General features: G+C 37.8%; 47 protein-coding genes, 1 tRNA gene and 2 pseudogenes. 13 read left to right on the forward strand and 37 right to left on the reverse strand.

Annotated elements, in window-relative coordinates; translation table 11 throughout:
• Nucleotides 1–285: 285 nt before the first annotated feature.
• From FJR06_RS15445 to FJR06_RS15455, 3 genes are all read left to right on the forward strand, one after another.
• Entirely contained in the window at nt 286–2,370 is a 2,085-nt protein-coding gene (locus tag FJR06_RS15445; RefSeq protein WP_168651742.1) for a cadherin domain-containing protein, read from the forward strand.
• 86 nt (nt 2,371–2,456) lie between these two features.
• Nucleotides 2,457–3,020 (forward strand): PEP-CTERM sorting domain-containing protein, encoded by a 564-nt coding sequence (locus FJR06_RS15450; RefSeq protein ID WP_148279051.1) that lies wholly within the window; start codon nt 2,457–2,459, stop codon nt 3,018–3,020.
• Between the two features lie 24 nt (nt 3,021–3,044).
• Nucleotides 3,045–3,503 (forward strand): peroxiredoxin, encoded by a 459-nt coding sequence (locus FJR06_RS15455; RefSeq protein WP_015080530.1) that lies wholly within the window; start codon nt 3,045–3,047, stop codon nt 3,501–3,503.
• A gap of 49 nt (nt 3,504–3,552) precedes the next feature.
• Here FJR06_RS15455 and hpf read toward each other — a convergent pair whose 3' ends face one another.
• The gene (gene hpf / locus FJR06_RS15460) at nt 3,553–4,188 is read right to left on the reverse strand and encodes a ribosome hibernation-promoting factor, HPF/YfiA family (RefSeq protein WP_015080529.1); all 636 of its coding nucleotides are present in this window, start codon (nt 4,186–4,188) and stop codon (nt 3,553–3,555) included.
• A 933-nt stretch (nt 4,189–5,121) separates the two neighbouring features.
• Between hpf and lipB the strand changes: the two genes are divergently transcribed.
• The 5 genes from lipB to FJR06_RS15485 all read left to right on the forward strand — a co-directional run bounded on the left by lipB (nt 5,122) and on the right by FJR06_RS15485 (nt 8,903).
• Nucleotides 5,122–5,817: a lipoyl(octanoyl) transferase LipB gene (lipB, locus tag FJR06_RS15465; protein ID WP_168651743.1), complete on the forward strand. Its 696-nt coding sequence runs from the start codon at nt 5,122–5,124 to the stop codon at nt 5,815–5,817.
• 147 nt (nt 5,818–5,964) lie between these two features.
• Nucleotides 5,965–6,630, forward strand: coding sequence for a peptide-methionine (S)-S-oxide reductase MsrA (gene msrA, locus FJR06_RS15470; protein WP_168651744.1), 666 nt, complete (start codon nt 5,965–5,967; stop codon nt 6,628–6,630).
• A 127-nt stretch (nt 6,631–6,757) separates the two neighbouring features.
• Nucleotides 6,758–7,633, forward strand: coding sequence for a M48 family metallopeptidase (locus FJR06_RS15475; protein WP_015080526.1), 876 nt, complete (start codon nt 6,758–6,760; stop codon nt 7,631–7,633).
• Nucleotides 7,634–7,656: 23 nt separating this feature from the next.
• The gene (locus tag FJR06_RS15480) at nt 7,657–8,754 is read left to right on the forward strand and encodes an alpha-hydroxy acid oxidase (protein WP_168651745.1); all 1,098 of its coding nucleotides are present in this window, start codon (nt 7,657–7,659) and stop codon (nt 8,752–8,754) included.
• Nucleotides 8,755–8,819: 65 nt separating this feature from the next.
• Nucleotides 8,820–8,903, forward strand: a tRNA-Leu gene (locus FJR06_RS15485).
• A gap of 505 nt (nt 8,904–9,408) precedes the next feature.
• On the opposite strand, the gene FJR06_RS15490 is transcribed toward FJR06_RS15485, so the two are convergent.
• The 36 genes and pseudogenes from FJR06_RS15490 to FJR06_RS15665 form a co-directional block, all read right to left on the reverse strand.
• Complete coding sequence (locus tag FJR06_RS15490; RefSeq protein WP_168651746.1) at nt 9,409–11,652, reverse strand: polysaccharide biosynthesis tyrosine autokinase; 2,244 nt, start codon at nt 11,650–11,652, stop codon at nt 9,409–9,411.
• A 312-nt stretch (nt 11,653–11,964) separates the two neighbouring features.
• Entirely contained in the window at nt 11,965–12,540 is a 576-nt protein-coding gene (locus tag FJR06_RS15495) for a WcaF family extracellular polysaccharide biosynthesis acetyltransferase (protein ID WP_168651747.1), read from the reverse strand.
• Complete coding sequence (locus tag FJR06_RS15500; protein WP_015080522.1) at nt 12,488–13,123, reverse strand: YdcF family protein; 636 nt, start codon at nt 13,121–13,123, stop codon at nt 12,488–12,490. Before FJR06_RS15500 ends, FJR06_RS15495 begins: the two co-directional genes overlap by 53 nt.
• Nucleotides 13,124–13,135: 12 nt before the next feature.
• Nucleotides 13,136–13,315: pseudogene (locus FJR06_RS24420) on the reverse strand (glycosyltransferase family 2 protein); the annotation flags it as partial.
• A 203-nt stretch (nt 13,316–13,518) separates the two neighbouring features.
• Nucleotides 13,519–13,905 carry a type II toxin-antitoxin system VapC family toxin gene (locus tag FJR06_RS15510; RefSeq protein ID WP_168651748.1) on the reverse strand — a complete coding sequence of 129 codons (387 nt, stop codon included), beginning with the start codon at nt 13,903–13,905 and terminating at the stop codon, nt 13,519–13,521.
• Nucleotides 13,902–14,162: a DUF2281 domain-containing protein gene (locus tag FJR06_RS15515; protein WP_015080520.1), complete on the reverse strand. Its 261-nt coding sequence runs from the start codon at nt 14,160–14,162 to the stop codon at nt 13,902–13,904. Before FJR06_RS15515 ends, FJR06_RS15510 begins: the two co-directional genes overlap by 4 nt.
• 5 nt (nt 14,163–14,167) lie before the next feature.
• Entirely contained in the window at nt 14,168–14,950 is a 783-nt protein-coding gene (locus FJR06_RS15520; RefSeq protein ID WP_168651749.1) for a glycosyltransferase family 2 protein, read from the reverse strand.
• Between the two features lie 26 nt (nt 14,951–14,976).
• Entirely contained in the window at nt 14,977–15,621 is a 645-nt protein-coding gene (locus FJR06_RS15525; protein WP_168651750.1) for a bifunctional 2-polyprenyl-6-hydroxyphenol methylase/3-demethylubiquinol 3-O-methyltransferase UbiG, read from the reverse strand.
• Between the two features lie 245 nt (nt 15,622–15,866).
• Nucleotides 15,867–16,172 carry a hypothetical protein gene (locus FJR06_RS15530; RefSeq protein WP_371724115.1) on the reverse strand — a complete coding sequence of 102 codons (306 nt, stop codon included), beginning with the start codon at nt 16,170–16,172 and terminating at the stop codon, nt 15,867–15,869.
• Nucleotides 16,173–16,985 carry a Uma2 family endonuclease gene (locus tag FJR06_RS15535; protein WP_168651751.1) on the reverse strand — a complete coding sequence of 271 codons (813 nt, stop codon included), beginning with the start codon at nt 16,983–16,985 and terminating at the stop codon, nt 16,173–16,175.
• A gap of 217 nt (nt 16,986–17,202) precedes the next feature.
• Complete coding sequence (locus FJR06_RS15540; RefSeq protein ID WP_168651752.1) at nt 17,203–17,604, reverse strand: Uma2 family endonuclease; 402 nt, start codon at nt 17,602–17,604, stop codon at nt 17,203–17,205.
• 11 nt (nt 17,605–17,615) lie between these two features.
• The gene (locus tag FJR06_RS15545) at nt 17,616–18,806 is read right to left on the reverse strand and encodes a glycosyltransferase (protein ID WP_168651753.1); all 1,191 of its coding nucleotides are present in this window, start codon (nt 18,804–18,806) and stop codon (nt 17,616–17,618) included.
• Nucleotides 18,803–20,173 carry an O-antigen ligase gene (locus FJR06_RS15550; RefSeq protein ID WP_168651754.1) on the reverse strand — a complete coding sequence of 457 codons (1,371 nt, stop codon included), beginning with the start codon at nt 20,171–20,173 and terminating at the stop codon, nt 18,803–18,805. The genes FJR06_RS15545 and FJR06_RS15550 overlap by 4 nt, the downstream gene beginning before the upstream one ends.
• 10 nt (nt 20,174–20,183) lie before the next feature.
• Nucleotides 20,184–21,242 (reverse strand): glycosyltransferase family 4 protein, encoded by a 1,059-nt coding sequence (locus FJR06_RS15555; RefSeq protein ID WP_168651755.1) that lies wholly within the window; start codon nt 21,240–21,242, stop codon nt 20,184–20,186.
• A gap of 258 nt (nt 21,243–21,500) precedes the next feature.
• Nucleotides 21,501–22,562 (reverse strand): glycosyltransferase, encoded by a 1,062-nt coding sequence (locus FJR06_RS15560; RefSeq protein ID WP_254434437.1) that lies wholly within the window; start codon nt 22,560–22,562, stop codon nt 21,501–21,503.
• A gap of 638 nt (nt 22,563–23,200) precedes the next feature.
• The gene (locus FJR06_RS15565) at nt 23,201–24,217 is read right to left on the reverse strand and encodes a glycosyltransferase family 2 protein (RefSeq protein WP_168651757.1); all 1,017 of its coding nucleotides are present in this window, start codon (nt 24,215–24,217) and stop codon (nt 23,201–23,203) included.
• Between the two features lie 13 nt (nt 24,218–24,230).
• Nucleotides 24,231–25,106 (reverse strand): class I SAM-dependent methyltransferase, encoded by an 876-nt coding sequence (locus FJR06_RS15570; RefSeq protein WP_168651758.1) that lies wholly within the window; start codon nt 25,104–25,106, stop codon nt 24,231–24,233.
• Nucleotides 25,107–25,237: 131 nt separating this feature from the next.
• Nucleotides 25,238–26,431, reverse strand: a complete 1,194-nt coding sequence (locus tag FJR06_RS15575) for a glycosyltransferase (RefSeq protein WP_168651759.1) — start codon at nt 26,429–26,431, stop codon at nt 25,238–25,240.
• Nucleotides 26,428–27,363 carry an NAD(P)-dependent oxidoreductase gene (locus FJR06_RS15580; protein ID WP_168651760.1) on the reverse strand — a complete coding sequence of 312 codons (936 nt, stop codon included), beginning with the start codon at nt 27,361–27,363 and terminating at the stop codon, nt 26,428–26,430. Before FJR06_RS15580 ends, FJR06_RS15575 begins: the two co-directional genes overlap by 4 nt.
• On the reverse strand, nt 27,360–28,205 hold the full coding sequence (locus FJR06_RS15585) for a class I SAM-dependent methyltransferase (RefSeq protein WP_168651761.1): 846 nt from the start codon (nt 28,203–28,205) through the stop codon (nt 27,360–27,362). The genes FJR06_RS15580 and FJR06_RS15585 overlap by 4 nt, the downstream gene beginning before the upstream one ends.
• Nucleotides 28,195–28,800, reverse strand: a complete 606-nt coding sequence (locus FJR06_RS24425) for a DapH/DapD/GlmU-related protein (protein WP_168651762.1) — start codon at nt 28,798–28,800, stop codon at nt 28,195–28,197. Before FJR06_RS24425 ends, FJR06_RS15585 begins: the two co-directional genes overlap by 11 nt.
• Before the next feature lie 66 nt (nt 28,801–28,866).
• Nucleotides 28,867–29,766 (reverse strand): glycosyltransferase, encoded by a 900-nt coding sequence (locus tag FJR06_RS15595; protein WP_168651763.1) that lies wholly within the window; start codon nt 29,764–29,766, stop codon nt 28,867–28,869.
• Between the two features lie 17 nt (nt 29,767–29,783).
• Nucleotides 29,784–30,047, reverse strand: a pseudogene (locus FJR06_RS15600) (FkbM family methyltransferase); the annotation flags it as partial.
• 61 nt (nt 30,048–30,108) lie between these two features.
• Nucleotides 30,109–30,786 carry a class I SAM-dependent methyltransferase gene (locus FJR06_RS15605; RefSeq protein ID WP_168651764.1) on the reverse strand — a complete coding sequence of 226 codons (678 nt, stop codon included), beginning with the start codon at nt 30,784–30,786 and terminating at the stop codon, nt 30,109–30,111.
• Between the two features lie 88 nt (nt 30,787–30,874).
• On the reverse strand, nt 30,875–32,161 hold the full coding sequence (locus FJR06_RS15610) for an ABC transporter ATP-binding protein (protein WP_168651765.1): 1,287 nt from the start codon (nt 32,159–32,161) through the stop codon (nt 30,875–30,877).
• A gap of 158 nt (nt 32,162–32,319) precedes the next feature.
• Nucleotides 32,320–32,931, reverse strand: a complete 612-nt coding sequence (locus FJR06_RS15615) for a retropepsin-like aspartic protease (RefSeq protein WP_168651766.1) — start codon at nt 32,929–32,931, stop codon at nt 32,320–32,322.
• Nucleotides 32,932–33,069: 138 nt separating this feature from the next.
• Nucleotides 33,070–33,159, reverse strand: a complete 90-nt coding sequence (locus FJR06_RS24015; protein WP_148279050.1) for a DUF29 domain-containing protein — start codon at nt 33,157–33,159, stop codon at nt 33,070–33,072.
• A 14-nt stretch (nt 33,160–33,173) separates the two neighbouring features.
• A complete protein-coding gene (locus tag FJR06_RS15625; RefSeq protein WP_168651767.1) occupies nt 33,174–33,638 on the reverse strand; it encodes a DUF29 domain-containing protein in 465 nt (154 codons plus the stop codon).
• A gap of 43 nt (nt 33,639–33,681) precedes the next feature.
• Nucleotides 33,682–34,479 (reverse strand): Uma2 family endonuclease, encoded by a 798-nt coding sequence (locus tag FJR06_RS15630; protein ID WP_168651768.1) that lies wholly within the window; start codon nt 34,477–34,479, stop codon nt 33,682–33,684.
• A gap of 474 nt (nt 34,480–34,953) precedes the next feature.
• On the reverse strand, nt 34,954–35,790 hold the full coding sequence (locus tag FJR06_RS15635; RefSeq protein ID WP_015080490.1) for an ABC transporter permease: 837 nt from the start codon (nt 35,788–35,790) through the stop codon (nt 34,954–34,956).
• Between the two features lie 143 nt (nt 35,791–35,933).
• Nucleotides 35,934–36,554 carry a hypothetical protein gene (locus tag FJR06_RS15640; RefSeq protein WP_015080489.1) on the reverse strand — a complete coding sequence of 207 codons (621 nt, stop codon included), beginning with the start codon at nt 36,552–36,554 and terminating at the stop codon, nt 35,934–35,936.
• Between the two features lie 57 nt (nt 36,555–36,611).
• On the reverse strand, nt 36,612–37,067 hold the full coding sequence (locus tag FJR06_RS15645; RefSeq protein ID WP_015080488.1) for a DUF29 domain-containing protein: 456 nt from the start codon (nt 37,065–37,067) through the stop codon (nt 36,612–36,614).
• Nucleotides 37,068–37,162: 95 nt separating this feature from the next.
• Nucleotides 37,163–38,119 carry a GDP-mannose 4,6-dehydratase gene (locus tag FJR06_RS15650; RefSeq protein ID WP_168651769.1) on the reverse strand — a complete coding sequence of 319 codons (957 nt, stop codon included), beginning with the start codon at nt 38,117–38,119 and terminating at the stop codon, nt 37,163–37,165.
• Nucleotides 38,120–38,126: 7 nt separating this feature from the next.
• Nucleotides 38,127–38,552: a hypothetical protein gene (locus FJR06_RS15655; protein ID WP_168651770.1), complete on the reverse strand. Its 426-nt coding sequence runs from the start codon at nt 38,550–38,552 to the stop codon at nt 38,127–38,129.
• Between the two features lie 190 nt (nt 38,553–38,742).
• Nucleotides 38,743–40,008, reverse strand: a complete 1,266-nt coding sequence (locus FJR06_RS15660) for a glycosyltransferase family 4 protein (RefSeq protein WP_371260405.1) — start codon at nt 40,006–40,008, stop codon at nt 38,743–38,745.
• A gap of 661 nt (nt 40,009–40,669) precedes the next feature.
• Nucleotides 40,670–41,968, reverse strand: a complete 1,299-nt coding sequence (locus FJR06_RS15665; RefSeq protein WP_168651773.1) for a competence/damage-inducible protein A — start codon at nt 41,966–41,968, stop codon at nt 40,670–40,672.
• 218 nt (nt 41,969–42,186) lie between these two features.
• On the opposite strand from FJR06_RS15665, the gene FJR06_RS15670 reads away from it, so the two are divergent.
• The 5 genes from FJR06_RS15670 to FJR06_RS15690 all read left to right on the forward strand — a co-directional run bounded on the left by FJR06_RS15670 (nt 42,187) and on the right by FJR06_RS15690 (nt 47,208).
• Entirely contained in the window at nt 42,187–42,393 is a 207-nt protein-coding gene (locus tag FJR06_RS15670) for a glycogen debranching protein (protein WP_168651771.1), read from the forward strand.
• Nucleotides 42,394–42,537: 144 nt separating this feature from the next.
• Complete coding sequence (locus FJR06_RS15675; RefSeq protein ID WP_148764160.1) at nt 42,538–43,224, forward strand: uracil-DNA glycosylase family protein; 687 nt, start codon at nt 42,538–42,540, stop codon at nt 43,222–43,224.
• Between the two features lie 192 nt (nt 43,225–43,416).
• On the forward strand, nt 43,417–44,274 hold the full coding sequence (locus FJR06_RS15680) for a Tab2/Atab2 family RNA-binding protein (protein ID WP_371260343.1): 858 nt from the start codon (nt 43,417–43,419) through the stop codon (nt 44,272–44,274).
• 132 nt (nt 44,275–44,406) lie between these two features.
• A complete protein-coding gene (locus FJR06_RS15685; RefSeq protein ID WP_015080480.1) occupies nt 44,407–45,720 on the forward strand; it encodes a TldD/PmbA family protein in 1,314 nt (437 codons plus the stop codon).
• A 102-nt stretch (nt 45,721–45,822) separates the two neighbouring features.
• Nucleotides 45,823–47,208, forward strand: a complete 1,386-nt coding sequence (locus FJR06_RS15690; RefSeq protein ID WP_168651772.1) for a serine/threonine-protein kinase — start codon at nt 45,823–45,825, stop codon at nt 47,206–47,208.
• Nucleotides 47,209–47,405: the final 197 nt, after the last annotated feature.

The following is a 47,405-nucleotide window of genomic DNA, read 5'->3' on the forward strand; positions in this document are numbered from 1 at the left end:
TGCCTAAAATCACAACCTAAAACTTTTCAAACAACCTCTTAACTCCTGAAATTATTCCCTGCCTATTAGACTATCTCCGAAAATTAAATGGGCGTGGTTTGAAACCATTGTAAAGACGTTCCATGGAACGTCTCTACAATCTTTACCGGAGATGTCTATTACTTAGGGCTTGCTCGATAAACCGAAAACCTCAATAAATTAAGGTGTCTTCAGTCCGCAGAGTGTCAAGACACCGTTGTGTACAGTTATTGTCAGAATTCATTTAGACAAGTCGAAGAAAATATTATGGCATTCAGTATTAAAATCCAACTATTTGCTGATAATGACGGTCTTATCAGCGATGCTGTTGATAGCGTTATGGCTGGAAACAGTTTTTATGCACAAATTTTAGTTGGTGACTTCCGTAGTGATGCAGTCGGATTAATTGGTTTTTTGTCTTCCATACAATGGAATCCAAATATTCTACAATCTTTGGATGATCCTTTTAACCCTGATGAAGTTATTACCTCAAACTTTCCCGCCGTTTTTGGTGGTACTTTAGATAACACTGTTGGGCGGATTGGCGATTTAGAAGCGGGGGCTTTACCTGCATTTGATTTCGGTCAAGCAATAGGTGTTGATAAACTAGAACCCTTTGCTACTCTTCATTTTTTAGCCGAAGCAGATGTTACCGCTTCAGATTTTGTCCTGATTCCTAATCTATCGGGCTTGGCTTTTACCGATGATTATGTAAATAATGCACCCCTGATTCCCACCCCAGGGGCTTTTCTAGAAAATAGTAATAATATTATTCTCACAGTTTCTGACCCTAATCCACAAGATACTGTAACCTTTGCTATTACAGGGGGAGTGGATCAATCTTTATTTACCCTTGATCCCGCAACGGGTCAACTCACGTTTAATAGTATTCCTGATTTTGAAAATCCCATTGATAGTAATCAAGATAATATTTATGAGGTGCAGATTACAGCCCACGATAATTTTGGGGAACCGGCAACGACTACTCTGAGGGGTTTAACTGTCTCTGCACTGAATATACAAGTTGCCAATGTTAACGAAACCCCAACAAATCTAACCCTTAGTAATACCAATATTAACGAAAATGTCGCCCCTCTGACTGTAGTTGAAGATTTCAGCACCACAGATCCTGATGCGGGTAATACTTTCACCTATACTCTGATAAGTGGTGTGGGAGACACTGATAATAATCTCTTTACTATTAGTAGTAATCAACTGAAAATTAATGCTTCTCCCGATTTTGAAACTAAGAGTAGTTACAGCATCCTTGTCAAAACCACAGACCAAGGGGGGTTAAGTTACGAAAAACAATTAACTATTGGGGTCAATGATCTTAACGAAGCCCCAACAAGTCTAACCCTTAGCAATAACAGTATTAACGAAAATGTTGCTCTTCTCACTGTAATCGGAGATTTCAGCGCCACAGATCCTGATGCAGGTAACACATTATTTACCTATAGCCTGGTAAACGGTGCAGGAGACACGGATAATAATGTCTTTACCATTAGTAGCAATCAACTAAAAATTAATGCTTCTCCCGATTTTGAAACTAAGAATAGTTACAACATCCGTGTCCAAACCACAGACCAAGGAGGGTTAAGTTATGAAAAACAATTAACTATTGGTGTTAATAATGTTAACGAAACCCCAACAAATCTCATCCTTAGTAATACCAGTGTTAACGAAAATGTTGCCCTTCTGACTGTAATCGGAGATTTCAGTACCACGGATATTGATACGGGTAATACCTTCAGTTATAGCCTGGTAAACGGTGCAGGAGACACGGATAATAATGTCTTTACCATTAGTAGCAATCAACTAAAAATTAATGCTTCTCCCGATTTTGAAACTAAGAATAGTTACAGCATCCGTGTCAAAACCACAGACCAAGGGGGGTTAAGTCATGAAAAACAATTAACTATTGGTGTTAATGATCTCAATGAAATTATTGGTAATCCTTCAATTAACAATGGACGTAACCCAATTGTAGGAACTGCTGTTTCTGACTACATTATAGGCGGTCCAGGGGCAAAAACCATTACCGGAGGTGCGGGTAATGATTTGTTCGTATTTACCGATCTTCGAGATGTGGGACAACGGATTACGGATTTTACTGTGGGAGCAGACAAAATTGTTCTTACTAAATTAATCAGTAGTATAAGTTATAATGGCACTAATCCTATTGCGGATCAATACATCAGATTTGTAGCGGGAACAGGTAGTAATACTGGTAGTACCTTTTTGCAAATTGATCGGGATGGGATTTCCGGTAGTGCCATATTTAAGAACTTCCTTCAGATTGACAACATCACTACCACCCAGTTAAATAACGTTGATAACTTTGTCTTTTAACATTTTCTATCAGGACCTCTATGTTGACTCAACTTAAAAACCCTCTGATCACCATCGGTATAACCTTGTCCACTGGTATCAGTTTCATGGCAATCTCTGCTCCTGCTTACTCTATCACCTTAGTTAATTTAAACACTTTTAACTCCATTGGAGATGTTAGTAGTAACAAAACAGTTATTTACTCAGGTTTATTGAATACGGTTATTACTGGTGGTGGTACTGATAGTTTAGAGGCATTTCTGAGTATTGATCCGAACAATTTTTCAAATGCTATTCCAGACAATCAATATGGTTCAGCCATTAAAAGTACCTTCACTAACATCAATTCTGGAGATGTGTTTAGCTTCAACTGGGATTTTACAAGCACAGATCAAGATCAAGCTTTTGTAACGATTGCCAATAATATTCAACCCTTAACTGGTAATAATGGTACTTATAACTATGCCTTCACTTCACCGGGAAGTTATAATGTTGGTATTGGGGTTGTTGACGTTAATGATTCAACAGGTCAATCAACTCTCACCCTAAGTAATGCTCAAATTCAGGCTGTTCCTTGGGAAACTGATACCCTACCAATATTAGGTAGTACAATTCTTTTTGGTATTGGTGTTTGGGCTAAACGTAAATACACTGACAATTCTAAATCTTGACACTCCCTAATTAATAATTTTAATATGTCTATCAAAGTTGGAGATACCGCGCCTAATTTTAGTCTACCTACCCAAAACGGCGAAAATGTTAGCTTGGCAGACTTTCGGGGTAAAAAATCCGTTGTTCTCTATTTTTATCCCAAGGATGATACACCAGGATGTACTATAGAATCTTGCGCTTTTCGAGATCAATATGCAGTATTTCAAGCCGCTGGCGCTGAAGTTATTGGTGTGAGTGGTGACTCTAGCGACTCTCATCAAAAGTTTGCAAATAAATACAATTTACCTTTTACACTTTTAAGTGATCAAGGTGATAAAGTCCGAAAACAATATGGTGCAACTACCGCTTTTGGTTTTATTCCCGGCCGAGTCACCTATGTGATTGACAAAAATGGTGTGGTTCAGTATGTACTTGATTCCATGTTGAACTTTAAAGGCCACGTTGAAGAAGCATTGAAAACCCTGCAACAACTAGCAGCATAAATTAAGATCCCCGACTTCTCAGAGAAGTCGGGGATCTGACTCTCGATAATTAAACTCTAGATTTTTCTGCTACACCAACATGAGCAGATTTGCCATTTTTACCGTTGCCGTTACCGTTATTACGAGGTTGAATTACTCCATAACCGCCGTGATTACGTTCATAAATGACGTTAATCTCTCCACTTTCTGCATTATGAAACATATAAAAGTCATGTCCCACCAGTTGCAGTTGTTCTTGCGCTTCTGCCAATGTCATTGGTGGCATGGAGAAGTATTTGGTGCGAACAACCTCTTGGGGTAATTCAGCGGTGCGATCGCCTATTAAATCCGCTGCAACAGTTTCGGGTGCTACTACTTCGTTAGTTGATATAGGTTGAGTTTTATGATCCTGCCTTTTTTCCTTATATTTCCGTAATTGCCGAGCAATTTTGTCTGCAACTAGGTCAATACTTGCATATAAGCTTTCGCTGCTTTCTTCCGCACGGATAACACTACCATTAGCATAAATAGTTACTTCTGCCGCTTGCTTCGTACTTATTCGGGGATTGCGAGCTACGCTTAAATGGACATCCACTTGATTGGTGATGTTCTGGAAGTGACTAACTGCCTTTTCAATCTTTTGATGCACATATTCACGAATTGCATCAGTGATTTCAATATTTTTACCGTGGATGACAAGCTTCATGTAAACTCTCCCGCTCAATATTATATGTGATGTTTTCAGTTAGGAATAGAAATTGCGGTAAGGCCTATCACTGCCACCAGCATAAATCGCCACCTATCCCTAAGACATTGCCTTTTAGCATTTTTAACACTTCTTACATCGTCATGTTTGCGCTATTTATCGTCTTGTTTCCAACTGTTTACCAAGGAATTGGCTGTTTGAAGCAAAACTATTGAATTAGGCCTTTTGAGATATATTTCTTTTAAACGCCTAGTTCTATGGAACTTTACCAAAATAGGAGTGCTTGCCGTTCTATAAAACTTACCCAAAATTACCAAAGTCTAGACACATCTGGACAGCGATAACCTTAGTGTTTACTTCCTGCTTCATCACGGTCTTAGAATGGCTTCTAAGAGGTTTTTCCGCTCCACAGGCAATCTCGGTAGAACTTACCGTTTCTGACCGTAGTTCCTAAAAGGAACCCTTTTCTTGTCCCCCAGTCTTGTTCACTATTGTATAGAGAATACAACCATTTTGGGAAATTTGATCCTGATTGATACAAATAAATTTTTAAGTTGCCATCAGTCAGTAAATTAGCTGGTATTGTCTTAGCTTAATGCTCTTCTTCCAACGCCCATTCAGGTTATATATTCAAACTAGCACCTTGTGGTTTATAAAATATATTTCCTTGACGTTCCTTTAAGATCCTTTGCATAGCTTGACATTTGTTCGTTATATTTTTGGGAAATAAGAGGTAAGTAGCTTGACACAATTAAATATAAAACCTCTCTCCAAACCTGTCCCCTACCAGGGGAGAGGCTTTGACTCCCCCTTCCCTGGCAGGGAAGGGGGTTGGGGGGTTAGGTTTATATTATATTTTTACATTTTTTAACGCCCACTTACTTATCGGGTGTCTTACCTCTTGCCTCTTTCTTGCTTATCACCTATTCACTGATGATTCCTAGCACTCAATTAACCCCGTACCGTTGTTTACTATATAATGTTGGCGTAATGCCTTATGAAACCGCTCATCAGTGGCAGCGATCGCTCGTTGCAGAACGCATTCACAATCCAGAACTAGATGATGTCTTAATTCTACTAGAACATCCCCCCGTCTACACCTTGGGGACAGCAGCGAATCCAGAATTTATTAAATTTAATCTTGACAAAAGTAATTATGATGTGCATCGCATTGAAAGAGGCGGCGAAGTTACCTATCATTGTCCCGGACAATTGGTAGGTTATCCCATTTTAAACTTACGTCATTACCGTCAAGACTTGCATTGGTACTTGCGTCAACTTGAGGAAGTATTAATTCGCGTTTTAGCAAATTACGACTTGAAAGGAGAACGGATTCCTGGTTTTACCGGAGTTTGGCTAGAAGGATACAAGATTGCCGCCATCGGCATAAAAGTGAGTAAATGGATTACCATGCACGGTTTTTCCTTAAATGTTTGTCCAGACATGACAGGATTTAAACAAATTATCCCCTGTGGTATTATTGATAAACCAGTCAGCAGTTTAGCCGCATGGATTCCTGACATTACCTGTAACCAAGTCCGTCCTTTTGTCAATCAATGTTTTGCAGAAGTATTTGGTGTGGAATTTGAGGTTGATAAATCTCCGACTAGCACCGCAGTGCGGAATTAAAAATTAAAAATTAAAAATTAAAAAAGCAGATTACACAAGCTTTTGTCAAATTTTTAATGGTTGATTGACTTACGCCGTTGTGTACTAGCTGCAAAAATCTTTACAATAAAAAAGAATAGCAATCAAACATAATACAAATTAAAAATCATGGGAATATTCGGATTTGGCAAAAAGTCAGCCATACCTACACCTGAGCAAGCCTTACTAGGACGCGCAGAAGTAATGCGAGTATCAGTACAACATTATGTTAATAAAAATCGTCTTCAAGCACCTTTTCCCCAAGGCTTAGAAACCGCTATGTTTGGTTTAGGCTGTTTTTGGGGAGCAGAACGCAAATTTTGGCAACAAGAAGGAGTTTACACCACTGCGGTAGGATATGCGGCTGGTTACACACCCAACCCCACCTATCAAGAAGTCTGTAGTGGCATGACCGGTCACAATGAAGTAGTATTAGTAGTGTTTGACCCCAAAATCATTACTTATTCCCAACTGTTGAAAGTTTTCTGGGAAAGTCACAACCCCACCCAAGGAATGCGTCAAGGGAATGATGCTGGTACTCAATACCGTTCAGGAATTTACGTTTATTCACAAGAGCAAAAACAACTAGCAACAGCATCACAGAACGCTTATCAACCAGCCCTCAGCAGTGCTGGGTATGGCAAAATTACCACAGAAATTTTAGATGCACCAGAATTTTATTATGCTGAAGAATACCATCAGCAATATTTAGCCAAAAACCCCGGTGGTTATTGTGGTTTAGGTGGTACTAACGTAGCTTGTCCCGTAGGTATTCCTGAAGCACAAGTTAGTTAGAACCATAGAAATCAACATCATATCGTAGGTTGGGTTGACGCAAGGAAACCCAACAAAATCCTCGATCATCTTGGGTTTTGTTATGTCAAAAACACTAGAATTCACATTTTCTCTTACTTTAAATACTATGTCCTTACTCAAAACCTCGCTTACAGGCTTAAAAGCAGACTCATTCCGTCATCCTCTGGACTTGGAAGCTACTAAAACTCTCAAACAAATTCCCGGTTTAGATATGATGGTGAGAAATTTGCTCGGTCCCATGGCCGAACAGGTTTTCTATGTGGAAAATATCGCTTCTAGTATTTTAGTAGGAGAAAAACAACTTCCTGATTTACACAAATTATTATTAGAAGCTTGTCAAATTCTGGATATTGATCCACCTCAGTTATATGTGCGTCAACATCCAGCCCCTAACGCTTACACCTTTGCCATGCGAGGTAAACAGCCTTTTGTGGTTATTCATACATCCTTGATTGAAATCCTCACCCCTGAAGAGATACAGGCTGTAATTGCCCATGAATTAGGTCATCTTAAATGTGATCATAGCGTGTATTTAACACCTGTGAATTTATTGATTTTAGCTGCTGCCATTGTCCCAAATGTCGGTGCTGTTTTGGCTCAAGCTATTCAGTCACAATTATTAGAATGGGTCCGCTGTGCTGAGTTTACCTGCGATCGCGCCGCTTTGTTAGCTACCCAAAATCCGAAAGTTGTCATGTCAGTATTAATGAAGTTAGCCGGCGGTTCTCCCAGTTTAGCCCCCCAACTCAATTTAGATGCCTTTGTTGACCAAGCTCGTGCCTATGATGACATTAGTAAAACGGAATTGGGAGAAATGGTCAAATCCGCCCGCACAGCCCAATTAAGTCATCCTGTCCCCGTATTACGAGCGAAGGAAATTGACCGTTGGGCAGGTAGTCAAGAGTACCAAAAATTAGTGCAAAATCACGGCATTAATCACAAAAGTGAAACTATATCTCAAGGTGGATGGAGGAATTGGTAGATTTTGCTAGAGTCAATCAAGATATGAATTCTTTATCAGCGATTAATTTATTTGGATATGAACAACTAGCAAAAGAGCATCTTTCCCAGATGGCTTTTGATTATTACAGCAGTGGTGCATGGGATGAAGTGACCTTGCGGGATAATCTCGCTGCTTTTACAAGAGTGAAACTTCGTCCGAAAATGTTAGTTGATGTTAGTAACATTAACCTCACTACCCAGGTTTTAGGGGAATCTTTGCAATTACCCCTATTAATCGCACCCATGGCTTTTCAATGTCTGGCTGATCCAGAAGGAGAAATTGCTACAGCCTTAGCTGCGGCTGATGCAGGTGTGGGCATGGTGTTGAGTACCCTTGCTACCAAGAGTTTAGAAGAAGTTGCCACAGTTGCCAATGGTTTGCAATGGTTTCAGCTTTACATCCATAAAGATCAGGGTTTAACTCAGGCTTTGGTGCAACGAGCATACACCGCAGGATACAAAGCAATTTGTCTGACTGTAGATGCGCCTATGTTGGGAAAAAGAGAACGAGATCAGCGCAATGAGTTCACTTTACCTCCTGGCTTGCATCCCGCTAATTTAACTAATATCTCTGGTTTGGACATTCCCCAAGCATCAGGAGAATCTGGTTTATTGACTTATTTTGCTCAACAAATTAACCCCGCAGTCACTTGGAAGGATTTGGAATGGTTACAATCTCTGAGTCCCCTACCTTTGGTAGTGAAAGGAATTTTACGGGCTGATGATGCTGTGCGGGCTGTAGAATATGGAGCGCAAGCAATTGTAGTTTCTAATCACGGTGGTAGACAATTAGATGGAGCGATCGCTTCTTTGGATGCTTTACCTGATATTATCGCCGCAGTAGACGGTAAAGCCGAAGTCCTATTGGATGGTGGTATCCGTCGGGGTACAGATATCCTCAAAGCCTTAGCTTACGGTGCTAAAGCCGTACTCATTGGCCGTCCGGTGTTATGGGGATTAGCGGTAGCTGGAAAAATTGGCGTATCTCACATCATTTCCTTACTACAAGATGAGTTAAATTTGGCAATGGCTCTGAGTGGTTGTGCCAGTTTGGGGGATATTGATTCTAGTTTGGTGAGCCAATTACCAAAAAATTTCTAAATTAAATCTAATTACCTCTTGCCAAACTAAAAAAAATAGGCTATACTTACAAAAGTGACACCCAAGGGCGGGTGGCGGAATTGGTAGACGCACCGCACTCAAAATGCGGCGGCCGTGAGGTCATAGGAGTTCGATTCTCCTCCTGCCCATTTAGAAAAATAAATTCGAGTCACAGATACGAAATAATGTCTGTGACTGGTTTCTCGTGAATATTTCTTTGCTTAATACAGCGGTTTCCGCTCTTATGATGTACAAAGGTGGTGGGGGCATCTTAGCCGCTAGATATGTACCTCATAGCACCGGGAAGTGCTGTATAATTCCGAAATTAAGTAGGGCTGGCTGAATAAAGCTATACTCAACACGGCTTATTCATTTGATTCTGTGGGTAGGGGTTTAGCACTGCTAAACCCCTACAAATTTAGGTTTTTCATAATTTCCTAAAAGTCCATGTCCCAACCGTGTTTAGTATAAAGCCGTTTATTAAAAAGCGTTTCGTGGATTTTTAGAACAAAAAAATGCAAAGTTTTGGTTTATGGTGTCTCAAAACAGTTGCATTTTTCCTTGTCGGATCTAGGAAATTGAGGATATCCAGATAGGTGAAACAGTTAAGATTTCCCCACCCATGGCTTAAGCCACGCCTCGCTATCAGCAAACCTAACTAACCGCTTGACTCTTAGTATAGTAATATGAACTATACCTATAATTATAGTTATATCCGAGTCCTCGGAATTTGTCGCCGTTGACTACTAATCCTAGTAAATTGATGGGAGATGCTTTTAGCGTATGAACAAGTTGCTTTGCGATTGATTTATCTGTTTTATCAATTCTTACAACTAGCATCACACCATCAGTATGAACTGCTACCAATCTAGCATCTACTAATCCTGACAAAGGAGGAGTATCATAAATCACTAGATCAAAATGCTCGGTGAAATAGTCCATTAGTTGACTCATTTTATCTGATGAGAGCAACCGGGCAGGATCGGGTGGTACAGGACCTGCGGTAATCACAGATAAATCATTAAATCCAGGCACTTTTTGAATTACTTGCTCTACATCTATATCTGAAGAAATTAAACTAGTTATTCCCCACAGATTATTTAATTTTGATATTTTGTGAACCTTGGGTTTGCGGAGGTCACAATCTACAAGTAATACTTTTTTCCCCATGACCGCGGCTGTTTTTGCCAAGCTAAATGCCACCGTACTTTTACCATCTCCGGGGACAGCAGAGGAAACAACTAAAGACTTAATTGGTCGATCAGAATTAAGCAGTTGAATATTACTATATAAAACTTGCAAGGATTCCCAAAATGATCCCTGTCCATAATAATAGCTGGATCGGGAAGGACGACGAGGAGAAGTGTTAGATTCATCACTTACCATAAGAGGGTCTACAACTACTTCTGGTTCTTGATCTTTTCCTCTCTTTCTCAGGTTGAAAGATCGACTCCCAACTAAGTTTTTATTAAAGGGAAGAGATCCTAATAAAGGCACTCCCATCTTATCCTGGACATTTTCAATACTGTGATAGGTATCATCAGTCTGTTCTCTGAGAAAAGCAGCACCTATGCCCAACAAAGAACTAGCCACAAATCCCAATAGTAAACTCCGGGGAACATTTGGGGAAATTGGATATCTTGGTAGAGTAAATGCTTGGATTAATTCCCAAGGTAGTTCTGTTTGTGCTACGTCTATTTGTAATTGTTCACGTTTAGCTAAAAACCTCGTCAAACTCTCATTTGCTAGTTGTAAATTCAGTTGAATGTCAGTGTATTGTCTAGAGAGAATTGGTAGTTGTTTTAATTCGCTTTGTAATTGTTGTTCTGCTTGTGTCAGTTGTTGATTATCTACTTCTACTTTCCGAACGAGAACAGCCGCTTGAGCTATTCTAGTGTTCAAAATTCGTTTTGCTTCTGCATTGATAATAGGTAAGAGATTGTTTCTTTTCTCTTGTAAGGTTTGAATAACTGGGTTATCAGTTTGAAATCGAGCTAATTCTCCAGATATTTGAGTATCTAATTGGCGCTGTTGGGCAATTAACTGTTGGTAAAGAGGAGCATCATTGAGAATGGCCAATTGTTCTTCTGGTGTCTGCAATCTCAGATAATTATTTTTAGCAGCGGCTAACTGTTGATTTACAGATAGTCGTTGTTGTGCCAAAGATTGGAGTTTTCCAGTAATTATTCCAGATTGGCTTTCTGGACTAATAAAATTGTATTTTTGGCGAAATATTTGCATTTCTTTTTGCAACTGTGTCACCCGATTTTGGATATTGGGTAGTTGTTGATTCACAAATTTAACGCCTTGACTTAGTTTGGTTTGCCGCTTGTCTAGGCTGTATTTTAAATAGAATTGAGAAAATGTATTCAAGACGAATTGAATTTCTTGAGGATTATTACTTTGATAGCTGATTTCGATGATTTTTGTTGTTCCAACACGACGAATATTTAAACTTGAAACAAGGGAATTATAGGTAATTTCAGGATATGATTGTTGCAATGTTTTAATAATTGGTTCTAGCAGTTCTGAACTTTTGAGAACTTGAATTTGACTTTCGTAATCTAGTCCAGGTTTAGAAAAAGTAGATTCTACCTCCAGGTTTATTTTCCCTACTTGATCATCATTATTAACAGGTTCAACTAAGATTTGAAAGTTTCCTTGATATATAGGTTCTTGATTCAGTGTTGAATAAGTAACACCAGTCATACCAGCAGAAATAACCGCTACAATGATAATCGCTCGGCGTTGTAAAAGTTCAAAAAAGCTCTTAAAACTTAGACCATCAGACTGTTCCTGTTCAGCAAACTGAGAAAATGTAGAATCTGGAAATGATCCAGATGTAGGAATGATGCTATTGATAGAATTGGTCTGGTTTGTAATTTGCTTATTAAGCATTGATTTCTATTGTGTAAGTGGTAAGGGAATGATATATAAACGTTTTTACTATTGTGAAGAAATTGCTATTTGTTAATTCCACAACTCAATTAAGCTGGAAGATATACTTAAATGGAATTTGTCATAAACCAAACCTTGGTATAATTTTCATGCCTGAGATTTTGTATAAACTTAGAGATAATTAGGTCATGCCACTATTTTAAGCTTCTGGAATACCAAAAACAATGTATTTGCACATTATACTCTTACTCATCCAGTATTTGTATATATTGCCAAAACAGACAGTATTTTTTTATATACTAATTTTTGCAACTATTCATTTTTGGTGGTGGGAGACACAACATCTTCCCATTCTGTCCTTTTTTTGATTGGTTGAGCCGGATTTCCTGAGTAGATGATACTAGCTTCTAAGGATCTACCTGTGACACTACCTAATGCTAAAACTGCTCCCCTACCAATGGTGACACCAGGCCCAATGACTGATTTTGCTGCTATCCAACTACCTTCTTGGATATGAATGGGGGCAGGAATCAGTTTAAAATTGGGGTGATTCCAGTCATGATTACCAGTACAAAGATAAACGCCTTGGGATAAACACACATGATTTTCGATGACTACGGTTGCTAGATTGTCAATCCAGGTATTTTCTCCAATCCAAACATGATTACCAATGGTCAAGCGCCAGGGAAACTTAATGCGGACTCCAGGCTTGATATTCACACCTTTGCCGATACTAGCTCCAAAAAGCCTCAGTATCGAAACTTTTATAGATGAGATAGGTAGCCAATAACTTTCAACTAATGGTGAGCCAATAAAGTACCATAAAAGTTGTTGACTATATGGCGCTCCGGGTGTGTAGCTGCCGACTGTGTAATTGTCTAAACGCATAAAATGGGGGGCGAAAACGTGGGTTAAAGCTGGCTCCTGTCCGACCTGAGACAATCCACAACAGGGAACGTCCACTATCACGAACAATGCGAAGTATAGATTCTCTAGGTTGTGGAGAAGGGATAGAGATAGGAGTAAAAGTAATACCTTGACTTCCTAAAACTAAGGTAGCAATAGTTTTAGCTCTGGGCAGATGAAAGGCAGAGGTAATTAAGTAAATATGTTGAATATGGCGCTGTTGGAAATCTTTAACGAGCGTAGTAAAATTAGTAACAGTGTCAACAGCACGGTAGTCAAGGTGAATGCGATAAGTGGGAATAGCTACAGCTTGGAAAATGGAAAAAGCTTGGGCTGGGGGAGCGCCACTAGAGATCCAAATATCTAAATTGGGATGGTTTTGAGCAAATTCTGCGGTAAATCTTTCCCGATCCGGACTACCACCAAGGGTAAAGATAACTTGGGGATAGGGGGCTTGGTAGGAAGCGATCGCTATTCGGATGGGTATAATACTTAGAAATATCATGATCAAGCCTGTGGAGGCAAAAACTACATACTTTGCAATTTTGCAATGCAACAATTTCATTAGAGATATTACTTAAAGTTTCAATTTCTCTGCTTCAATTATATGTATGCTGAGGAGAATTTCTGCCAATACTCGCTGAAATGTATAATACCAACCATGCCAACCGTCAAGAATACCACCTTTGATAATCAGACAATAGACTAAAATTATTAAAGGTGCTAAAACTTTCTTTTTGCGGATGCGATCGCTGATTAATTTAGATTTCTGTTATGATCTTATTTAGGCGATTTCTAGGTCGCGCTATCTCTATTCCTTCGGAACGCTATGCGAACGAGTCCCGTCAGGGATACGCTATCGCATTTCCCAAGAAAAACTTTAAAGCAAGTATCTAATTGGAAAGATTCATTCGCTCAACAATAAACCTCGACAGGGAAAATCTGATCAAATTATTGTGTCTACCACAATCTTTGGATTGAGTAGCTGTCGAAGGCAGAATCTACACTGAGAATTGGCATTTGGCTGGCTATGGACTGAGCTATGAGCATCCGATCAAAGGGATCTCGATGGTGGGGGGGAAGGCTACCTAAAGTCCAAATATGGGCTAATTCAAGAGGCAGCAATTGGATGTCATTAATCTGCTGCTGGACGGCTAACAGTTCGGATAAGGTCATATCAAAGCGGAGTTTACCCAACTGGAGTTTAATTTGCATTTCCCAGATGCTGGCTATACTCAGGAAAAGGATATTGCTTCGGTCTAAAATCAGGCTACTGGCTTTTGTAGAAAGTTTATCTGGACAGATGCCGCACCAAATGAAAGAATGGGTATCTAGCAATAGATTCATTCTTCACCTAGCCAAAATTCATCCGGGAGGGGATTGTTAAAGTCTTCGCTCATCCATCCTTTGCCTTTTTGGAGTCCAAGAATCCGAGGTGGTTGGGGAATAATGTCTTTAATGTGTGGGTGGACATATTTTTGGCTAAGGAACTCAATGAAGTCTTCAATTTGCTGAAGCTGTTCGGGAGGAAGTGCTTGGATCTTGTTGAGTAGTATCTCTGGCTTAGGGATGATTTGGGTTGTCATATTACCGTCGGGGTTCATGTTTTTTATTTTTGGGTTCGCTCAATATCTATTTTCTCTGCTTCTATTATATGTATACTCAGCAATATTTCTGCCAATACTCTCTGAAATGTATAATACCATCCATGCCAACCATCGAGAATAGCACCTTTGAGGATGAGACAATAGATGAAGATTATTAAAGGTGCGAGGATTTTGCGTTTACGAAGGCGATCGCCTATACTAAGTTCATGCTCTGGTGTTTCTAGAAGTTTTTTACTTTCAATTACCATATAACGATCTTGCGCCCATAACCAACGACTCAATGGTTTGCGATCGTCGTGGTGGATGTATGCTGATAGTTGACTGGATTTACCTTGTACAATCACTTTATGAGCGTGTCCATCATCTTGATAAATTGCTTTTTCTCTTTTATAAAGGACTTTGCGGGGTGGAAGCAAAGTACCACGTAAGGGTTTACCAAAAACACAGTATTTGAACCTGACACTATAACTATTTATATCTGACTCTATTGGCAAAGATGTAATTTCCCGAATTAAATCATCGGTTAATATATAATCTGCATCTAGAGATAGTACCCATTCTGATGTAATTTTTGACAGTCCATAATTGCATTGACTAGCGAAGGAATCAAATTTCCTAGAAAATACTTCTAATTGAGGGTAGGAAGACAAAATTTCTAATGTTGTATCTGTGCTATAACTGTCAATAACAATGATTTTACTTGCCCATTTAAGTTTTTCCAGGGTACGGTTAATATTATTTTCTTCGTTATAGGTAAGGATGAGGGGAGTAATTTCTTCTAACATTAGGATATTCAAATAAATTCTTGTGATTAGACAATGGTACTAGAACACAACATACTTTTCCAAAGGTAGGGAAATCTACCCGCAAACTTAAACTTGATATTTGTACAGTTCTCTGATTTAAGTAAATCCGTCATAGTTGGTACAGAAAAGAATTTGATATGACCACCATCCCAAAGAGCGGTAAAATGGTTGTCCATTTTCCCTGTAGCAGCCATAACTAAGTTTTTTAGATAACCATGATAGGGTGTGGTAAGTATTAAACGACCATTGGGTTTGAGGAGTTTTTTAGCGCTTCTGACTAATTCTTTAGGATAAAATAAATGCTCAATTACCTCAATAGAAATCACAATATCAAAGTTGTTTCCTAGTTCAGAATATGGTAAATCGTAAATGCTACCTTGAATAAAGTGACAATTGGGAAAAGTTTGATTAGCCAATTTTACACCTGATTCAGATTCTTCAACACCAACAACCTCATAACCCTGCTGTGCTAGGAAATTGCTTAAACTACCATTACCACAGCCAATATCTAAAATCCGAGGTTTTTGTTTATTGGGGGGGGGTAGCATTTCTGACATCATTTCCATAAGTGGTTTTAGCAAATAACCATGATGATGTCCAGCTTGACTATCTTGATAAGAATATTCGTATTGGTTAGGTGTGTTAGTCATTTGTTTGAATAGATCATTTGGTAAGTTAGGTCTTTTACTGGAGATTCTAACCATTGATTAAAAATAGCGATCGCTGCTGGGATTTTTGCTATGATGGTTTATGTTTGTCTTTTATTCACATCTTTCTGATTATCCCATAATCCGCCAGGGAATTAATTCCCTGTCTAATAGCTCAAGTCTACTGAAGTAGACTAAAGATTAATTTTCAGTCCCCTGAAGTAAACTGGATTCTTGGTTTCGGTAACTTACAAGTCTTTTACTGGAGATTCTAACCATTGATTAAAAAGAGCGATCGCTGCTGGGATTTTTGCTACAATTACTTCTGTTTGCTTGGCTAGTTCTAATACTCTTTCTTTTCGCAGTTGCAGATTATAATTATGACGTGCTAAGTGTCTAAATTTGCGAGAATCATTTAATTGTAATAATAGTGAACCTTGCCATAAAGGAGGACGATTTTCTCCACCAATTTCTGCCATTTGTAACAATAGTTGTTCATGCCAATTTTCCGCTTTTGGCATACCTGCAGAAATGCTTTTTTCAGTTAATTTTATTTAGATCTCATCTAAATTGACTCCCAAAGCCCGCAATTTTTCAGCTAATTTGTCTGCCCGTTGTTTCTCCTGTTCTGCTCTTTCGGCAAAAGTAGGAATCCAATCACCATCTTGATTATACCAACGTAGCCACAAACCTTCTGTACCTTGATATTTTCCCGCCCAAACTCCTACTCCTAATTCCAACTCAGGAAACCAGAATTTTGGTTCTAACAGTTCCACTGCTTGATATTTTGTCCCAAATAGTTGAAATACTCGGAGACGATTTTCATATCTATCGAAAATAACATAATATGGCGATCGCAAATACTGTTCATAAGCCTGCCATTTTGTCGGCGGTTTATTCGCGCTTCTTAATGTTTGTCCTAAATCTTCTGCTTCCGTACCTGGTGATAATAATTCTACTATTAAAAATGGAGATAATCCTTCTTGCCAAATCACATAACTCCAGCGCATATCCTCCTGTTTTTCAGAAGCAGGCACTCCTAACACTAAAAACCAATCTGGTCTTTTATACCATGAATAATGGCGAGGATCATAGTATAAGTTTAAATCTGTACCAATGAACATTTCCTCCCTGGGATAAACGGGAGATTGACAGGTTTCCCGTAATAATTGCGGTTGAAAGTCATGAAATTCGTCTGGCAACCCTGGCTTCTCTGGATTTTCACTAGGTAAGTCATACATGGTTGGCATGGTTTCCCATGGTGGACGGGGATGAATTGTGGAGTCTAATTCTTCATTAATATCCTCACTGGGTAAATCATACATGGTGGGCAGGTTTTTGTGCGGAGGTGCTTCACTTTGATACATGATGACTATCTCCTGTGTTTCATCTTAACAAGAAGTCGGGGATATAAAAATTATATCTTCATACACTGAAACCATTTTTAATGCTATTTTATCCCATGTATAATTATTCAATATAAACTGACGAGCGCGATAGCGAAGCGCGACCTAGGAATCGCCCATTTTTTTTAGCTGATTGAGGATGATCTAAGAAATTCTGAAAATTTAAACTTGAGGGTTACTAAATCTCCTCGGAATTAATCCCCATAGATTGAAGTTTTTCAGTTAATTTAGCAGCTTTTTGTTCAGCTTCCTCAGCCCTTTGACGTTCTTGTGCTACTAATTCACCTCCCCAAAGTAATAAATTTCCTGATTTATCCCACCAACGTAACCAAGAGGTTTCCATTTCCGCTTTTTTTCCGATCCATACACCTAGAAATAGGTTTAAGGATTCTAAATAAAATCGCTTATTTTCATCTGGGGATTGTTGTTCATATTTACCGTCTACTAAATGGTAAACACCTAATGTCCCTGTTTGGGGATGGAAAATTACATATACAGGAATTCTTAAAATTTGCTCATAAAAATACCATTTGCCATAAGGTTGTTTTATTATACATTCATTTTTGAAATATGAACCCACCCTAACCCTCTCTAAGAATTAGAGGAATTTGAAAAGTTAATTAGATTTTGATACACTGAAATCATTTTTAGGGCTATCCTATCCCATGTATAATTTTCTAATATAAACTGCCGGGCGCGATCGCCCATTTCTTTAGATTTTTGAGGATGATTCAGACAATGTTCAATCACGCTGGTAATTTCTACAATATCTAATTGGGGAACGTAACCAACATCATTCTCCTGGATCATAGAAGCTAAAGCTACACCAGGAGTGACAATAGTAGTTAGACCTGCTGCCATTGCTTCGAGTACAACAACTCCAAAATTTTCAGAATGAGAAGTCAGAACAAATATATCAGATCCTTGTAGTAAAGTATCTTTCATTTCACCTGTCACAAATCCAGGACGATGGGTGCAATGATCAAGTTGATTATTAATCAATATTTCACTGATTTCGGTTTCATAATCTGGAGAGCCATTACCTGCTAAGATGAATGTAAACTCTTTACTTTTTACTTTACTCAGAGCCGGAATTAGATAATCTAATCCCTTTTTATAATGTAACCGTGACATAAATAAGATAATTGTTTGCTCTGGAGGTATGTTAAACATTTCCCGTAATTTTTGACGAGCTTGGGGAATATCTGCCGGAATTTGTAGTCCTAATGGCATAACAACGGGTGGAACTCCTAACCCTAAAAGTTCAACTTCTTGAACTTCCTTTGTGGAAGTTAGTTGTAAAATATGACTATGTTGAAGATTACTTTTTTCTATCAGTGATAAATATATCTTTTTTTTCAGTTGACTCTGTTGTAAAGACCATTCACACAGTAAACCATGCGGTTGATTAATATAAGGTACTTGCTGAAATCTAGCAATTATCATTGCCACAGTTGAGGCATAGGAAAATAAAGCATGAATATGTACTAAATCATATTCATGAATATGTTTCCACAGCCATTTCGTTAACTCCCAAGAAAAGGCAAACTCCCGAACAAAAGAGACTTGGGGAGAGAAGCGGGGGAAGAACCTAGTAGGAATTTCTTGATACTGAGTTAATTGACATAATGGAACATTCAGCAAATCATTTCCGTTGTCATTAGTCGTTACTAATTCTACGTTAACTTTGGTATTTTTTAGAGATTGCAGCATTTCCAAGACGGCTTGGCTTGCTCCTCCACGGTGTGAACCGACGGAAGGAATGACATGAAGAATCTTCATGATTTAAATGAAAGCTTATGATTGTGGTAATACTGAGAGATTGAGTAATTATACTCTCGTTGTGCAAATTCAATCAAATAGTTACCGAGGACAAGATATAAAAAAACCGCAAGCAGTGAGAATGTCAAATTACCTAATAGATAGGCTTCTGATACACCACCAACTAACAAAGAAAGCAACCCAGCCATAACTACACTACATTTTAGATAATAATCTGGTCTAATTTTCGAGAGATGATCCAGCTTGAATATCATTTGTAAACTGGTCCAACCAAACATAAACATTGGTATCGCACCAACTAAACCCATGCTTCCCAATACACCCAGCCATGAACTTTCACCAAAGCGCAGGCGATCGCCTACAAAAGGCTCTCCAAATAGGGGATACTTTAGAAATAGTCCCCAATAGCCACTCCAAACCCCGTCACGGGTACTAGTGTCTAAGTTAGACCACTTGGAAGAGGTTGCGGATAATAGTCCTGGTGTATCTAGATCTGTGGGACTGAGGGAGGGTAGAACAAATGCTGCAATTACTGCGAAAATCAATACTATTTGCAATAAATTTCCACCTCGACGGCGGAAAAAAATCAGCACTGAAACAACAGCCACAATTGTACCTGTGCGAGATGCGGTCATCAATAAGCCAAAGATTGCTAAAGCTAAAAACCCTACCCAGATCCACTTCATCCACGAATGTTTTTCATTATGAAAGAATAGGAATAAGAAGGCAGGTATAGTAGCAGTAATCAAAATGGCTGCGTGATGAGGATTGCCCGTAGTCCCCAAAAACCAGCCATGAATGAATGTAATGGCATATTTGTCAATTAATGCCTGATAACCATTAGCAACACCAAATATCACCCCTACCATTGCGATCGCCCATACCCCTAGTTGAAAATTCTCTTCATTCTGAAGCCATCTTGATGGACCCAAAATCACCATTAACACTAATCCCCCAAAGGTAGCAGCACTTAAAAAAGCAAAACCTTGATTCCCATAAACTAATATTTTGAAGAAAATTACACTTTGAACTAAGATCAGATAAATAATGGGCTGGGGTATGATTTTTTGTCGCCAAATATTTTGGGACTTAAAAGCAATAAATATTAATAACACCAGCAAAACTATCGTTAATGGTCGTCCAACTTCACGAATTTGCTGGAGGGGAAAAACTAGCGGTGGGGCTTCTTTGATATATTCATTTGCAAATTTACTTAAGGAAGCAGCAAAACCAAAGATAGCTACCAGAAACCAGCCTAAGCGGGGGCTACGTTGGTTAGCTTTCATAAGCATAAACGAACCGCCACCTAGCAGCATCAAACCCAAGGGTGTGGTAATAAAACCAACTAGTTGATTGACAAAATCCATAGATGTTTATTTACTGTACAGATTTGATGATGGTTAACCAACGTTCTGCCCATATTTCTGCTCCATAAGGTTCTGCAAAGCTCTGGGCGCGTTGTCCCCATATTGGCAAATCATTATAATTATTATGTATCTTGAGTAAAGCTTGGGCTAAGGCTTGAGCATCATTAGCAGGAATAATTATTCCGTTGTATCCAGAACGGATGACTTCTACTGATGAACCACATACTTGAGTGCAAATAACAGGTAAACCAGAAGCAGCGGCTTCAACTAATGCACATCCCCAATTTTCAAAACGACTAGGAAATAAAAAAGCACCGGCATTGAGCCAAATATCTTTCATTTCGCTGGGTTGCACAAAACCTCTGTTTTCAATACCTGGTTGTCCTTGCAAATGTGATTCTAATTCACCTTTACCGCAACAAATTAAATTCCAAGGGTCTTCAACTTCTTGGCGATATTGTTGATATGCTTCTACTAAAATATTTATTGCTTTATCGTGGCTATATCTTCCTACAAACAAAAATGAACGTGGCCAGGATGACTGGTTTCTTGCTGCTAAAAGAGGGGAAAAAGTTTGATAATCTATACAATACAAACCCAAAGAAATGTCTTTTAAAGGTATTCCTAAACGTCTAGCATATTGCCAACTCCGCTCTCCAGTCACAACTACATGAGCCATTCTCTGTAAATAAGAGCGCAGCAGCCAACGAGTTAAATATTGCTTCCAAGTACCCCACCAGGTAGTATCCATACACATAATGAATTTTATATGGCGCAATTGAGATGAAAAAGCCAATTGACGATAGGGTGAATGAAACCACCCACATAAAACCAATACATCAGGATTTTGTTGACTGACTAATTGCTCTATTAATTCTGGTTTATCCCTTTCCTGTAAATCTAGAAGACGGTGAGGAATACCCTGCATTAATTCATCAGCAAAAGCAGTTTGAGTACGAGCTTGAAAAGCAATGACAAATAGCTCAATTTCAGGCATAGCTTGTAATGCTCGCCAGCAAGCTGTCATGTAACCAGAAATATCAGACCAGCAAAAAATAACTCTGATCATGAATAATAGACCTCTTGCAAAATTAATTTTATGTTATGATCAAAGGCTGTGTTTTTTTAGATAAAAGTTAGAGTTACACAGCTATGGTGTTATTTGCGATCGCCAATAACACCAAAAATACATAAAACCTAAAACCTCCTATCGTACCACAGAAACAATTGTGCAAGAGTTATTATTATGTAATACTTATAACCCATTACTTTGTCCACAACCAAATTGAATAAAACGAGCTTCTGTTGCCGATACCATATATTTTACCTACCTATACTCATAAAATGCTCTCTGAAGAATATCAACACAGCGTGACCAAGTATACTGTTTTGCGTGTTCTTTTCCCCGCTGGCTATAATCTTGTCGCAGTTGTGAATTTTCCTCAAGTTGGATCAGTATATCAACAATGGCTGCTGTATCTTCTGGTTCAACAACAATACCTGCTGTCCCCACAACTTCTGGTAAAGAACCACGGTTACTGACTATGGGGGGAGTTCCTGCTGCCATTGCTTCTATTGCCGGAATGCCAAAACCTTCATAATGGGAAAGAAACAACAGTGAGGAAGCACAACGCATCAGCCGAGGTAAATCATTATCTGGTACTATTCCTAATAGTTTTACATTAGGTAAATCTTTAGCTGCTGCAACATATTCTGGTTCAGAATCTCCAGCAACGACAATCTCTATATCAGAATTTGCATCTAGTAAACCTTTAGCGACATCTAGGACAAAATCTGCACCTTTTCTCAATCTTAAACCACCAATAATGAAAGTATACGGATTATTTACAGGTCTTTCTAGCTTCAAGAGGTCAATTGAGGCAATATCATAAAAAGATTGTTCTACACCATTGCCCACAACCACTATTTTATTTGCATCTGCCCCCAGTAATTCAACCATCTGGTGTTTAGAAAATTCGGAGACGGTAAAAATTACCCTATAATTAGCCAAAGCCTTATAAATCCACTGACTCCATTTATAACGAAACCAACGATGTTCACGAGTATTTGACCAAGGTAAATCAGTCTCAAATGCTTGAATATCGTGGATTGTAACGGCTACGGGACAGCGTGAAACTGGAATATAAGTTTCCATTGGTGCAAATAACCAATCTGTGTTTGCAGGAAGGTATTTATCCATTTTGGGAAACTGAGCTAATTTCCACACTCTTTCTGTTAGGTTCTCTGGCAATGGGAAAGTTTTTAAAGGTATATCTCTTAAAGGGGAACGTCGATCAAGCTTGCCATCAGCTTGTAACCATTGCTGGGAACAGAGCAATTCTAAGTATATATTTTCCTGCGATGATAATCGCAGCAGGATGTTATTCATATACCTTCCTACACCTGTGCAGGGTAAGTAGGTACGGATGGGGTGGATATAGGAGATGATCTTTAACATAAAAATATAATAGCTTTATGTTTGTCGGTTCTTCGGTACTTACTATGCTAAATAATTTTGTCAAACCCTAAAATCCTTATAATGTAAGGATTTTACGTTAATTCATTTAACGTCAATGCAGGATAAATCCTGCAACTAGCCTTCATCCCTTGTCTAAAGCCCAGGTGTGGCTTCCTGAGTCAGCCCCACCTTCAAGGGTTTTCGGCATTTTCCTTATAAATTTGGCATCAAAAACAATGAAACCCTTTATTTATATGGGTTATGGGGTAAATAAACTCATATTTGGCATGACAGGTACGGAAGAACCTGTTTGTCAACATCCACATCAGTAAAGTAATCTTCATATTCCTTGATGCTTGAATTCAGATTGTCATCGGTAAAAAAATGTAATTCCTTGGCTGAAGGAATGTAAATTTTGGGATATTGATTAAGGACTTTAAAAATACAAGTCGTAGCAGATTTTGGAGAGCCGATACCAATAAAATTAGGAAGCATGATGGTATGAAATCATAATTTTAGCGATATTTAAAGGATAGAGTGAATAAAATTCATCGAGATATATTGCTTCTTTATTCTGTTATGCTTGAAGAGAAATGAAATGCCTTAATTAATAATTGACGAATACTACCAAATGTATATCTCGTCCAATAAACTTGGGGATTTTTGCATGATAGAATGAGTACTTTTAACACTTTTAAAATTCGATTTGTTTTCGGTTGTTGATGAATTTTAGCTAGATTTTCATACCATAGTAACCGCTCTAGCCAGAATTTAGCAGGTTTATGTAAATTTTGATATTCTGGTTCATCAAGAAGACTTTGCACAATATATTGACCTTCTTGTTTTACCTTACTCGGGGCGGTCTTTTGTTCTTGATGACATCTAAAATTAACTAATACTTGGTTAGAATAATTAACGTGAGGATAATGATGTACATATCTAACTACTCGGTCAAAGTCAAATTGAATTTGTAAATTTTCGTTGAAATTACCAATATTTTTTAATAACTGAGTCTTAAACCAAAATGCTGGTTGATGATAAACAGTATCTTTTTTGCTCGGTTTATTTGTAAATATAAATCTAGTCAATAAACCTTCAGGTGTAATATTTTGTGTAAAAATTTTTACTTGATTGCCTTCTTCATCGAAATTATTGACCACACCTCCGAAAGCATCATAACCTTGAATGCCCTGGGCAATAGCCAGCAAAGCACCTGGCATTAAAATATCATCAGAATTAATCCAATTAAAAATTTCACCAGTTGCTCTTTCTAAGCCTTTATTGATAGCATGAGTTTGTCCCCTGTCTGGTTTACTTTCCCAGTAAGTAAGATAAGATTCATACTTTTTGATAATTTCAACAGAATTGTCTGTACTACCTCCATCAATTATTATGTATTCTAAGTTGGGATAACCTTGAAGTAACACTGAACGAATAGTTTCTTCCAGAAAGTGACCATAGTTATAGTTAGGAGTAACAACTGTGATTTTGGGATATTCTAGATTGAGCGATGAAAAATTAGAATCAACTGAACTCGCACAAGACCAAGGCCAGCCAATTTTATTACTTACAGGAAAATTGCTCATGATGTGTATATTCTTAATTTGATTCTAAAACTGCGGCAACATTAACAACTCGATGAATAATTTTATCAGAAATAAAAAGATAACGTCGAGCTAGGATTTCATCAAAAGAATGACCTACAATCTTTTCAAGAATTTGCTTAAACTTACAGATATATTTTGCATACCAAAATAGTTTACCAGGTCCCCATTGGTAATAGTCTAAAGATAAAACGCCAGGTTTTTCGCAAATATAAGTAATATCTCGGCAAATAAATCCGCTATTTTCAACCATCCGATTAAACATTTCTTGATCATATTCTCGAGCAAAAAAGTTTTTATCTTGAGATTCTCTTTCGTAAACTGAACCATCAATATAAACAATGTTGCCTTTTTCTTTATAGGGAACCGTTAATAATATATCTCCTTCAGGCTTCAACACACGCTTGATTTCAGTTAGTGCTTTTACGTCTCCATCTTTCTCTGGGTAGATATGCTCTAAAACAGAAATAGTAACTACTTTATCAAAAATATGGTCATTAAATGATAAACAACGTACATCTTCACGATGATATTGAATATTGGAAATTCCACAAATATCGCAAATTTTTCTGTAAAGTTCAATTTCACTATCTATGATATTAATATAGTCAAAATGAACAAGAGGATACTGGTGAGCTAAAAAGATACTAAACCACTGAGGGCTGCTGACATCAAGAACACGTTGACCTGGTTTTAGAGATAGCCGAGTATAAATTGCAGAAAACTCAGCATATCTCATGTAATCAATTAATTTTAATTGTTCTAAATTTAGAGAATTTTGTTTTAATTCTTCTCCTATTTCAGAAAAACATTTTTCTGAAGTTGAGACAATAAAGTTTTTCAATTCTGGAATAAATGATGTTTTATTCATTTTCATATCCACAAATAAATTTGAGTGTGTAAATACTTCAAAAAACAACTAGAGTTTAATTTGCTCATCACATAACAAAACATTTAAAAGCTAATTTTATTGAGTTAATGATAAATTAAATCTGAGTTTACTTAAGCACTACGGACAATTTCTAGAAAGCGGTATCCAAACGCTTGAACCTCCTCTATATTTCTAATCCTAGCTAGATTTTCCTGATCTACATCTGAACCAGAAGATAGTTTTTCCCACCATTGAGCAATAAGTTCAGCTAGTTGTTCAGGAGAGTTACGATCAAAAAATACACTTCCTGGTGGGTCTTGCTCTAAATGAACTGGAAAATCAGAAAGAATCATTTTCTTACCAAGACAACGAGCATCTTCGACAACTGTACTCCAACCTTCAAATAGAGATGGTTGAATCACAGCGAGAGAGTGCCGCATTAGTTGAATTTGGTCACATCTAGGAATTAGACCTAATAAATATACTTGACTGGCTAATCCATAAGTATGAATGGTTGTCAGAATTTTATCTAAGTAGTTTGGTTGGCGGTGGTCATAAACATGACCAGTACAAACAACTTTCGGATAGATAGAATTTGCCTGAAGTATTTTCAAAGCTTCTAATACAATTAAATGATTTTTGTGCTGCCAAAATTGATTACTAATCAAAAATAATTTATCTGGTAGAAAATATTTCCGTTGAATTTCAACAGGATCTAATTTAAACCATAAATCTGGAAGGCTAGTGCGAAAATTCAATACTTCAGTTGCACATTTAGAATCAGGATAAAATTTCTGGAAATCAGCCGCAGATGTTTTACTGCTCAGAACAACCCTGGAACTTAATTCAGAAATTTGAGTGAAATAACTATCACGACACTTTATTTCGGTATCTGAAAACAAATGCGGCAGATACTTGTGCTGAAAGTCAAATATCCAGGGAAATCCTCTATAGGAGAGGTTGGCTTTATTAGGTGTTAAGAAAGGATAAATAAAGTCAATATTACCCTTATTCAAAAAAGGTGATAACCGAGGTTCTGGATGTGGTTGAATAGTTCTAATTATTTTCCATTTTAAGCGATTTATAAAAGTATAAGGTTCTAATTCAAAATCTAGGTTATATTGGTAGTCTAAGTTATTTTTTAATTGCTCTTGAATTTCTGGTTCAGCATATTTACCATCAAATAACAAACAAATTTCAAAAGTTGAGCGGACTTCGTGAGGTAAGCTGGATAAGGCAAAAATAATATTCTTGATATACTCAGCACCACCTATCCAATTACGTCCCCCTTGCATTAACAGACCAATTTTTAGAGGTTTATTCATATACCTACCAATTCAGCACGACACCAGGTTACAAAAGTTTTAACTCCCCGTTCTAGCTCAACAGTAGGAGTAAAGCCAATAGATTTTAATTGAGAAATATCAGCTTGCCAATTAAGAGGATTACCAGGAGGGACAACTCCATCAAATTCTGGTGTAGAATCTTGCTCTAATGAATTTAACACCATTGTTGCCAGTTCAGAAATTTTTACCTCTCTACCTGTACCTAGATTATATACTTCTCCTGCCATTGGTGCAGACTCTACAACTACACTTAATGCTCTAGCGATATCTAAAGCATGGATAAAATCACGGCTTTCTTCTCCTGTACCTTGTAATAACAAAGAACCTTGAGTTATTGCTTTTTGGCAAATATCCCAGACAACTTGACGACGTAAACCAGGACCATAAGCAGAAAATATTCTCACACTGGCTGTTTGTAACCCATAAACCTTTGTAAATTCCAGACACATTTGCTCACACATTAGTTTATGAAAACCATAGGGTGAAATAGGAGTAACTTTTTGGTTTTCACTCACAGGTAATGACTGAGGATTTCCATAGACTGCTGCGCTGGAAAGGAAGATAAATTTACATTTAGCAGAATAGAGCCGTAGTGAATTAAGTAATTCAAAGGTAATTACCGAATTTGTATAAAAGTCTGAGATAGGTTCAGAGACAGATAAGCCAACTGAGGCACGACCAGCACAATGAATGCAAATTGAAGGTAGATATTCCTGCAATATTTCCTTTAAATCAGAACTTGGTAATCTGAGGCAATAGTATTTTGTTAAGTTGGCTAAAGGTGCATTTTCAGGTGGAGATGTACCAATACCGATGATAGACCATCCTTGTTCTGAGAAATAACGGGCAACATAGCGACCAAGAAAGCCAGTTACACCTGTAACCAAAGCAATTTTATTATTTTCTGTCATCGCTTAACGGCTAGGAATGAATACAGACGACCAGGGCTATTTGATTTTTGTGATACATACCAACCATAAAGGTCTTGCAATATCTTAAATCCAGATAATTTAGTCCCTAATATTGCTCCACAGAACTTTGATAAAGAAGATTTAACTAAATTCTGATATTCTGCTTGACTCATTGGTGCATAGTTGATAACGCTTTCTAATGGAGCAAACGAGCGAATTATTTGTAACCCTGCTGAAGAAATAGCATCTTTATATTCTTCTAAAAGATAGGCATTTTCTCCACCATAAAGATGATGAAGAGGATGGGAATCTAAAAATTGTTGTAAATCTTCTTTTCGAGAAATAATATGTTCACGAGTAGCAATAAAATAACCACCAGGTTTTAATACTCTTGCTGCTTCTTGACACAGTTGCTTTAAGTTCTGTGCATGATGCAAAACTGCTCTACCATAGACAATATCAAAATAATTGTCAGTGAATGGCAATGTTTCACCCCAGTCCTGCACAACTTGAATGGATAAATCTGTATTTTTAGCCAAACGATGAATTGCACCAGCACCTACTAAATTACTAGAATCTGGTTCTAATGCTGTTACAGAACATCCAGCTTTGGCAAAGGCGTAACTAGAAATTCCTCTCCCTGCTCCTATATCTAAAACTTTTCCTGGAATTTTTGGTTTCAATAGTTTATTTAAAGCAGTCCATTCTTCACTGTGACTAAAACGTTCAGCAGCAGATTTTAGGGGGTCATCATAATAGCAATGCTGAACCAGTTCTTGTTGTTCAGGCTGCTCTCTTAACCATTGTACTGCTTCTTCCCAAGTTAGCATTTTATCGCTCATTTTCTGGAATCTCCCGAATAATTCTTGCTGGGTTGCCAGCTACAATTGTCCAAGGTGGAACATCTTTTGTAACTACCGAACCAGCACCCACAACTGATCCTTCTCCAATTGTTACTCCTTTTAAAATAATACAGTTAAAACCTATCCAAACTTTATTAGATATTTTTACTGGTGCTATTTTCACATTAGTCCAATCTTTTTTTCCCTCTAGCCAATTAATTACATCTTCTGACCGCTCAGAAAAAGAAATTGAATGGGAATTATGATCGACAATAATTGTTCCCCATGCAATCATTACATCGTCACCAATTTCTATGCCGTTGGCAGAAACAATCATGGCATTAACAAATGATCTTTTGCCAATTGAAACTCTAGCATTTTCCTTGTCAAAAAAAATAGAGCCATCTACTTGACTATTTTCGTTAACAGTAACCGAGCAATTTTTTCTTAATGTAATCTTATTTTGTGGAATTTTTGATGAAGGATGAATTAGTATATTCTCGTTAAAAAAATCCAAGTTTAAATCTTTATCAATCTTATTCGCAATCTTACGCAGTCCATTTGCAAATTTTTTAATTAATTTTTTCAGTGCCATTTCAAGATTTTAGGTTTTAAATTAAAGTTAATATGTTTTATTGATTTTAGGTGTTTAATTTTGATGTCAAAATCTTACGAGTTTATTTTTAATACGTTGTAATAAACTTGGATGACGATTTAGCGATCGCAAATATTTAAAAACTATATTTACCTCCTTGTCATTCAATTTAAGAGATTTTGGCATAGATAATATTTTATCTTGAGTCATTTCACCATCAAACGATGAAGAATCTCCACAATGAGTGCCGCTACCATCAAATCCTATATTTGCAACAAGTGATTTATTAGGGAAAAGCGTTAAGCCATCCAACATAAATGTACTTAAATACCAGCGAATAGCCCAAGAGTCAATCTTACCAGCGATTTGAGACTCTAACATATTGAAATAGTTAAACGAACCATTTAAATCAAACTTATATTTCTGTTTTTTGTTTGCCTTGATCTGTTTATAACCATTCATTTCAGGATCAAAGTGCTGCCATGCTCGCTGCCACGTAGCCCATCCCCATGAAGTTGTAAATGGAAGAAAGATGGCATCATTATCTGAAGTTAATTTTACAGGGAATATATATCCAGATACCTGGATTACTTTAGACTCTTTTTCATAAAGCTCTAAAGCTTTGTTCATATATTCTAGAAAAAAAGGAGACAAAATTAAATCGTCTTCTAAGACAATAACTTTACCATATTTACTACAAAGTTCTGTAACACCTTGAATAATAGAGTTAGCTAATCCCAGATTCTGCTCCCGTTCAATAATATGAACTTGTCCACACCATTGTTTACTTCTAACTACCTCCCTGACTTGTGTAACAGCTTCTTCATCTTCTGGCTTTTTAGGTGCATCACAAAATATAAATAACTCACTTGATTCTGCACCTTCATTTTGAGCAAGTGATTCTAGTGATTGTTTTGTATGTTCAGGTCTTTTATAAGCAAAAAATGCTATTGGGGCTAAATTCATAAAGTATCAATTTATTACTAATAAGTTTCTAATCTAAAAATTAAAGTTCTCATTGTTTTAGCAAGTAAAACATAGCCTCTTTCCTCTAAAAATAAACATACTTTGGAAGTATTGATATTTTTTAAAGAACTTAATTCCAAATCCTCTACTAAAAGCACTTTAGGTTTATACTTATCCCAGTTATTGGAACTCATAACTTGATAATCTAAACCTTCAACATCAATACTCAAAAAATCAATTGTTTGTTTAGGAGGTAGATGTTGATCTAAAACCTCAGCTAATGTCTGAGTTTTTTGTAGTTAGTTTTTGAAAAATCTGCCGACTGAGTATGTAAATCTTTACTCATATTTTTATGTTGTCATATCTATCATACTCACGACGTAAGCTACCAATACCAAAGTGTGGACTCTTACCTGATAACGGCTTGAGTGAAAATGTTTTTTGTAAAAAAAGCGAAGTTGTTTTGGTATAGTAAACTATTGGTGTTAACCCAAAAAAGTCCACTTGAATCAAATTATTATTTCTCAGTGCTGAACACAATTCTGGATATCTTTCGGAGTCATCAAGTATTATTAAACCATCATTAGATAAATACTTTATTGCAACCTCAGCAGAGTCATATCGATAAGCTCCGTCAATCACTATTAAGTCATACAGTATATTTCCACTTTCTATGAAATTAACGTATTCAGATTTTTGTTCTTTCAAAATAATGTTTAAATTACTTGATTTTGATTTACTGATTACTTCAAACCATGAAGCATCTTTTTCGACACTAGTAACGCTCTTAGCTAATGATGCCCAGAATATAGAACTGTTACCACTTCCATATTCAAATATATTTTTATCACTAAAATCAAACTGTTTTAAATACTCAATAGCTGGGTATGTATACCAAGGGATTGGATTTAAGTCACTGTCAACCGGTTTGCCCAACAGAACTGATTGATGATGACCATAATCATTTTCAAAAAGATTAATAATAGAAATGATTTTGTCAAGACCAATTTCATTGGACATTTTGGAAATACGAACTATGTTCTTAATAGTTCTATATTTATTTATTAAATGTTGTCGAAAATTTTTTATCATCAGCTTATTTTTTCGATTAATTACTCAGGACTGTATCTTTAATAGAGAAAGTATAATCTAGTAAAAAGTTTCCTTGCATTGTCGGAGGTAATTTACCTGTTCCATAAAAGTCACCCCCCTCAACCTCAAAAAAACCAGCATTTGCAATCCAATCAGATACAGTACCGTTGACGGTACTAAAAATAGTAAAGCCGTACCTTCCGGGTGTTAAAGGCAGTTTATCTAATTCTATTACTATGGACTGTGCATCTGCTTGTACCTCATCTAAATCTGAACCTCTAACTTCTGTACTAAGGTTTGTAATTCTTTCTCCTATTTGGTTATCAATGCCTAATGCAATATTTAAATTCTTTAAGGTTTGTTGGGTATTATTTCTAAAACCAAGAATGATTCTTACTTTTTGACCACTATAGAAATAAGTTACATTTTCCCCTTTCTCATTTTGAAATTCTACTGATATAAATCTAATTTTGCCATCACCTTTTCTATCTTTTCTATCTTCTAGAGAGATACTTAATAAATTTGTCGAGGTGCTAAGATACTTGCTGATAACTATTTGTGTTTGAGCATCATTGACTAATTCGCCTTGATTCAGCCAAATTGCCCTTTGACATAAATTCTGTATCGCTGCCATCTGATGGCTAACAAATATTACAGTTCTTCCCTCCTTCCCCACATCCTCCATCTTCCCTAAACACTTCTTCTGAAACTGAGCATCCCCCACCGCCAAAACCTCATCCACAATCAAAATCTCTGGCTCTAAATGTGCCGCTACCGCAAACGCCAACCGCACATACATCCCCGAAGAATAGCGCTTCACTGGCGTATCCAGAAACTTCTCCACCTCCGCAAACGCCACAATTTCATCAAACTTCCGCTTAATCTCCTCCTTACCCATACCCAGAATAGCACCATTGAGAAATATATTCTCTCTCCCTGTCAACTCTGGATGAAAACCTGTTCCCACCTCCAATAAACTCGCTACCCTACCCTTAATTTTAATACTCCCTTTTGTCGGTTCTGTAATGCGGCTTAAAATCTTCAATAGTGTTGATTTACCCGCCCCATTGCGCCCAATAATCCCAACTCTATCACCTTGTTTAATATCAAAGGATACATCCTTTAAAGCCCAAAATTCCTCAAAAGCAGGATTTTCATTCTTAGCTTCAGGATTGATTAAACTACCAATAGATTTAACTTTATTAGTAATCACATCTCGCAGTGCTGTATAGCGTTCCTGCTTTTGATGGCCAATAATATATTTTTTGCCTAGATTTTCAACGCGAATAACTGTATCTGACATAAGTATTAATTTATCAATTTGAAAATTATTGATTTGACGGCTTATATATCTCAAGATTAAGCTAAATTTAGCATTTAATTATAGAAGTAGCCAAATTACCCACCTATAGTATATTATTAGCTCACTTATAACACACTTATTTTATAAGTTGCCAGTAGTTATCCCCTATATTTGAATAGGATTTTCTCCTCAGCTTGTTTAAATTCAATATCAAATAAATCAAACACAACTTCCCTACCCAATAAAACTTCTTGGCAATCCTCATTTTGTAACCAGGCAACAGGAGCAGAAAAGGTATAATTGTCAATCTGCATTTCAACTTGTCGGAGTACATATTGTACACTCCCCCCTACTCCTTCTCCATTACTCAGAACTTCTCCTTGAGAGAGGGCATATCCTAAGTCTGTGCCTAAATAAAATGTAATTAGGCTAATATCCGAACCAGAATCTACAAGCATTTCCAGAATTTTAGAATTTTGAAAATTTAGACAGACTTCGTATTTTGGCTGCCAATCATGTTTTTTGACTGTTCTAAAACGCACTGGTAAAAACTTCACTGGCTCAATAAATTCGTTCTCGTAGATCCGTTCAGTGATGTAGTCAGAAGATTTTAAGTTCTGAAGGTCAATTTGCTGTGTCATGATTCTATAATCTTGGTGATGAGCTATTACACCATCCTTAGTGTAAATAATCCATTCTCCACGATATTGTTTTAGTTTTCGGTAATTTGCTTTACGCCATTCTTTGGCACTATTGTATTTTTCGTTCATATTTAACTGAGTTTATAAACATCATACAGCACTTTCCGGTGTTATGAGGTACATATCCAGCGAGCAAGATGCCCGCACTACAATAGTTTCATAGTTCAAGTTTGTACCTCATTAGAGCGAAATCTGCTGTAATAACTATTATGATGGAAACCATTCAGGATTGAGAATTTCTCTTAAAGAATAAGGACAAGTTTCAGGGAAAGATAATGGTGGATTTATCTGATACATGATTGATTAGCTCACTACATAGCTTTTTCAAAATCATCTGTAGTGTTACACAAGAATTCAGGATTTAATATTTCTTGTATATCATAAGGACAAATTTCTGAAAACGTACTTAATACTAAACCTGTTTCTGCTGATGCTTCTCTTCTCGCATTTCGATAAGCTTTGGGTAAAATATCAGGAATGTATTGTTTCAAACTTGGTTTTTCATTGAGTATATCTTGTAAATCATCTCTTTGGTTGGCAATGGTGGTAAACCAACTAATAGAACGTTTAGAAGATTGGTATTGCCATTTTAGCAAATGAGGTAATAAAATTATTAACCGATTTTTCAACTCATTTTTTTCACTAATGCCCATACTATCTAACTCTTCTGCCAAGTTCTCCCAATCCAAAGCTGTGATATCTCGACTAGCTAAGGCTAATTTTTGTTGAGTTAACCAATCCATGAAATCTGTTTCGTAGAGAGGTGATTTAGACATAAAATTAGTAATGATTACCTTTGTACCGGACAATTTTTCAACCCTATTGATCATTAGGTAAGCTGATACCTTGTTCTAATAACAATTGTCGTAATTTAGCTACTTCTAATTCAGCAGAATCTGCCCGTTGCTTTTCCTGTTCTGCCCGTTGCTTTTCTCGCTCTTCTGGAGTAGGCAACCAATTATTCTCTTGATCATACCAACGTAACCACTGTCTAGTTAGTCCTTGATATTCTCCCTCCCATAACCCTAAACCTAATTCAGCTTCTTCTAGCCATACCCCTAATCCATTAATAGAGAGCGGTTGATAACGGTTCGTTACCAAACCATAACAGTGAAACTCGTCAGTATAACGGTTATAGACAAAATAATAGGGGATTCTGAGAATTTGCTCATATACTGTCCATTTATTAGGAGGTTGATTAACTTCCCGTAAATTTTTATTTCTCCCTAAGTCTTCGTTTTCTGTTCCTGGAGATATTAATTCTACCACCACAAAGGGATACGTTCCTTCATACCAAGTAACATAGCTTAATCTTAGTTCTGTTTGTTCATAAAAACGGGATACCCCCAAAACTGCAAACCAATCAGGGCGTTTGTACCATTGTGTATGCTTGCTGTCATAGTATAAATTTAAGTCACTACCTGTAAATACATTATCTTCTGCATAAGAAGGTGGACGAAAAGTGCTACGCAATAATTCTGGTTGTAAAAGGTGAAATTCGTCTGGCAACCCTGGCTCCTCTGGATCTTCGCTAGGTAAATCATACATGGTTGGCAGTGTTTGTTGAGGAGGTAATGGCTCATAGCTGGGTTTGTTATACACATCGCTTTGATACATTGTTAATTATCTCCTGTATTTAATCACTGTTGCCATAGGTCTTAATCCCAGAATAATGTAGTGTTTCGTAGTCAATAGTAGGAAATATTTTCCTGCTATTGACGTTTGCGGTCGGTTTGACCAGTCATTATTTCTAAGTAAAGTTTGCTTCAACCTAGTTATCTAAGCTTGTTAGGGTAAAGACACTTTCCTTTCGGAATGTTTAATCAGTACCGACAGATCATGGAACTAGCGAATCCCAAGGTGTCATGACTTAAATAACGTTTACCCTTTGACTACCCTTCGACATAGCTCAGGGCAAGTCGCTCAGGGTGGTCTGGTTCACATCTAATCCGTATTACTACTTTTTAGAATGATCCCAAGATTCAACTATAGATTGATTATCACTGACATAACCATGAAATCTTGTTCTTAGAGAGAGAATTCAGACAGAAAATATCAGTGAAAATAACTTTTCCATTCTAGCAAATGATCTTAAATAACATCTGCAAACGTTCGTTCCATCTTCCGAAAATACCAAATTCCACTCACTAATAGTAAAACAACTAGAGCCATAGAGAGAATAAAACCTGGTAAATATAACTGGGAGTTACCGCCCAAAATTGCCCACCGAAAACCATCAATTACTCCCACCATTGGATTTAAGGAGTAGAGAAACCGCCACTTTTCAGGAACAATAGTGCTACTAAATCCTACGGGTGAAATGTATAAACCAAACTGGACAATAAATGGGACAATAAACCGAAAATCTCGATACTGGACATTTAAGGAAGCTAACCATAATCCTGCACCCATTGAAGCAGCAAAGGCCACACCAATAAATAATGGTAAGGTTAAAATTCGCCAAGTGGGAACAAAGTTATACCAAGCCATTAAAGCCAATAAAATTATCCCAGAAATCATAAAATCCACAAAGCTAACTACTACCGCGCTAGTAGGTACTACCAATCTGGGAAAATAGACTTTTGATAGTAAATTGGCATTACCAATTAAACTATTACTACACTCTGAGAGGGAATTGGAAAAGAACTGCCAAGGTAACATGGCGGAAAATACGAGAATTGGATAGGGCGCACCTTCAGAAGGTAATTTTGCCAATTGTCCAAATACTACTGTAAATACTACCATTGTCAAAAAAGGGCGAATTAGCGCCCAAACAATCCCAATGGCTGTTTGTTTATATCTAACTAAAATATCTCGCCAAGCTAGGAAGTAAAATAGTTCTCTATATCGCCATAAATCTTGCCAGTATTGCTTTTCTGTCCGCCCTGCTTCAATTATTAGTTCTGGTGGAGAAGTGGTTTCTTTCATGACTCTGATCTAGCTAACCTCATATTTACCATCATTTTCACGACATCTTGTATTTTATAAGAACATAGGCTGAAAACCCCGGAATTAACTCGTAGTTTTCTGTTTTTCAATAGCAGTTAGGTTTATCTAATTCCTTTCAAAAACTAGATTTGCTTCCGATTGAACTCTGACTTAATTAGACTCACAAATACACTAATAATTTTTTCTGGTTGATTTATATAATACTCATCTAAATCAACTACCACTAGATTACCAGTTAATTGCAAAAACACCCATTGATTGCCATTGGTAACACAACCATAAATATTTTCAACATTATTTCCCTCCGATTGATTTAATTGAGCAGCAGCAATCATTTCGGCAATACATTGAGCGAATCCTTGTTTAAGATTATCATTTTTCGCCTCCACCAAAGCAATCACAGGAGATGTCACATATAACTGTTGAGATGATAGACCGATTAAGAAATCGCAAAATCCATTTAAACCTTGCTCAATATTAACATTAAAATCAATTCCTGAGAATAAACTAATTTTATTATCTAATAATCTTCTTACTTCAATTAAAACAGGGGCAATAATCATTTCTGATTTGGCTTTCTCTGTACTAATTGCTTGAGCTAAGGGAATATTATTTTGTAAGTATTTGATAAAAAAAGCATCAACTGTTAACTGGTCGAAAGCAGTGAAAACATTTGTTCTTTCTTCAATATTAATGCCAAATATTTTAGTGATTCTCTCTAGAGTAAAGTCACTATAAGCCATTTCTTATAACCTTAATTTTGCTTAATGTTTTGGCTAAGTTTATAAACATAATAAATATTATGATGGCAACCATTCAGGATTGAGAATTTCTGTTAAAGAATAAGGACAAGTTTCAGGGAATATTGTTGGAGATAGTTCAGATTTACGAATTGTATTATTTCTAGCTTTGGTGTAAATTTTATCTATGATTTTTTCACAATGATTATAAAGAACTTTAGACTCTAATAATAAATCTAATTCAGACCTAAAATTATCAATTTCTTCAATCCATCCTTTGGCACAATAGAATCTCTCTGCTTCCCAATATTGATAAAGAAGTAAATGCTTAATAAGTTGTCTCAAGTAACTTTCTACTTTACGCCTTTGTTCGTTTCCCAATGCAGTGATTTCCTCAATCAAATGTTCCCAGTCAATATTTTCTAAATCCCGATTTTGCAGTTGGGTAAGGGTAATATCCAACCACTCCGGATAATCTTGTTCATAAATCTCACAATTTGCTTGTGTAGGTGGCATTTTACTTACTCAATTACAGTTGATGTTTGATTTCAATCTCAGGGATGTTTCACTTAACTATTTTAGCAAAAGTTCCCGACTGGATCAGATTTTTTTCATGATTCTAATCTCGCGTCTACCATCATTTTCACCACATCCTGCATTTTATATCTAGCTTCCCATCCTAACTGGTTCTTAGCCTTACTCGGATTACCTCTACCCACAGCCAAATCTGTAGGTCTGAACAGGTTACTATCAACTACTACATGATCATGCCAATCTAAGTTTAAAGATAGAAATGCTGCCGCGACAAAATCTTCCAGGGAAGTGCTTTCTCCCGTTGCAATTACATAATCATCTGGCTGTGATTGTTGCAACATTAAATACATGGCTTCCACATATTCTTGCGCCCAACCCCAGTCCCGCTGAATTGACATATTACCTAAATATAATTTTTCCTTACTACCTTGGGCAATGCGACAGGCAGTAGCAATAATTTTTTGAGTGACAAATCTTTCTGGACGCAGGGGAGATTCATGATTAAATAAAATTCCTGAACAGGCAAATAAACTATAAGCTTCTCGGTAGTTAGCTACTTCCCAAAAAGCAGCGGCTTTAGCTACAGCATAAGGACTTCTAGGACGGAATGGAGTATTTTCTGCTGCTGCTACATTGCCAGTATCACCAAAGCATTCACTCGAACCTGCATTATAAAGTTTAATGGTCGCGCCTAAAAACCGAATGGCTTCTAATAAATTTAGTGTGCCTGTAGCTATGCTTTCTAATGTTTCTACAGGTTGTCCAAAAGATAAACCGACGGAAGTTTGTCCGGCCAAATTATAGACTTCATCTGGTTGGATTTTTGTCAGTACCTGTAAGACGCTACGGAAGTCAGTCAAGGACATTGACTCCAGCTTTACTTGGTCTTTAATTCCTAAGTGGACTAAATTCTGGAAAGGAGAAATTTGGGCATCTCTGGAAGTTCCACAGACTGTATAGCCTTGTTTTAGCAGCAATTGCGCCAGATAAGCTCCATCTTGTCCAGATACTCCACAAATGAGAGCTTTTTTCATATCAATATCAATTCATTACCCAGAAGTCTTTAACACTGTTACCCCCAAGCATCCGAGATTGTCTGTAGGTAAATTCTCCCACAGAAGGATTACGATGGGGATGAATTACACCTGTTGCTTGTTGCCAAAGTTCGGCTGGGGCAAGAGATATCTCATACTTAGATCCATGCTTATGCACATGATACCATTTTGTTTCCTGGCACTCTTCGCACCAAAAAGCCTCTAACCACTCACCAGTTAAAGAAATTGTAGTTTTATTGGCGACTAAAATCATCGCTTCTCGACGAGCAATACCCCGCTCTTGTAGTTGTCCGGCTTGTTCGGCAAATAGCCCGTGTTTTTGACTAACACTATCTATATAGCAGCCATGTATGGGACAATGGATAGCCCTGCGTTGGGAACGTTTCCGATTTCGCTCACACCTTTTCTGCACTTTGGCCTCCTGATCACTAACTAAACAATAGATCGTAAGAAGGTTGCATGGGAGGGACTGAGATCAAAAAGACCATCAAAGCCCAACTCCTGATTCAACATCGTCTGAGGTATTAAATTTTGTTAACTGAGTTGTCTTAAATTTACTGAATTTGTTCACACACTGACGTTGATAACGCTGGAGTGACATTTCAAATTATAGCTTGTTCTAACACATTGATGTATTGTTTAGCGATGATTTCTGGCGTAAAGTTTGACTGCAAATATTCGCGGGAGGCATTACCCATTTTTTCTGCAAGTTGGCGATCGCTCTTTAAGTTGAGAATAAACTTAGATAGACTATCACTGTCTCCATTGTCAATGCTAATACCAAACTCACCATCTGCTATTAGCTGTCGCAAGTAGGAATCTTTTGGACAAATAGCTGCTATGGGTCTTCCCGCAGCTAAAGCTGGATAGAGTTTGCTAGGAGCAACTAAACTTTCTAAACCTTCTTCTACACTGACTAAGGATAAATCGCAAGCTGTCAAGGAATAGGGTAGCACACTTTTGTCTTGATAGGGGAGAAAGAGAAAGTTTTTTAATCCTAAACGAGTCACATCTTGAATAAAGCTTTCACGTTTGGGTCCACCACCAATACAAACGAATTGAATCGGTTCATCTTGTAATTTTTGAGCAGTTGCCAAAATTGTATCCGTATCATGACACCGACCCATATTACCAGAATAAAGAATTGTAAATTTGGTGTCCAAATTATGTTGTTTGGCAAACCAGTTTTTTTCTTTGGCAATGGGGACAATTAACTCAGAATCCCCCCAACTGTGAATCACAGACACCTTATCAGCCACTTCTGGACAGATTGCTATGACTCTCTCTTTCATAGCAGGACTCAGCACAATAATCCCTTGGGATTTTTGCCAAATCTGGCGGTTGACTGCCCACCAAAACTTAGCTAACCAGTGCTTTTTGGAAACTACTCCTAAAGCGATCGCAATATCTGGATATAGATCATAAATTAAGCATATATAGGGAAATCTTAATAACAAATGAGCGAAATATCCGGCTATTGATAAAAAAGGAGGTGCTGAAGTTAATAGAAATACATCATTTTTGCGAGCATTCTTGATAATATGGAGAAAAGTCCGCAATGTAAATAAAACACCATTCACAGCCTTCCCGCGAATCCTCTTAGACCAAAGCTGAGTAGATCGGGATCTTTGGACGCGAATGTTGCCTAATTGCTCTAAGGCTGGGGCTTTAGCCGTAGTAAAAGCGTACCCTGGTTGTCCAGTAAATACTCTAATCATGATTCCTTGTTTCTCAAGCTGTTTCACTAGTTCTTCAATCAACTGTCCGGTTGCAGCATAGTCTGGAGGAAAAAACTCGGTGATTACAGACAAAGTAGTTAGTTTATGATATAAAGTATCACTAACTTCAGAAGGCATAACAGCCTGCATTGAATGCAAAGAAGATTTTAGAGAACTCTTATGATTTGACATTGTTTTAGTTGTAATAGTAGATACGCTATCACTATTTAACTCTGTATGAGTTTTTGTTAAATATTGATTCTCGTTGATGAGAAGATAAGAATTGGAATTTTTCTGCCTTTAATTTGGTGCCATTCTTTATTATAAGTCCATTAAAAAACTTGAAAATGAAACAAACCACTAATATTGATACTTTCAGGGCTAAAGCCGCTGAGTTTACCACTTACCCCGATGTTTTATGAATCTCTGCGTCAAAAGTTTAACTCTATAACCGTCATAACCTTACCCTCTTCATTAGCTATTGTCAAGCATTATCTGGATGAAACTGTCACAAAGTATAAATATTGAGTCATGGAAAATCAGTATAAAAGAGACATCTGAATCGCAAGTAAGGCATCATTAAAAATAGGGAAAAGGACTGGTAACCGCTCAATAATTCGGGGTAAATCGTTCAATGACAAGCCTCAAATGGCGTAAAATCGTTCCCGAATAGGTAGTCCGCCCCCATTTACTGAGCAGATACAAGGACTGTGTAATCTGGTGTTTTAATTTTTAATTCCGGCTTGCGGTACTAGTACATCACGGCGTAAATAAAGCAACCATATTCAATCGCCAAAAAGTCTACTGTATATTAGTTTTGACTTTTGACTTTTGACTTTTGACTTCCGCCCTGCGGTACTAGCCTTTTTTGCAACTGTCGCCGCAGATTATCCAAAGCTGCATTTGCACTCACATAACGAATTAAAGACCGTCCCCGAATTGTTCCGAAGCGATGTTCAAAACTGATTACTTCGTTGCCAGGACCAGCCAAACCAATATAGACTAAACCCACTGGTTTGGTTTGGGTTCCCCCGGTCGGTCCAGCAATGCCTGTAATACTTAATCCCCAAGTAGTTGAGAGCCGATTTTTAACACCAATAGCCATTTGTTCAGCTACTGTCGCACTCACTGCGCCAAATTCCTCTAAATCCTCTGCTTTGACCCCTAATAGTCCAATTTTTACGGAGTTGGCGTAGGAAATTACTCCACCCCAAAAGTAATCAGAACTACCGGAAATTTCTGTTAACATTTGCCCCAGTCCCCCACCGGTGCAAGATTCAGCGACAGATAGGGTTTCTCCCGCAGACCTTAATAAATTACCAACAACAGCAGCGAGGGTGTCATTATCAATGCCATAATAATCTAAGCCAGCAATTTCTATGAGTTGTTTTTCAATGGGTGTAATTAAAGCTTCTGCGGTTGTTGCGTCTGTGGCTTTGGCGGAAATTCGCAGTCTGACCTCTCCCTTGCCCGCATAGGGGGCTACTGTGGGGTTAGTTAAGTCAAAATAAGGGGCTACTTTTTCGGCTAAAGCTGATTCTCCAATTCCCCAAAATCTTAAACTACGACTATAAATAATTTCCTTTCCCCAACCTTGACTTTTCAGAAAAGGTACGGCGGTTTCTGTCCACATTCGATACATTTCGCTGGGAACACCAGGGAAGGTAAAAATAGTTAATCCCGGACGAGGTTGCCAAATAATACCTGGTGCTGTTCCTGTGGGGTTGGGTAAAATTTCTGCACCTTGGGGAATTAAGGCTTGTTTGCGATTATTGGCAGACATTACTCGTCCCCGTTGGGCAAATTTTTCGGTTATATCTTCGATAATATCGGCTCGTTCTATTAAAGGTACGCCAAAAAAATCAGCGATAGTTTCGCAGGTGAGATCATCGGGTGTGGGGCCTAAACCACCGGTAAAAATGATAATTTGTACTCTGGAAGCGGCAATTTCGATCACTTCTTTGAGTCTGTCTGGATTATCCCCGACGACGGTTTGATAGTAGTGAGGAATGCCTAACTGTGCTAACTGCTGGGCAAGATATTGGGCATTGCTGTTGAGGATATCTCCTAGCAGCATTTCTGTACCAACGCAAATAATTTCTGCACTCATGGGGGTTAAGAAGGAATTAGGAATGGGAATTTGGGAGGAACTGGTGATATTAAATACTCGGTTAAATATAGGACTAATATTTGATTTTAACAATCAGGTATTTCCATATCTATATCTATCACGCTTCTTTCCCTGTTAACTATTTTTGTACATAAATTCAACAAACATTATAAAATTAAAGATGGCGGTTTTAACACGATATTTTCAAAGTATAAACTATGAATATTTGGGTAAATGAACAAATTGATCCTTCTGGGCTGATTCACGCCTGTATTGCCTGTTGTGATGAATCTCAGGCTAAAGATTGTCATGAGTCGTTTAAGACTAATCTCACCAACTCTCAAAAGGCAGAGGGCTGGATTGCCAAATTAAGGATAGTTAAATCTTGGGATGATGTGCCAGTTAATGCTTTAAAACTTGATTAATTAGAGTGTGCTGTCTGGAAAAAAGGGCGATACTTGTGAGGAGGTAGACAAAGCCCCAATCTAATTCTGTCTCTATTAATTGATAGGATGGGTGGTAATATTTGCGTTAATATTCTGGAGTTTCCAGTTACCATTCTAAATTCCATGCAGCATGAAACTCAACTTAGTTTATTTGATAACTCTAGCTTAAACCAAAAAGAGCTAATTACTACCAGTAATAAAATTCCCATTCCGCCGGGAACTTATGACAATGTAGAGGAATTGACAAAACATTGCAATGGCTGTCAGCGTTGTGCATTAAGTGAAAACCGGACTCATGCTGTGGTCGGACGTGGTAATCTCCAAGCGGAAATTATGATTATTGGGGAAGCACCGGGAAAAAATGAGGATGAAACAGGTTTACCATTTGTAGGTAGATCAGGACAATTACTAGAAAGTATCTTAGCTTCAGTAAATTTAAGTACAGAAAAAGATATATATATTGCCAATATTTGCAAGTGTAGACCACCGGAAAACCGTGTACCAACTAATGAAGAAGCTGCTGCTTGTAAACCATATTTATTTGAGCAGATTCGCCTAGTTGACCCCAAAATTATCTTATTAACAGGTGCAACTTCTGTGAAAGGTGTCATTGGTGACAAACGCCCGATTACTAAAATTCGCGGTCAATGGTTAGAGTGGGAAGGGCGTTTATGTATGCCTATTTTTCATCCCTCTTACTTGTTGCGTAACCCTTCACGGGAACAAGGAAAGCCTAAATGGTTAATGTGGCAAGATATACAGGTGGTTCGGGCTAAGTTTGATGAATTCAAAAATCAGGATCAAAATTAAGTAGGTTGGCGTTAAAAATTGTCGTTATGACTAGGGAACAGGGAACAGGGAATAGGGAATAATTTTCCCAATTACCAATTACCAATTACCAATGACCAATTACCAATGCTCCTGTAAGTTGGTAAAGTTAGGAAATTACAAAATATCAAGTCATCAGATTTTTACCACTAAAACATGGGCAGCCAGAGAAAAATGTATTGGGAACTCGATTTTTACTCCCGTCCGATTTTGGACGAAAATCAGAAAAAAGTATGGGAAATGTTAGTGTGTGAAAGTCCTGTAGATATTGGTACACAAACGGATTCTCTGTTTCGCTATGCTAAATATTGCCCAAGTACCCAGGTAAATTCGGGTTGGCTACGGACAGCAATCCAGGAAGCGATAGAAGAAGCCGGTGCTTCCCCCACCAAAATCCGCTTTTTCCGCCGCCAAATGAATAACATGATTACAAAATCCTGTGAAGATGTGGGAGTACCCGCTGTACCAAGTCGGCGGACTTTGGTTCTTAATCAGTGGATACAGCAGCGCATGAAGGAAGTCTACCCCCAAGAACCGGGATATCAGGGAGTAGCCAATCCTTCTGTGCGTTTGGATAAGCCCTTACCTCAACGTTTACCAGATGCTTTAGAAGGAAAACAATGGGCTTTTGTGACATTAGAGGCTAGTGATTTGGCTCAAATGCCGGATTGGGAAATTGGCTTTGGTGAAGCTTTTCCCCTAGAGTTGGCGGAATTACGCCCAGAAACTCGGATTCCGGGAATTTTGATTTTCTCACCCAGGGCTTTACCCATAGCAGGTTGGATGTCTGGTTTAGAAATGGCTTATTTGCACTTTGACACTAAGCAAGGAAATCGCCTGATTTTAGAAACGGGGGCTACGGAAAGTTGGGTTGTGGCTAATATTCGCACTCCCGAACTTTTAGCAGAAGCACAGGGCTTTACTGTAGCTAAGGAACAGGCTAATGGGGTGCATTTTATTGGTGTCCAGTCTGATCCTCAATCTCAAGATTTTGCGGGATTTTGGCTATTACAAGAAATCAATTTGCCCTAATTTGTCAGTGGTCTGTTGTCAGTGGTCAGTTGTCCATTATTTGGAATTTGGTAAGTTGATGACACGCTAATGGGATAATAGACTGCGACGATTAAGCGATTTATATCCAAAATCCATAATTCATAAAGGGACATGGGTTCTGAAAATTTGTTACAAGATACACTGGCTCAACAACTGCTAGAACTTGCCCTCAAGTCTGGTGCTGAGGCTGCGGAAGTGTATCAATCACGATCGCTTTCTCGACCAGTTTTTTTTGAAGCCAACCGTCTCAAACAACTAGAAACCAGTCAAGCTGAGGGGACAGCCCTGCGGCTATGGCGGGATGGTTGTCCCGGTTTGGCGGTGGCTTATGGCGATGTTGATCCCCAAGCTATGGTGGAAAAATCTTTGGCACTGAGTCAATTAAATCCACCAGAAATAGTAGAATTAGGGACTCATGCTGGGACATCCTATCCCGATTTAGGCACATCTGTATCCGTAGAAATGTTGATTAAATGGGGCAAGGAGGCGATCGCCCTAATTCGTGATGTCTATCCAGATATTCTTTGTCATAGTGACTGGGAATGCGATATAGAAAACACCAAACTCATTAACAGCAAGGGTTTAAATTCTCACCACACTGACACTACTCTTAGCTGCTATATGTCAGCAGAATGGGTCAGAGGTGATGATTTTCTCAGTGTTGCTGATGGTCAAACCCAACGCGATCAACTCAATCCAGAGAAAGTAGCCAATCAAATTTTACAGCGATTAAATTGGGCTAAAGATAACATTCCTAGTCCCAGTGGTCGCTGTCCTGTATTGTTCACTTCTAAAGCAGCAGATATGCTGTGGGGAACTGTGCAATCAGCTTTGAATGGTAAGCACATCTTGGAAAAAGCTTCTCCCTGGGCTGATAGATTGGGTAAACCAGTTATTGCCCCCACCCTTACCCTGTACCAAAATCCAGCAGCAGGACCTTATAGCTGTCCCTTTGATGATGAAGGTCAACCTACCCAGTCATTAGTATTTATCGAAAATGGGATTTTACGGAATTTTTATAGCGATCGCACTACTGGACGACAATTAAACAGTGGTAGCACTGGTAATGGTTTTCGTCCCGGTTTAGGTAGTTATCCCACACCAGGGCTATTTAACTTCCTAATTCAACCTGGTGATCTTTCCCTCTTAGACTTAATTAGCAAGATGGATGATGGCTTAATTATCGATCAAATGCTAGGTAGTTGTAGCGGACTATCAGGTGATTTTTCCATCAATGTGGATTTGGGATATCGGGTCAAAAATAGTCAAATAATTGGCAGGGTAAAAGATACGATGGTGGCAGGGAATGTCTACACAGCCCTGAAACAAGTGGTGCAACTAGGTGGAGATGCGGATTGGAATGGTTCTTGTTATACACCATCTCTGATAGTAGAAGGACTATCCATTACTGGGAAAAATAGTTAATATTATAACATCCCAGATCCCCGACTTCTTCAAGAAGTCGGGGATCTAACACAACGCAATGATATAATTAGATTCATCTCCACCGTATCTACTATCAAGGGTATGATTATTTGGCAACCAGGGCAACAAATTAATAACGGTAGATTTATCATTCAAGGTAAACCTTTGGGTAGCGGTGGTTTTGGGACTACCTACAAAGCCTTAGAACCTAGCACGGGTAAATTATACGCCATTAAAACTCTCAATCAGCAAATGCAATTGCAAGAGGACTTTGCAGAACAACAGGTTAAGTTTATTAACGAAGCCTTGACAATTAAAGGTTTTGATCATAAGCATATTCTCAAAGTCCATGAAGTCATTCAAGCAGGTGAGCTTTTTGGCGTGGTGATGGAATATATTGATGGAGTAACTTTATTTCAATATCTTCAACAAAAGAGACAACTTGCGGAAAGCGAAGCACTATTATATATAGATCAAATTGGTCAGGCTTTAGAATATATTCACGCTAAAGGCAGTTTACACCGGGACATTAAACCTGCAAATATTCTTTTACGCCAAAATAAACAAGAAGCGGTTTTAATTGATTTTGGTTTAACTCGCAGTATTGCTACTAAAAGTATGACAGCTTCTTTAACAGAAGGTTATGCACCTATTGAACAATATCGTCGGAAAGGGAGTTTTGGACCCCATACCGATGTTTATGCTTTAGCTGCTACTTTATATTATCTGCTGACGGCTGATGGACTCAACAAAGAGGGGGAAGTTAGTCCAGTACCCGCAACTAACCGGAAATATGAGAATGAACCTTTACCCGCACCAAAACATTATAATTCTCGCATTAGTCAGAGGGTGAATGATGCTATTTTGCACGGTATGGAAATAGAACCGGAAAATCGGACTCCAACAGTGTTAAAGTTTCGGGAAAATTTGGGTTTGGTAAGAACCCCACCCCCTAACCCCCTCCCCGCAAGCGAGGAGGGGGGACTAAAATCATCCTGTGGAATGGACTACAGAAAACTGCGTGACTTACTCAAAGCTGGGAAATGGAAAGAAGCAGACGAGGAAACAACAAGGGTAATGTTAGCAGTTGCGAAGCGGGAAAAAGAAAGTTGGTTAGATGTTGAAGATATTGATAATTTTCCCTGTGCAGACCTGCGAACAATTGACCAGTTGTGGGTAAAATACAGTGATGGTAAATTTGGTTTTTCTGTGCAGAAACGGATTTATCAAGGTTTCGGTGGAACGAGAGAATATAATAGCGAAATATGGGAGAAGTTCGGGGACAAGGTAGGATGGAGAACAGGAGGCGACTTTGTGTACTACAAAGATATTACTTTTGACAAGAAAGCACCACTAGGCCACCTACCCTTCGGCGTGTATGAGCTACCTATTTATGACTTTAGCGAGACTTTGTGGTTTTTTGGGAGCGAGCGAGTGGGTGACTTGGGTTTTTTTGTCTTCTCTCGCGTCGAGACTTGTAGACTGTAACATTTAAGGGTTACAGAAAATTATTAAGTCTGAATCAGGATATCCAGGATTAAAGGATTAACAGGATGGTAATTTATAGATGGTTTGTTTGGTGATGAAATTTGCATTTGTCTGAATCAGGATAACCGGGATTAAAGGATTAACAGGATAGTAATTTATAGATGGTTTATTTGGTGATGAAAGTTGTATTTGTCTGA

It is taken from the genome of Dolichospermum sp. UHCC 0352 (assembly GCF_009711925.1).
Lineage (GTDB): Bacteria > Cyanobacteriota > Cyanobacteriia > Cyanobacteriales > Nostocaceae > Dolichospermum > Dolichospermum lemmermannii.

Coding starts and splice junctions, on each gene's coding strand:
- FJR06_RS15445 (WP_168651742.1), top strand. CDS start 286: ATGGCATTCAGTATTAAAATCCAACTATTTGCTGATAATGACGGTCTT.
- FJR06_RS15450 (WP_148279051.1), top strand. CDS start 2,457: ATGGCAATCTCTGCTCCTGCTTACTCTATCACCTTAGTTAATTTAAAC.
- FJR06_RS15455 (WP_015080530.1), top strand. CDS start 3,045: ATGTCTATCAAAGTTGGAGATACCGCGCCTAATTTTAGTCTACCTACC.
- hpf (WP_015080529.1), bottom strand. CDS start 4,188: ATGAAGCTTGTCATCCACGGTAAAAATATTGAAATCACTGATGCAATT.
- lipB (WP_168651743.1), top strand. CDS start 5,122: ATGATTCCTAGCACTCAATTAACCCCGTACCGTTGTTTACTATATAAT.
- msrA (WP_168651744.1), top strand. CDS start 5,965: ATGGGAATATTCGGATTTGGCAAAAAGTCAGCCATACCTACACCTGAG.
- FJR06_RS15475 (WP_015080526.1), top strand. CDS start 6,758: ATGTCCTTACTCAAAACCTCGCTTACAGGCTTAAAAGCAGACTCATTC.
- FJR06_RS15480 (WP_168651745.1), top strand. CDS start 7,657: ATGAATTCTTTATCAGCGATTAATTTATTTGGATATGAACAACTAGCA.
- FJR06_RS15490 (WP_168651746.1), bottom strand. CDS start 11,652: ATGCTTAATAAGCAAATTACAAACCAGACCAATTCTATCAATAGCATC.
- FJR06_RS15495 (WP_168651747.1), bottom strand. CDS start 12,540: ATGCGTTTAGACAATTACACAGTCGGCAGCTACACACCCGGAGCGCCA.
- FJR06_RS15500 (WP_015080522.1), bottom strand. CDS start 13,123: ATGAAATTGTTGCATTGCAAAATTGCAAAGTATGTAGTTTTTGCCTCC.
- FJR06_RS15510 (WP_168651748.1), bottom strand. CDS start 13,905: ATGAATCTATTGCTAGATACCCATTCTTTCATTTGGTGCGGCATCTGT.
- FJR06_RS15515 (WP_015080520.1), bottom strand. CDS start 14,162: ATGAACCCCGACGGTAATATGACAACCCAAATCATCCCTAAGCCAGAG.
- FJR06_RS15520 (WP_168651749.1), bottom strand. CDS start 14,950: ATGTTAGAAGAAATTACTCCCCTCATCCTTACCTATAACGAAGAAAAT.
- FJR06_RS15525 (WP_168651750.1), bottom strand. CDS start 15,621: ATGACTAACACACCTAACCAATACGAATATTCTTATCAAGATAGTCAA.
- FJR06_RS15535 (WP_168651751.1), bottom strand. CDS start 16,985: ATGTATCAAAGTGAAGCACCTCCGCACAAAAACCTGCCCACCATGTAT.
- FJR06_RS15545 (WP_168651753.1), bottom strand. CDS start 18,806: ATGAAGATTCTTCATGTCATTCCTTCCGTCGGTTCACACCGTGGAGGA.
- FJR06_RS15550 (WP_168651754.1), bottom strand. CDS start 20,173: ATGGATTTTGTCAATCAACTAGTTGGTTTTATTACCACACCCTTGGGT.
- FJR06_RS15555 (WP_168651755.1), bottom strand. CDS start 21,242: ATGATCAGAGTTATTTTTTGCTGGTCTGATATTTCTGGTTACATGACA.
- FJR06_RS15560 (WP_254434437.1), bottom strand. CDS start 22,562: ATGAATAACATCCTGCTGCGATTATCATCGCAGGAAAATATATACTTA.
- FJR06_RS15565 (WP_168651757.1), bottom strand. CDS start 24,217: ATGAGCAATTTTCCTGTAAGTAATAAAATTGGCTGGCCTTGGTCTTGT.
- FJR06_RS15570 (WP_168651758.1), bottom strand. CDS start 25,106: ATGAATAAAACATCATTTATTCCAGAATTGAAAAACTTTATTGTCTCA.
- FJR06_RS15575 (WP_168651759.1), bottom strand. CDS start 26,431: ATGAATAAACCTCTAAAAATTGGTCTGTTAATGCAAGGGGGACGTAAT.
- FJR06_RS15580 (WP_168651760.1), bottom strand. CDS start 27,363: ATGACAGAAAATAATAAAATTGCTTTGGTTACAGGTGTAACTGGCTTT.
- FJR06_RS15585 (WP_168651761.1), bottom strand. CDS start 28,205: ATGAGCGATAAAATGCTAACTTGGGAAGAAGCAGTACAATGGTTAAGA.
- FJR06_RS24425 (WP_168651762.1), bottom strand. CDS start 28,800: ATGGCACTGAAAAAATTAATTAAAAAATTTGCAAATGGACTGCGTAAG.
- FJR06_RS15595 (WP_168651763.1), bottom strand. CDS start 29,766: ATGAATTTAGCCCCAATAGCATTTTTTGCTTATAAAAGACCTGAACAT.
- FJR06_RS15605 (WP_168651764.1), bottom strand. CDS start 30,786: ATGTCCAATGAAATTGGTCTTGACAAAATCATTTCTATTATTAATCTT.
- FJR06_RS15610 (WP_168651765.1), bottom strand. CDS start 32,161: ATGTCAGATACAGTTATTCGCGTTGAAAATCTAGGCAAAAAATATATT.
- FJR06_RS15615 (WP_168651766.1), bottom strand. CDS start 32,931: ATGAACGAAAAATACAATAGTGCCAAAGAATGGCGTAAAGCAAATTAC.
- FJR06_RS24015 (WP_148279050.1), bottom strand. CDS start 33,159: ATGTATCAGATAAATCCACCATTATCTTTCCCTGAAACTTGTCCTTAT.
- FJR06_RS15625 (WP_168651767.1), bottom strand. CDS start 33,638: ATGTCTAAATCACCTCTCTACGAAACAGATTTCATGGATTGGTTAACT.
- FJR06_RS15630 (WP_168651768.1), bottom strand. CDS start 34,479: ATGTATCAAAGCGATGTGTATAACAAACCCAGCTATGAGCCATTACCT.
- FJR06_RS15635 (WP_015080490.1), bottom strand. CDS start 35,790: ATGAAAGAAACCACTTCTCCACCAGAACTAATAATTGAAGCAGGGCGG.
- FJR06_RS15640 (WP_015080489.1), bottom strand. CDS start 36,554: ATGGCTTATAGTGACTTTACTCTAGAGAGAATCACTAAAATATTTGGC.
- FJR06_RS15645 (WP_015080488.1), bottom strand. CDS start 37,067: ATGCCACCTACACAAGCAAATTGTGAGATTTATGAACAAGATTATCCG.
- FJR06_RS15650 (WP_168651769.1), bottom strand. CDS start 38,119: ATGAAAAAAGCTCTCATTTGTGGAGTATCTGGACAAGATGGAGCTTAT.
- FJR06_RS15660 (WP_371260405.1), bottom strand. CDS start 40,008: ATGCAGGCTGTTATGCCTTCTGAAGTTAGTGATACTTTATATCATAAA.
- FJR06_RS15665 (WP_168651773.1), bottom strand. CDS start 41,968: ATGAGTGCAGAAATTATTTGCGTTGGTACAGAAATGCTGCTAGGAGAT.
- FJR06_RS15670 (WP_168651771.1), top strand. CDS start 42,187: ATGAATATTTGGGTAAATGAACAAATTGATCCTTCTGGGCTGATTCAC.
- FJR06_RS15675 (WP_148764160.1), top strand. CDS start 42,538: ATGCAGCATGAAACTCAACTTAGTTTATTTGATAACTCTAGCTTAAAC.
- FJR06_RS15680 (WP_371260343.1), top strand. CDS start 43,417: ATGTATTGGGAACTCGATTTTTACTCCCGTCCGATTTTGGACGAAAAT.
- FJR06_RS15685 (WP_015080480.1), top strand. CDS start 44,407: ATGGGTTCTGAAAATTTGTTACAAGATACACTGGCTCAACAACTGCTA.
- FJR06_RS15690 (WP_168651772.1), top strand. CDS start 45,823: ATGATTATTTGGCAACCAGGGCAACAAATTAATAACGGTAGATTTATC.